The following is a 44,348-nucleotide window of genomic DNA, read 5'->3' on the forward strand; positions in this document are numbered from 1 at the left end:
CAATCCTCCGAACCAGCGGTACATGCTGGCGGATCATGGCATCGCGATCAAGCTGGCCTTTGGCGGTGTACATAGAAAGAGTGTTATGCACTGGTAGAACGTGTTTGCGATCTTTCGGAGCCGCATTGGGGCGCTATCGCCCGATGTCGTCCCAAGCCTTCGGGCACGTGACTTGCCGCGAGGTCTGCTGTGTTTCGGGTCAACGTGGATACGTAAAAATGCATAACACGCTCTAGTCAGTGGCTCCGGACAAAATGCGTGAGGGTGCCTGTCATGTTGCTGGACGGCAGCGCAGTCAGCGATCCACCCATGGTGCCCGCATTTTCCAGCAGTTGCAAGGCCAGGCGTTGTAGGTCCTGGGGGCTCTGTGTCGCGATGGTCGTGGTGCGGATGGGGCCGCCCAAATGGCGTTCGGCGCACGCTTGTAACGTTGTCAACTGAGACTGGGCTTTGCGACGCTCTGACGCTGTGCTGCCCCGCAGCAACGCAGCCACCATGCAGGGCATGCCTGTGTGCAGGGCAATCTGTTTGAGACTCCTATAGCTGGCCATCACGCCTGCAGCGCCACTGCCCATGACCACCAGCGGTACCGTGGCAGTGTGTGTGAGCAGGGGACCCAAAGTCGACGCGGGTGCGTGCAGCACCATGAGGCCATAAGTTCTGAAGTAGGGCAACAGGCTTTCCATCGGTGACTGTAGAGCGTCCCAGGCTTTTCGGCTCAGGTGGTTCAGTCCCTTGGCGGCGGGAATCACCGCGAGCGAAGACGCCGTGGCGCCCATGTTCAGGCTGGCGCCCTCGTTCCAGGAAGCGTGTTGCAGCAGGTGAAGCAACCCAGGGCTCTCATCGGACTCGTGTGCCGTGCCATCGAGTACGACGACTGGATAGCCCAACCGTTGCAGGCTCGCGCAAATCTGCCAGAGTGTTTCCAGCCCGTTGGCGGAATTGCCCTGGCTTGCAACCGCGAGCACTCGCAACTCGGACTGGGGGGTGAAACTGTGCAGACCGGCGGCTTGGTGAAAGCCAAGATCAAGCATCGACCAGCCCCCCTTCGTTGATGGTGTCCGGAGAGTGTGAGAAGAAGAAGTTCAGGTCGGCCGCCTTCGGATCAAACGCCGACTTTGCCGGAGCGCGCATGGAGGTGCTGATGAGTTTGTGCGCATCGGCGCGTTCCCAGTCTTCAGGAACACGCTGTCCATTGGTCACGCCACGCAGCACCATCTGGTGGCGAATCAAGGCATCAATGGCAGGGCCTAGTTTGACGGCCTCATCTACCTTGGAAAGAATGGCTTGTTGTGAGCCATTGGTCTTGAAGGATGTCAGCACATCGTCCAGCGTGTCGCCATGGCAGCCGGCATTCAGAACCAGCAGGCGATTGACGTTGGGCAGATCCAGCACATCCAGCATGTCACGCTTGCGTGGGTCCCGAGGTGCTACGCCCGTGGTGTCGATCAGTACCATCTTCTTGCCACTGAGCAGCCCCAGCAAATCCTGCAAGGCTGCACGGTCATGCGCCAGATGGGCCACGATGCCCAGCATACGGCCGTAGGTGCGCAGTTGCTCATGCGCACCGACACGGTAAGTGTCCAGCGTGATCAGGCCGACACTGCCCGGGCCATGAATCCGGGCGCACATGGCCGCGAGTTTGGCAGTGGTGGTGGTCTTGCCCACGCCAGTGGAGCCCACCATCGCGAAGATGCCACCCTGTTCATAGAGCGGAGGTTCTGCCAGGTCGGTTTTGAGGTTGCGCTCCAGCACCTCCATCAGCCAGCGCACCGATTCGCCGGCCGACAGGTCTTCTGGCATGCGTTCGAGTACGGCGCGAGCCAGTGACGGTGAGTATCCAGCGCGGATCATCTTGAGCATGAGGTTGGACTGGATCGGGTTCTGACGTGCCTGTCCCAGCCAAGCCAGCGTGTTGAAGCGGTCTTCGATCAAGTCCTTCATAGCGTGCAATTCGTTCATCACGCTTTGCTGGTTGTTGGACTGGATCAGTTGGGCGCTTGCTGGTTCCGGCCGGCGGCGCGGGGCTTCCGGCGGAATATCCATCGGGATGGTACGCAGCGGGTTGTGCCGAGCCACCACCGGCGCGGGCATACGCTCACGTTCAGGCTCCTGGTCACGGCTGCGCTCCGACAGAGTGGGTGGATCTGAAGGGCCATTGAGGGCCTCGTGACGACGGCGCAGCATGCGCTCACGCACATAGTCCTGAAACGACAGCGTACTCATGGCCAGCTGTTCGGTGTCCTCTTCGACCGGGTTGCGGTCGAGACCTGATTTTGGGGCTGGCTGGCTGGCGCGTGCAGGTTGGTTGCGCGCAGTGCTGGGGGCCAGCAGGGGCGGGTTGGAAGAAGAACCCATGCTGCCATCCAGGGCCGACAGTGTGTCTTCGGCAGTGGCCATCACTTCGACACCATTGGCCGTCGGGCGGTTGGACAGGATCAGTGTGCCGTCGCCAAAGGCCATGCGCGCCTTGGCCAGAGCCTCCCTGGAGGTGGGGGCGGTAAAGCGTTTGATGTTCATGCTGATGCACCTTTAAGGATCGGCCCAATACGGATGGTGTGGGTCTCAGGGATTTCACTGTGCGCAAGCACCTGCAGGCGGGGCGCCACGCGGCGCACCAGTCGGGAGATGGCGTTGCGAATCTGGTCGGGAACCAGCAGGCAAGCGGGCAGGCCCATTTCTTCCTGCTTGAGGGCTACTTCGGCCGCTTTTTGCGTGAGGATGTCGGCCACGCCGGGGTCCAGTGCAGGGCCTGCTGAGTTACCCAGGGCTTGCACCAGGAGGCGCTCCAGACCGGGCTCGATGGCGATGACGTTGAGTTCGCGGGTGGGTCCGTAGATCTGCTGAACGATGGCGGGCGAAAGTGCAATGCGCACGCGGCGGGCCAGCTCGACGGGGTCGGAAACTGCGCCCGCATGCTCGGCCAGCGTTTCGATGATGGTGCGGATATCGCGGATGTGCACAGACTCCTCCAGCAGCAGCTGGAGAACTTTCTGGAACGTTGCGATGGAGACCATTTTGGGGACCACTTCTTCGATGAGCTTGGGAGCCAGTTTGGCCACGTGCTCCACCAGTTGCTGGGTTTCCGTGCGACTGAGGAGTTTGGCGGCTTGCACTTGCATCAAGTGTGACAAATGGGTGGCCATCACGGTTTCGGAATCAACGACGGTAAAACCTGCCATTTGTGCGGCTTCCTTCTGCCGATCGTCGATCCAGTGTGCTGGTAAACCAAAGGCGGGGTCGGTGGTGGCCGTGCCAATAAGGGGCGTGGTGATGCCGCCGGGGTTGATGGCCAGGAACATGCCCGGGAAGGCTTCGCCTTCGCCCACCACCACGCCGCGCAGCGTGATGCGGTAGCCGCTGGGCTTGAGTTCGAGGTTGTCGCGCACATGCACGGCGGGGGGCAGGAAGCCGACCTCCTGTGCAAACTTGCGGCGCACACCCTTGATGCGGGTGAGCAGATCGCCCTGGCGGCTCTTGTCCACCAGGCTGATCAGGCGGTAGCCCAGTTCCAGGCCCAGCAGGTCCACGGGCTGCAGGTCGTCCCAGGTGGCCTCGCCGTCGCTGACGGGGGCGGGCGGGGCTTCGACTTCGGGTGGCACCTTCTGACGTTCGTGCAGTACCCAGGCGCCATAGGCGAGCAAACCACCCATGGTCAGGAACACCACATGGGGCATGCCGGGAATCAGGCCCAGCAGCAGCAGGATGCCGGCGGTCACGCCCAACACGCGGGGCGACATGAACAGCTGCTGCACGATCTGGCGGCCCATGTCGTGGTCCTTGCCCACGCGCGAGATCACCATGGCGGCCGCCACCGAGATCAGCAGCCCTGGAATCTGTGCCACCAGCGCATCACCAATGGCCAGCAAGATATAGCTGTCGGCCGCCTGTTTGGCCGAGAGGTCGTGCTGCAGAACACCGATGGCGAAGCCGCCAATGATGTTGATGAGCAGAATCAGAATGCCAGCGACGGCATCGCCACGCACAAACTTGGAGGCGCCATCCATCGATCCAAAGAAGTTGGCCTCTTCTGCCACTTCGGCACGACGGCGCTTGGCTTCCTTTTCATCGATCAGGCCGGCGTTCAGGTCGGCGTCCACGGCCATCTGCTTGCCGGGCATGGCGTCCAGTGTGAAGCGGGCCGACACTTCAGCGATGCGTTCTGCGCCCTTGGTGATCACCACGAAGTTGATCACCACCAGGATGGCAAACACGATCAGGCCCACGGCAAAGTTGCCGCCGATCAGGAAGTGGCCGAAGGCCTCGATCACCGCACCGGCGGCACCCGGACCGGTGTGTCCCTCCAGCAGAACCACGCGGGTAGAGGCCACGTTCAGCGACAGGCGCATGAGGGTGGTCAGCAGCAGCACCGAGGGAAAGGCGGCGAAATCCAGGGGGCGGAGCATGTAGGCTGCCACCATCATCACCATCAGTGCCACAGCGATGTTGAGCGTGAAAAACGCGTCCAGCAACCATGGCGGGATGGGCAACACCATGAGCGCCAGGATCGCCACCACCAGCAAGGGGGCCGACAGCCCCTGAAGAGCGCCAGCGTTGCTGCCCGCCCATTGCTGCAAAGACTTCACGGAGGTATTCATACGGCAGCGCCTTGCACCGAAGTGCGGTTCAGCGGATCGAGTTCAGGCGGAACGAAAGGCTCCGCCAGGCTGTCAGGCATCCTGCCTTCGCCGCGCAGGGCGGCCTTCAGGCGGTAGACATAGGCCAGCACTTGGGCCACGGCGGTGTACAGCGTGGCGGGGATGGCCTGATCCAGTTCGGCATGTGCGTACAGCGCTCGGGCCAGCATGGGCGACTGCAACACGGGGATGCTGTGCTCCTTGGCAACGTCGCGAATCTTCATGGCGATGAGATCTGTGCCGCGTGAGATGACTTGGGGCGCGCTCATGGTCTTTTCGTCGTACTTCAGCGCTACGGCGTAGTGGGTCGGGTTCATGACCACGAAGTCGGCCTTGGGCACGGCCGCAACGCTGGCCCGCTCAGCAATCTCACGCTGTTTCTGGCGGATGCGGCCCTTGGTGTGGGGGTTCCCGTCAGACTCCTTGTGTTCTTGCTTGATTTCCTCGTGCGACATCTTCAGACGTGCCTTGAAGAAATAGGCCTGCAAGGGGACATCCACCAGTGCGGCCAGAAACACCACCAGCAGCAACAGGCTCATGCCCGATGTCAGCCAGTCGGCAATCTGGCTGATGGCCAGTGGCGAGGGCTGCAACACGAGCATGGCGATGGTTTCGATGCTGTTGCCCATGAACTTCCAGGCCACCCAGGTCAGGACCCCGCTCATGAACACCATCTTGGCCACATTGGCCATCTGTTGTTTGGAGAACAGGTTGGCAAACCCCGAAATGGGGTTGAGGCGATTGAATTGCGGCGCGATGGGTGTCAGGCTGAGAATCCAGCCGCCGGCCCCAATCGCACTGATCAAGGCGGCGCCGCTGGTGATGAGCGCGAACACTGTGCTTGCAACCAACCCCACCACCGCCATGTCCTGCAGGCGATTGAGCATGGTGCCGGGTGCCATCACGATGGCCGCGTTGAACGCCAGTTGCTGGCTGATAGCCAGCTTCATGTTGTCCATCAACTGGGGTGCCAGCAACAGCATGCAGGCCGCACCCGCGCCCAAAATGGCCAAGTGCGACAGGTCGCGCGAGCGTGCCCCTTGGCCATCTTCGCGTGCTTTTTGCAGCTTGCGCTCTGACGCGGGGAGGCTTTTTTCTTGGCTGGATTCCATGATGGCATGACGGCTGGTGTCATGCCATTGTCGTGAGCGACCTGGAAATCTAAAGGTGGATAAAGGGGCCGCAGCCCCCTCTTTTCCAGACCGGAGACACTGGCCTCAGTGCGGCCAGATGGCCGCTGTGCCTGTTGTCAGAATCCCAGGCTGGCCAGCAGGTCGTCGACCTGTGACTGGTCGGTGACCACGTCTGTGGTGTTTTCGGGGTCCACCACCGGCCCTTGCAGATGACCGCGCGGGGCCTCAATCGCCACAGGCACCTGTACATTGGGGGGTGCTGTCTGGATGAGCAACTGAACGAGCTGTTCCTCAATGGTCGCCGCGAGATTCACCACGCGCGCAATCACCTGACCGGTCAGGTCATGGAAGTCCTGGGCCATCATGATCTCGGTCAGATGGGTATCCGCTTCTTTGGTCACACGCTCTACATCGGTGAGGAAATTCATGATTTCCCCCTTCGCCACGGCTGCCACGGGATCCTTGACCAACGAAGTCACGACGCGGCGGGTTTCTGTGGCGATGAAGTCATGCTGCGCTTTGGCCTGTTCCACGCGGTTGAGCACCTTCTCTGCGGCTTCTCCGGTCAGGCGGGCGATGTAGGACAGCCGGCTCTGTGCATCGGGCAGTTCACCCATGGAGCCACGCAGCTTGTCTGCATAGCCCAGCTCATTCAGCGAGTCATGCAGCTGGCGGGTCAGCTGGCCGATTTTGTGGTGAACATCGGCAGGCTGGCTGTTGTCCGGTGTGTCGTCCATGGTGTCATAACCCCATCTTCTTCAGAATCAAGGTCACTTTCTCTTCGAGCGTTGCCTTGGTGAAGGGTTTGACGATATAGCCTGCAGCGCCACCTTGGGCTGCTGCCACGATGTCTTCCTTGCGTGCTTCGGCTGTCACCATCAGAACGGGCAGGTGTTTGAGTTTGTCGTCCTTTTTGATCTCGGCCAACAACTGGAAGCCGTTCATGTTGGGCATGTTGATGTCGGTCACCACAAAGTCGAACTTGCTGTTGCGCAGCTTGTTGAGTGCGGCCACCCCATCTTCGGCCTCGTCGGCATCGGCAAACCCGCTTTCTTTGAGCAGATTGCGCACAATGCGCCGCATGGTGGAGAAGTCGTCAACGATCAAAAAACGAAGGGCTGTGGTCACTTGGGACCCTTTCGGTCGGAAATAGCTGTAAGTATTGTCATGGGAGGCAGGTTTGGTGACAAGTCGTAACTGTTACCTGCTTGGGGGGGATTTTCCCGCTTTTCATTCAACAGTTCTGTGGAAGTGATTTCGGGGATCCCTTTGCCCATGAGTCGTTCTTCGGCCTCTCGGGTCAGCACCGTGATGGTGATGCGCCGATTGGCGGGTGCGCGCGGGTTGTTGGGCTCCAGCAGATCGCTGGCTGCCAAACCCACCACACGGCCCAGTTTAGCGTCTGGCATCCCTGCTGAGACCAGCTCCCGGCGCGTGGCGTTGGCGCGGTCGGCCGATAGCTCCCAGTTACTGTAGCCCCGCTCGCTGTTGCCATAGGGCACTGCGTCGGTGTGACCTGCCAGGCTGATGCGATTTTCGACGCCACCCAGCGCCGCGCCGATTTCCCGCAGGATGTCGCGCATGTAGGGTTTTACCAACGCACTTCCGCTGTCGAACATGGGTCTGTTCTGGTCATCGATGATCTGAATCTGCAGGCCATCGGGCGTAATGTCGATGCGGATCTGTGACTTGTATTCGTTCAGACGTGGATTTTCTGTGATGAGCGCATCGATCTTGGCCTCCAGAGCCTTGATGCGGTCCTGGTCCTGTTTTGCGCGTTCGGCCCTGGCGGCATCAATGCTCATCCGGCGTTGCTTGGCCTCTTCCACATCGGAGCGCCGCACTTGGCCATGCACCTTGGCCAGATCATTTCCCCCGCCTGGAATCACGCTGGAGCTGTTGCCAGCCCCGTCGCCGCCCGTCATGGCAACCTTTAGCGGAGACGAAAAATACGCGGCAATCCCCTGCAACTCCCCCTTGGCTGTGGAGCCCAGCAGCCACATCAGCAGGAAAAACGCCATCATGGCCGTCACAAAGTCGGCATACGCGATCTTCCACGCGCCACCATGCACCGCATGGCCGCCTTTCTTGATGCGCTTAATGATGATGGGCTGGAGTTTCTTTTCTGCCATGGCGTTATGGGCGGTTGTTTAGGCGGGCCTGCGCCGCTATTTTTTGCCCTTGACGTGTCCTTCCAGCTCTGAAAAGCTGGGGCGGACGTTGGAGAAAAGCACCTTGCGGCCAAACTCGATGGCTGTGGCCGGGTTGTAGCCCTGCATACTGGCCAGCAGAGTGGATTTGATGCACTGCAACTCCTTGGCTGCGTCCTCGGTCTTTTGTTCGACCAGGCCGCCCAGAGGCTCGACCACGCCGTAGGCCAACAGAATCCCCAGGAACGTACCCACCAGCGCTGAGCCGATCATGCCGCCCAGCACGGACGGCGGCTGGCCCACCGAGCCCATGGTGTTCACCACGCCCAGCACGGCTGCCACAATCCCGAAGGCGGGCAGGGCGCCTGCCAAGCGGGCCAGGGCTGCCACAGGGGCGTGCGCTTCTTGGTGGTGGGTGTCGATCTCGCTGTCCATCAGCGCTTCTATTTCGTGCGAGTTCAGATTCCCCGACACCATCATGCGCAGGTAGTCGGTGGTGAATTCGATCACGTGGTGGTCGCTACCGACAGTGGGATATTTCTTGAAGATCTCGGATTCGTGCGGTGCCTCGACATCTTTCTCAATCGCCATCAGCCCTTCCTTGCGGGCCTTCTGCAGGATGTCATAGAGCATGGCCATCAGTTCCATGTAACGCTCTTTGGTGTATTTGGACCCCTTGAGCGCCATGGGCAGGGCTGCCAGGGTGGCCTTGATCACCTTGGGCTGGTTGTTCACCACGAAGGCGCCTAGCGCACCACCCAGGATGGTGACGATCTCGAAGGGCAGTGCCTTCAAGATCACGCTGATATTTCCCCCGTGCATGATGTACACACCGAAGATGCAGCCTAGGCAGACGACGTAACCGATGATGACGAACATGCTTTAGACGTGTTGGGCGGCAGCTGAGGCAAAAACAGAGGGTCCGATCCGACAGGACCGCACGCAGGCAACGGGTTTACCGAAGGTTACTGTAAATGTATCGGATTGCCGAGTGTGAAATGTCTTAAGAGAGCCGACAACACGCGGCTTCTCTGGGAAATGACGTAACAACGACGGGGGGCGCGCCGGTAGCACGGTGGGCCCTCCCTATTGCGGGCTCCCGCACCATGGATTCTGGGTTGCGGGTGGTGGTGTCTTTACATAGGGCTGCCTGCTGGAATCCACGGGATGGTTTTTGCCATCCTTGTGACAAACGGTCGGTGTTGGTTGGAGGGCCGCGCCCGCAGAGGCTTTGGCGATCTCCGCATTTGGGCTGTATTTCTGCGGTGAAAGTACCTTTTGATGCAGTGCGTCTGCACTATGCTGCGGGCATGAAAGCCGTACTGCTCGCGGGGGGGCTGGGAACCCGCATCTCGGAAGAGTCGCACCTGCGTCCCAAGCCCATGATCGAGATCGGTGGGCGGCCCATCCTTTGGCACATCATGAAGATGTATGCCGCCCATGGCGTCAACGACTTCATCATCTGCCTGGGTTACCGGGGCTATGTGATCAAAGAGTATTTCGCCAACTACTTCCTGCACATGTCGGACGTGACCTTCGACATGGCCAACAACCGCATGGAAGTGCACCACCGCCACGCCGAACCCTGGCGCGTGACCCTGGTGGACACGGGCGAAAGCACCATGACCGGCGGGCGCCTGCGCCGGGTGCAGGAATATTTGCCTGCGGGCGAGCCCTTCTGCTTTACCTATGGCGACGGCGTGGCCGACCTCGATATGGCGGCCCAGTTCGCCTTCCACCGCGCCCACGGCCGCCAAGCCACGGTGACGGCCGTGCAGCCGCCCGGCCGCTACGGCGCACTGGTCCGTGACGGCGACACCGTGGCCGGGTTCGAGGAAAAACCCCGTGGCGATGGCGGCTGGATCAACGGCGGTTTTTTTGTGCTGCAGCCCGAGGTGATCGACCTGATCGATGGCGACGCCACCAGCTGGGAGCTGGAGCCCATGGCAAACCTGGCCACCAGCGGCCAGCTGCGCGCCTTTGAACACACCGGCTTCTGGCAGCCCATGGACACGCTGCGCGAGAAGAACCTGCTCGAAGACCTGTGGCAAACCGGCCAGGCGCCATGGAAGTCTTGGTAGAAAAGCATGCGTCCTGACCCCGAATTCTGGCGCAGCAAGCGCGTGTTGCTCACGGGCCACACCGGCTTCAAAGGTGCGTGGCTGGCCCTGTGGCTGCAGCGCCTGGGCGCCCAGGTGACCGGCGTATCACTGCCGCCCGCCACCGAACCCAATCTGTTCACCCTGGCCCAGTTGGCGCAGTCAGGCCTGGATATCGAGAGCCATTTTTGTGACATCCGCAACGCCCAGGCCCTGGCCCTGCGCGTGCGCGCGGCCCGGCCCGAGGTGGTACTGCACCTGGCCGCGCAGGCGCTGGTGCGGCCCGGCTACGCGGCACCGCTCGACACCTTTTCCACCAACGTCATGGGCACGGCCCATGTACTCGATGCCGTGCGCGGGCTGGCCGGCGTGCGCGTGGCCGTGGTGGTGACCACCGACAAGGTCTACCGCAACCACGAATGGGCCTACCCCTACCGCGAAGACGATGCCCTGGGCGGGCATGACCCCTACAGCGCCAGCAAGGCCGCCGCCGAGCTGGTCACGGCCAGCTACCGAGATTCCTTTTTAGACGCACAGGGCATCGCCGTGGCCACCGCGCGTGCGGGCAACGTGATTGGCGGCGGTGACTGGGCGCAAGACCGCCTGCTGCCCGATGCTGTGCGCGCCTGGGAGAAGGGCGCAACCTTGCACATCCGCCGCCCTCAGGCCACGCGCCCCTGGCAGCACGTGCTGGAGCCGCTGGCCGCCTACCTGCGCCTAGCCCAGTGCCTGTGGGAATCGCCCGCGCTGGCTGGTGCCTACAACTTTGGTCCGCTGCCGCACGAGGCGGCTACCGTCAAAAATGTGGTCGAATTGGCCTCTAGCGCTTATCCATCAAGCGCTACAAGCTATGAAAACGAGAGTGATGGCCCCCACGAAGCAGGCTGGCTGGCGCTGGAAACCGCCCACGCCCGTCAGTCGCTGGGCGTGGCCCCGCACTGGGCGCTGACCACGGCCGTGGCGCGCACCATGAACTGGTACCGCCAGCAACACGGTGGCGCCGACGCCCGCGCGCTGTGCCTGGCCGACATCGACGCCTGGGAGGCGCGCCCATGAGCCGCCTGACCCTGGCGCCGCTGCCTGTAGCCGGGCTCTTCCGTGTGGTGCGTCAGCCCCTGGTGGACGAACGCGGCTTTTTTGCCCGCATGTTCTGCGCCGAGGAGCTGGCCGGTGCTGGGTGGGCAGCGCCCATCGCGCAGATCAACCACAGCTACACAGCGCTGAAAGGCACCGTGCGCGGCATGCACTACCAAAAGCCACCGCACGCCGAGATGAAACTCGTGAGCTGCCTGCGTGGCGAGGTCTGGGATGTGGCCGTGGACCTGCGCCAGGGCTCGCCCACCTTTTTGCAGTGGCATGCCGAGCATTTATCCGCAGACAACGGCAACGCGCTGCTCATCCCGCCCGGTTTTGCCCACGGCTTTCAGGCGCTTGCCGACCATGCAGAGCTGCTGTATTGCCACTCAGCCGCCTATGCCCCAACGGCCGAAGCGGGGCTGCACCCGCTCGACCCACGGCTTGCCATTGCCTGGCCCCTGCCCGCAGGGCAGATGTCGCCGCGCGACGCGGGCCAGCCGTGGTTAACCGAAGAATTCGAAGGAGTGCGCCTGTGAAGTGCCGACACTGCGGCAGCCCGCTGCAACTGCCGTTTCTGGACCTGGGCAGCGCGCCCCCGTCCAATGCCTACCTGAGCGAGGCCGCGTTGCGCGCGCCCGAAACCTGGTTCCCGCTGCGCCTCTTGGTCTGCGAAACCTGTTGGCTGGTGCAGACCGAGGACCACGCCGGGCGCGAGGCGCTGTTCACCGACGACTACGCGTATTTCAGCTCGTTCTCCTCGTCTTGGCTGGCCCATGCCAACGCCTATGTTGAAGCGATGCGCGAGCGGCTGGGCCTGACCGCCGATAGCCGCGTGGTCGAGGTCGCGTCGAACGACGGCTACCTGCTGCAGTACGTGCAGGCCGCAGGCATCCCCTGCTACGGCGTGGAGCCCACTGCCAGCACGGCGGCGGCGGCCCGCGCCAAGGGCATTGAGGTGGTGGATCGGTTCTTTGGCGTGGCGCTGGCCGACGAGCTGGTAGCGGCCGACCGCCAGGCCGACCTGATCGCCGCCAACAACGTGCTGGCCCATGTGCCCGACATCAACGACTTTGTGGGCGGCTTCACGCGCCTGCTCAAGCCCCAAGGCGTGGCCACCTTCGAGTTCCCGCACCTGCTGCGCATGGTGGAGGGCTGCCAGTTCGACACGGCTTACCACGAGCACTACTCCTATCTGTCGCTCACGGCAGTGCAGCGCATCTTTGCGGCCAATGGCCTGGTGGTGATCGACGTGCAGGAGCTGCCCACCCACGGCGGCAGCCTGCGCGTGCTTGCCGCCCGTGCCGACGCCGTGGGCCGCCCCCAGGCCAGCGCGGAAGGCGCCGCGCGCGTGCAGCAACTGCTGGCCACCGAGGCAGCGGCGGGCATGCTGGGTGCCGGTTTTTACAGCGATTTCCAGGCCCAGGCCATACGGGTAAAGCGAGAGCTGCTCACATTTTTGCTGCAATGCCAGGCCGACGGCATCACCGTGGGCGCCTACGGCGCTGCGGCCAAGGGCAACACCCTGCTCAACTTCGCCGGTGTGCGGCCCGACCTGTTGCCGTACGCGGTGGACAAGAACCCTGCCAAACAGGACCAGTACCTGCCCGGCAGCCGCATCCCGGTGGTGAGCGAGGCGCACCTGCGCACGCACCGGCCCCAGCGCGTGCTGATCCTGCCCTGGAACCTGCGGGACGAAGTCAGCGCCCAGCTGGGCTACATCCGCGAATGGGGCGGGCGATTCGTCACTGCCGTTCCCCGCCTTGACATCTGGTAGTTGCCTGGCAACCACCACTTCATTTGACACCCACCCACAAAGGAGACAGCCATGATCCCAATGTTCAAACCCCTGATCGAACAAGAAGAAATCGATGCCAGCCGCGAATCGCTGGAGATGGGGTGGCTCGGCATGGGCAGCTACGTGTCCGGCTTTGAAAAGAAGGTCAAGGAGATCCTGCAGGCGCCTGACCGCCACGTGGCGGCCGTCAGCACGGGCACTGCCGGCCTGCACATCGCGCTGCTGCTCGCAGGCGTGGGTCCGGGTGACGAGGTGATCGTGTCGGCATTCAACTGCTCGGCCGACTACCAGGCCATCACCTGGGTGGGCGCGGACATCGTGTTTTGCGACTGCACCGACGACACGCTGGAGCTGGACCTTGCCAAGGCCGAGTCCCTGGTGAGCCCGCGCACCAAGGCCGTCATCGTGATGGACTACGACTGCATCATCAGCAACCACGAGGACATCGCTGCATTTGCCGAGCGCCACAAGCTGCGCGTCATCCACGACGCGGCCCACTCGTTCGGCTCCAGCTACAAGGGGCGCATGGTCGGGAGCTTCTCGGACATTTGCGTCTTCAGCCACGACCCGGTCAAGACCGTGACCTGCCTGGATGGCGGCACCATCGTCGTGCGCACCGAAGAGGAATTGCGCCGTGTGCACGAGCTGCGCCTGCTGGGTATGCAGCAGCCCGCCGAGGTGATGTACCAGAACAAGCGCGCCTGGACGTTCGACGTCGAGCGCGTGGGCTTTCGCTACCACATGCTCAACATGCACGCGGCCATCGGCCTGGCGCAGCTGGGCAAGCTCGACGTGATCAAGTCGAGCCGCCAGGCGGCATCGCGCCGGTATAACGAAAAGCTCAAAGGCATTGCGCAGGTGCGCACGCCGGTGACGGACTTTGCCGACGTCAACCCGTTCCTGTACTACATCCGCGTGCCGGCCGAGCACCGCGATGCGCTGCGCGACTTCCTGAAGGCCAATGGCGCAGACACGGGCATCCACTGGCAGCCGGGACACTGGTTCTCGTTGTGGAAGGACTGCAGGGCGGGGGATCTGTCGGTCACGGACAGCGTGGGTAAGGGGATTCTCTCGTTGCCCCTGCACTCGCGCATGGAGCTTGAGACCGTTGACGCCGTGGCCGAGCAGGTGCGCCGCTACTTCGAGCAAGTCTGAAGAACAAGGGGCGGTCATGCATACACCAACCCCTGGACAGCAGCTTTTCGCTGCAATCAAGCAGACTGCCCGCGCCGGTCAGCCGGGGCTGTTGCTGCCGGTGGGGCACCCGCTGAGAGCGGTGGTCCGGCCGATAGCCACCGTGCCCGGGCACACCGATGCCATCGACGTGCAATTGCTGACCGACTGGCGCAACCGCCACGTCAAGTCCTTCCTCACCGAGTTCGTCTCCACCCCCGAGCGCACCGCAGCTTGGCTGGCCGCAGGGGTGCATCAGAACCCGGGCAAGATGCTGTTCATGGTCGAGACGCTGGCTGGCGAGCGCGTGGGGCATGTGGGTCTGGGCTTCATCGACTGGCAGCGTGGGTATGGAGAGGCAGATGCCATCGTGAGCGGGGGGGCGTCGCCTCCGGGGTTGATGAAGGCCTCGCTGCTGGCGTTGATGCGCTGGGCACGCGACGCCCTGGGATTGCAGACCCTGGCAGTGCGGGTGCGGTCAGACAACCCGGCGGTCGAGTTCTACCGCAAGGTGGGTTTTCAGGAGTACCAGCGCGTACCCATCGTCGCCACGACCGTACCGGGTGGTGTGGACTGGAGTGAAGACCCGGGTGCCCTGGGTGCGCCTGCCAGCCTGGTGTATATGCAGCTGCAGTTGCCCAACGCCTGAGTTGTTCTGCCGCAAGGCATAGAGGGAATCCGACCATGGAAATCTTGCGGATGGATCGCGACCGGTTACTGCGCTATGTGGTGCAGCAATTGCGCAATGCCCTGCCTGATGACTTCGACCCGCGCCCCGACATCGACGCGCACCTAGACGAGGCGCTGGCTCGCCTGCAGATCTGCATCGACGCCGTGCGGCCCTGGCGCCAGGGCTGCTTCGACCCTCTGCACTCCACGCAGTACTGCAGCTTTCTCTACTTTCTGGCGCACACCATCTGGCGCAGCACCGGCAACGCAGACACACCCACGCGGCTCTTCTTGCTGAACAAAGCCTTGAACGGCATCGATCTGTTCTACGAGATCGAGATGCCGCCGGTGTTCTTCATCGGCCATTCCGTCGGCGTCGTCTTTGCCAAGGCCACCTACGGCAACTACCTGGTGATCTACCAAAACTCCACCGTGGGCAAGAACCACGGCGTGGCGCCTGTGCTGGGGCAGGGTGTCGTGATGTACCCCGGCACCGCCATCATCGGCGGCTGCCAGGTGGGCGACGCCACGGTGCTCTCGCAGGGCACGAGCCTGGTCAACACCGACACGCCGGGGCATTGCACGGTGTACCCGGCAGAGGCCGGCAAGGTGACCTTCAAAACCACCCGGCGCGACGCCCTGCAGGACATCTTCCGGCTCTGACGCGCGGGCGCGCGTCAGTCCCGGACTGCGCGCGTCAGCCGCCCGCGACGCCCATCCCCATCGCCTGCGTGGCGTGCTGCAGGTAGGTCACGGCAAACTCGGTATGTCCGTGGGCATGTTCCACCTCGGCCAGGCAGGCCAGGGCCACGGGGTCGTGCGGCACGGCGCTGAGCACCAGCTCTGCCAGCTCGGTCACGGCCACCCAGTGGCTGCCCACGACCGCTTGCGCCGGTGCCCCAGCAGGGGTGGGCGAGGCCGACGGTGCGGGCGGCGCTGCCTTGGCCTTTTCCACCAGGTCCTGCAGGACCTGGTGGGCTTCGTGCAGGCTCACCCGCTGGCCGGGCTTCAGGCCCACGCCGGGCACCGGGGGCTGCGTCCATTCCTGTGGGTATTGTTGCACCCAGGCCTGGATGGCTTGCTCCTGCGCCTCGGGGTCATCGGGGTGTTCGGCCCGGGCCAGCCACTGCAGCCACATCACCCGCAGGCCCTCGCCGAAGAGCTGGTTGTACAGGTCCTCGCGCATCAGGGGCGAGTTCTCCGTCTCGCCGCGCAAGCTCAGCCGCAGGTCGTTGAGCGCTGGCACATCAGCTGCCAGGCCCGCCGCGATGCGCACGTAGTCGTCGGGCGTTTCGGCCAGCCACTCGGTGCGGCCCAGGTAGGTGAGCATGCCCACCCCCATGCGGCTCTTAAAGCTCTCGCCCACCATGGAGACGATGGGCACGCCCATCCACAGCACGTCGAAGGTGGTGGTGCCGCCCGTCAGCGGAAACGGGTCCAGCGCAATGTCGATGCGGTGGTAGGTGAGGTACTGGTTGTCGTGGCTGAGCGCCACCAAGTCTACGCGCGCCGGGGGCAGGCCCAGCCGCTCGCAGCGGTCGCGGTAGGCCTGCGCGAACTCGGGGCGGTCCAGGTTTTTGCCTTCGATCAGCAAGCGAGACTGCGGTACGGCGGCAAGAATCTTGCCCCACAGCGCCAGCACCTCGTCCGTGAGCTTGCCCAGGTTGTTGCAGCTGCCGAAGGTGACGAAGCCGTTGCTCACCGCTGGCGACGTGCGCACCTGGTAGCGCGGCTGGTAGCGCCACAGGGGGTTGCGACTCATGGGCCGGTAGCACGCAAACAGCGTCGGCAGCCGGTACAGGTGCTCGGTGTACTGCGCCTCGGCCCCGGGCGGGTCGGTGATCTCGTCGGAGAATTTGTAGTCCACGGCCTCCAGGCCGGTCGTGGCCGGAAACCCCAGCCACGACACCTGCACCGGCGCGGGCTTGTGGGCCAGGGCCAGCAGCCCGTTGTTGCCGGTGTGGCCGGCCAGGTCGATCAGGATGTCGATGTCGTGAGCGTGGATGGCCTTCGCCTGCTGCTCCGGCGTGAACCCGGCCAGCCGCACGAAATGATCGACATGGCGCTCTACGCGGTCCGAGACATGGTCGGACCGAGGGAACAGGTAGAAGGCGTAGACCTCGAACTGCCGGCGGTCGAGCTGTGCGAGCAGGCCCTCCACCGAGTACATCACCGCATGCACCCGGAAGTCAGGCGACAGGAACCCGATCTTCAGGCGCCGCCACGGCGGGCCGCGGTGCGCGTCGAAACTGGGCCACTCAGGCCGCAGCGGGGGCTCGAACACGCTGCCGAAGTGCCGCGCCGCCACCGACAGCTGGGACGCATCCACCTGGGGGTCCGCCAGCATGAACAGCAGCCTGTTGGTGTAGTTGCCCGGGTCGTTGGGGCGCAGCGCGATGGCTTTTTCGCAGTCTTGCACGGCCTCGCGCACCTGGCCCAGTTCGCGCCGGTGGATGGCGCTTTGCATCAGGGCCGCCACCTGGTCGTGGAGCGTGTCCGCCAGCTTGGCCGCTTCCTGGCTGGCGGCAAAGCCCTTGTCGTGCAGGTTGATCAGGTAGCAGCACTCGGCCAGCTTGATCCAGGCAATGGCCTGCAGGGGGCGCAGGGCGCACACTTTCTCCAGCAGCGGCAGGGCATCGATGTTGTAGGCGTGCTCGATCAGGATGTTGGCGTAGTTGACGAGCAGCTCGGCATCGTCCGGCCAATAGATCCGCGCCTGCTTGTAGGCCTTGAGCGCGGCATCGAAGTTGCGCTCTTTGTTCAGCGAGAAGCCGAGCAGCCGGTGTGCGGTGAGGTGCTGCCCGTTCTTGCGCAGCGTCTGGCGGCACAGGCGGGTGAGGAGGGGCCAGTCAGCGGCGGTGAGCGCCGCACGCAGGCGGGCGTCGTCCTGTTCGGTGTGTTTGGGTTGCACGTTGTGGCCGATCTCCGGGCAAAGGGGCTTCAATGCGGCAGTGTGCCATGCACAAAGGCAAAGGGGCCCGTCGGGGCCCCTTTGTCGTCGTCATCGTTCCACCACCAGCGGGGGGGGCTTACTTGAGCAGCGAGAGCACGCCCTGCGGGATCTGGTTGGCCTGGGCCACCATGGCGGTGCCAGCCTGTTGCAGGATCTGGGCGCGCGACAGGTTGGCGGTTTCGGCCGCGAAGTCGGCATCCTGGATGCGCGAGCGCGAGGCCGAGAGGTTCTCGGACGTGATCTGCAGGCTTGAAATGCTGGTCTCAAAGCGCGACTGCATGGCGCCGAGCTTGGCACGTTCGCCGCTGATGAAGGCCAGTGCGGAGTCCACGGTCTTCAAGGCGTCGGTCGCGTTGGTGAAGGTGGTCACATCGAGGTTGGCCACCGTGTGCAGCGACGAGCCGCCGTTGTCCAGCTGGTTGCTGGTCGACGTCAGGGCGAACGACTTTTCCGAGTCCAGGGTGATGTAGCCACCGGTGGAGACGTTTTCAGCCGTCGAGTCGGCAGCCAGCGTCTGCGCAGTGCCGTTGCTGGCGCCAGCAGCGTCGTAGCCCGTCACCGTCACCGCTGCCGCATTGGCGTTCAGGGTGTCGCCGATCACGATGTCGTTGCCGGTGGCGTTGGTCAGGATGATCTGCGTGCCGTCCGAGCTCAGCGAGGCGTTGATGCCTGTCTTGGCCGATTGCTCGTTGATGGCTGACACTGCGGGCGACAGGCGGTCGGTGCCGGTGGCGGAGGTCAGCGTGAAGGACACGGTGCGGGCGGCGCCCACGTTGTCGCCTTCGAGCGTCAGCGAGTACGAGCCGGCCGATGCCATGCCAGCCAGGCGCACTTCGGTGCGGGCCGTGGCGGTGACGCCGGTCGTGGATTGCAAGGAGTTGACCTGGTCGGCCGTGGCCTTGGCGGTGGCGTTCGATCCCACAGTCATGGTGCCGGTGCCCAGGTAGCCGCTGATGGACACCGCGCCGCTGGTCACGCCGTTGGAGACGGGCGTGGTGCCGCTGACGGCAGCTTGTGCGCCGATGCCGGAGCCGTTGGAGGCGACGTTCTGGTTGTTGCCGTAGACGCTGGTGCGCAGGTTGGCCGTGGCCGCTACGATGGTCTGGTTGGCATTGGCGCCGACCTGGAACTGCTGCGTACCAAAGGTGCCGTCCAGCAATTTCTGGCCGTTGAATTCCGTCGTTTGCGAAATGCGGTCCAGCTCTGCTACCAGCTGACCCACTTCCTGCTGTAGGGCCTGGCGGTCACCAGCGCTGTTAGAGGCATTGGCCGACTGCACTGCCAATTCGCGGACTCGCTGCAGGATATTGCCAGCCGACCCCATCGCACCTTCAGCCACCTGTGCCAGTGAAATCCCGTCGTTCGCATTGCGAACCGCTTGGTTCAGGCCTCGGATCTGGCTGGTAAACCGCTCAGAGATGGCCAAGCCGGCGGCATCGTCTTTGGCGCTGTTGATACGGAGGCCCGATGACAGGCGCTGGATGGCTGTATTGAGCGACATCTGGCTGGTGCCCAGATTACGCTGTGCAGTCAGCGAGCTGATATTGGTGTTGATGGTTGCTGCCATGGCGAAACTCCTTAACGTCGCAAGACGGATCTGTTTGCCGGTTCAAGCGCACCCGTCCGGCTGTCAATGGGGGAACGATGGATGAATTGTGGAGATGCTGCTTTTGGCCGTTGGGGAGATAAGCGGCAAAAAAGTCGTGCAACTTGTGCGTTTGCCCCTCAAGTTTTCCGGCGGCGACCCGAAAACAATTGCAACGGTCCGTAAGCGGTCCGCCGTTCACCAGATGGCCTTCAGCGCTGGGAACCCTGGAGGCCAGCATGGGTGCTGGCGCCCCCGGCCGGCGGCAACGCCATATTCAGTCAGTTCTTTTCTGGAGATTTGCAATGGCTTCCACCATCAATACCAACATCGCCTCGCTCACTGCCCAGCGCAACCTGGGTATGAGTCAGACTTCTCTCAATACCTCGATTCAGCGCCTGTCGTCGGGCCTCCGTATCAACAGCGCCAAAGACGATGCCGCCGGCTTGGCGATTTCCGAGCGTTTCACTAGCCAGATCCGCGGCCTGAACCAAGCGGTTCGCAACGCCAACGACGGTATCTCCCTGGCGCAAACCGCTGAAGGCGCGCTGAAGGCCTCCGGCGACATCCTGCAACGTGTGCGTGAACTGGCCGTGCAATCGGCCAACGCCTCCAACAGCGCTGGCGACCGCCAAGCCCTGCAGTCGGAAGTCGGCCAGCTGGTCTCCGAACTGGACCGTATCTCGCAAACCACAGAATTCAACGGCGCCAAGTTGCTGGACGGCAGCTTCGGCACGCAACAATTCCAGGTGGGTGCCAATGCCAACCAGACCATCGTGGCGGCCACCGGCAACCTGCGCACCAGCGTCTACGGCAACAACCAGAACGTCGCCTCCAACGGCTCCGGCATCGGCGCACAAGCCCCTGCCAGCGGCACCACGGCTGTGAACAACGGTGTGACCAGCGGCGCGGTGTCCATCAGCGGCTACTTGGGCACCGGCAGCCTGACCGTGGCCTCGAGCGCCACTGCCAAGGGCACGGCCGACCAGATCAACGGTATCAAGGCCACCACCGGCGTGACCGCCACGGCCCGTACCGAAGTGCGCCTTGCTGGCATGGCATCGGCTGGCTCCTACTCGCTGACACTCGAAGGCGACAACGTGGGCGCCGCCCGCACCGTGTCCTTCACGCTGACCTCCGCCACCGGCACCGACCGCCTGTCGGCCGCTGTGTCCGCCATCAACGACCAGACCGCCAAGACCGGTATCAACGCTTCGCTGAGCTCGGACGGCACGCAAGTGATCCTGACCAACGCCACCGGCAATGATATTGTGGTCGGCGACACCGCCAACGCCAACGCTGCTGCCGTCACGGTGACGGGCTACGACGCCGCAGGCGCCAGCAACGGCACGGCCCGCACGCTGGCCGCCGATACCACGGCAGAAAACGTCTCCACCGGTGGCTACATCACGCTCGACTCGGAAAAGTCGTTCGCCCTGACCTCCGCCAGCAACCAGCTGGACGCCGGCGGCTCGTCGCTGCAAACGGTGGCCAACCTGGACGTGACCACGTTCGGCAACGCCACCAACGCCCTGAAGACAGTGGACTCCGCCCTGTCCTTCATCAACGGTGAACGCGCCAAGCTCGGTGCTCTGCAATCGCGCTTCGAAACCTCGATCAGCAACCTGCAAGTGACGTCGGAAAACCTGTCTTCTTCGCGCAGCCGCATCCTGGATGCCGACTTCGCTGCAGAAACGGCCAACCTGTCGCGCTCGCAGATCCTGCAACAGGCCGGCACGGCGATGGTGGCTCAGGCCAACCAGTTGCCCCAAGGTGTGCTGGCCCTGCTGCGTTAATTGGCAGTGGGCTAGGCGGTCAGGGCGTTGCAGCGTCCTTACAGGACCTCGGCGGCGGCAGATAATTCTGTCGCCGCCCTTTCGCTTTCTGGAAGGCGGGTGCCAGGACCGCTGGATAAGACAGGTTTCCTGGTGTGAATACGGACGATGCTGGCGGCCATTCGGCGCCATAATTTCCGTTGAACCAGTTCAGGAGGTTGGTATGGCCACGATTTCATCTGTAGGTGTCGGCACGAGCGGACTTGACGTCAAGAGCATTATTACCAAGTTGGTTGAGTTGGAAAAAGAGCCCCTGAACAAGCTCACCTTGCAGGCAGCCACGGTCAAAACCAAGATATCGGCCTATGGCCAAATCAAGTCGCTGGTGTCCACGCTGCAAGATGCAGCGAGCAAGCTCACCAGCGTCACCGGCTGGAATGGCGTCAGCACCACCTCTTCAGACTCCAAGTTCGTTTCCGCCTCCGCGGTGGGAGGGACACTGCCCACCACTTTCAGCGTTGAGGTGCAAAGCTTGGCCAAGGCGCAAGCCACCGCTTCGGCGGCATTGTTGCCTGTGGGGGGGGCGCTAGGCTCCGGAACCTTGCGCCTGGAGTTGGGTAAATGGAGCGTGGCCCCCGCATCTTTTACCCCGGGCAGCGGCCAGCCTGTGGACATCACCATCAGTGCCAGCGACAAACTGGCGGATGTCGCCAGCAAGATCAACGGCGCCAATGCTGGCGTGACGGCCTCTATCCTGACCGACGCCTCTGGTGAGCGCCTGCTGTTGCGCAGCAAGACCACTGGCGAAGACGCCGGGTTTCGTTTGAGCGCGCTGGAAGACGGTGACATCGACCCACTGAGTGCTGGCAACACGGACGCAACGGGGCTGTCGCGTTTGGTGGCGGGCACCACGGTCACGCAGGCAGCCGCTAATGCCAATGCCACTGTCAATGGTATTGCGGTGTCCTCTGGTACCAACACTTTTGCTTCTACCATTTCGGGTGTGACGTTCAAAGCCGAGCAAGTCACTACGGCGCCTATTGAAATCACGGTGGGCAAGGACGACTCGGCGATCCAAAGCAACATCGATGGGTTCGTGAAAGCCTATAACGCTGTCAACCAGTTGCTTCAGGACGCCACGAAGTACGACGCCAAGACCGGCACGGCAGGTCTTCTGCAGGGGGATGCAACGGCGGTAGCTTTGCAAAATTCCTTGCGCAACGTAATCCAGTCGGTCACGACAGGGGGCGCGGCGTTTCAGCGTCTGGCGGATGTGGGAATCACCCAGCAACTCGGAGGCGATTTGGCGGTAGACACTACCAAGCTGAACAAGGCGCTTGCCGCATCGCCTGATGATGTCAAAAATCTGTTCCGTAGTACGGGCGGTGGGGCCGCAGATGGCATTGCGGTGCAGCTGAAGGCGCTCACTACCAATTTGTTGTCCAACGCCGGATTCTTTAAATCCAAGGATGACACCTTGCAGCTGAATCTGAAGCGCAATGGCCAGGACCAAACCCGGGTGAATGAGCGGGTGGATGCTTTTGAGAAGCGGATCACGCAGCGCTACAACGCGCTCGACACGCAGATGAGTAGCCTCAATGGACTCAACGCCTACATCGCGCAGCAGGTGACAGCGTGGAATAAATCAAACGGTTGATGGGGCTTCAGTTTTTCTGGCGCAGGCCGATAACTTAAGTAATACCTCGGAAGGATTGTCAGCATGTTCAGCGCCTACAGCCCCCGTGCAGCCAACGCTTACCAGCGCATCAACGTAGAGACCAGCATGCACACGATCGACCAGCACCAGCTGGTCAGTCTGCTGTATGAAGGTGTTCTCAACACGATTGCCACAGCCCGCGGCGCCATGGCGCGTGGCGATGTGCTGGGCAAGGTCAACGCCATTTCCAAGGCGATCCGGATCCTCGAAGAGGGCCTGAGCACGTCGCTCGACAAGGTCGATGGCGGCGAACTGGCCGAAAATCTGGGTGCCCTCTACGACTACTGCATCCACCGCCTCATATTGGCCAACGCCCGCAATGACGACGCCATGATGCAAGAGGTGATGCGGCTGATTGAGCCCGTGGCGCTGGGTTGGAGTGAAATCAAGAAGTCGGGCACCGGCGCTGCCGAAACGCCTGCCTCGGGCCAGCCAGTGCTGGTGGAGGCCTGACCATGTCACATATGTTGATTGACTACTACAAAGCGATTGAAGACAGCAGTGCCAAGATGCTGGAGGCTGCCAAGCTCAAGGATTGGGATGGGGTGGTTCGCTATGAGGGGGCCTGTGCCGTGCTGATTGAGCAGCTGCGGTTCAAGTCGCAAGAACACGATTTGTCGCCCGAGCACCGCGGCGAAAAGACGCGCATCATGCAGCGCATCCTGCGCAACGATGCTCAGATCCGTTGCTTGGCCGAGCCTTGGCTGGCCCAGTTCGAGCATCTGTTCGAAGGGCAGCCTCAGATGATGCACTGAGGCCCACAGCGGGGCGCTTGCTAGGCCCTGGTGGGTAATTGGGATGAAATGAGCCGGAGGCGCTTGAAATGAAAGCGCTAGTAGCTACAAAAAAGATAGTGAAACTGCTGGCGGTTGCAGCAATGCACGCAAGGCACTAAAAAGCCACTCTGTTGCAGGGTGGCTTTTTCAATTGGAGGCCGGATCTGATGTATGTGCTTGCCAAATAAGCGCTGCTAGCTATCAAATGCAGAGCAAATGGGCGATGCAGGTGGTGACGGCGGGCGTGCCGCCCTGGCGATCTGGGGCTGCGCTCGTGCTGAATGCTGTCAGCCGTCTTCAAACCTGCATGTTCATGATGTCGGTGTAGGCCTGCACCATACGGTTGCGTACATGCAGTGTGGCCTGAAAGCCGATCTGGGCCTTCTGGATGGCCACCATGGTTTCTTCCAGGCTCACGGATGGATTCTCCAGTTGCACTTCTTTCTGCAACTCGGACGAACGATTTTGCGAAGCGCTCACTGATTGAAGGGCGCCTTTGAGAGCGCCTGAAAATCCGACCTCTTCCCCCGTGTTTTGCGGCGCTGCAGCACGACGCGCCACGCCAGCGCCCGAGAGAGGGGCGGTTGAGCTTGTGATGCGAAGGTCCATGGCGGTATCCGTAGGGAATGGCGGTATGCTGTGTATCCTAGCCCCCGCCTCAGGGTTCATCGTTTTGAATTGATGGACAAACGGGTGGCTTATCCAGCGAATATTTTGGAGTCGAGACCGAATAATCGACTCCACGCTTTGGTCTTTGCCAGGCCTGATTTACTGGAAAGCAAGATGTCTGCTGTTGCTGAAGTCCCTCTCAATCCGCTACCGTCGCCGGCCAGTCCCAACTGGCTGCAGCGACTGTCTGCCCTCGACAGAGCGCAGCGCATGCGGCTGGGTGTGGGTGTGGCGCTGCTGGTGGCGGCTGCTGTGGCGGCCATTGTTCTGGGGCGTCAGCCTGACTACCGGGTGCTGTTTGCCAACCTGAATGACAAGGATGGCGGCGCGGTTGTGGCCCAACTGTCACAAATGAATGTGCCGTACAAGCACGCAGAGGGTGGCGGCGCCATTCTGATTCCTGCCGACCGTGTGCACGATGTGCGCCTTCGTCTGGCCACCCAGGGTCTGCCCAAGGGGTCGGTGGCTGGTTTCGAATTGATGGAATCCAGCAAATTTGGGATGACGCAGTTTCAGGAGCGTCTCAACTTTCAGCGGGGGTTGGAGGGTGAACTCACTCGTTCCATCCAGGCGCTCTCTTCGGTGCAGGGTGCACGCGTGCACCTGGCGCTTCCCAATCAGAATGGTTTTTTCCGCGAACAGCAAAAGCCGTCGGCTTCGGTGTTGGTGAGTCTGCATCCCGGCCGTATCTTGGATCGTGCCCAATTGGCAGGCATCGTGCATTTGGTGGCTTCCAGCGTGCCAGAGCTTGCGCCCTCTGCTGTCAGTGTGCTGGACGACACGGGCAAGTTGCTGTCCCAGTCGCCAGACAATGCCGCAGGCTCTGAAGTCAATGCGCAGCAGCTGCTGTATGTGCAGCAGATCGAGCAGCAGTACACCCGCCGTATCATGGACATCCTGGAGCCCGTGGTGGGTCGTGACAACGTCAAGGCGCAGGTGACCGCCGAGGTGGATTTCACGCAGACGGAGTCCACATCGGAGCAGTTCCGCCCCAATCAGACACCCGACTCCAGCGCGATCCGCAGCCAGCAGGTGCTGGAAAGCCGGGGTAGTTCCAACAAGACGGCCACGGGCGTTCCAGGCGCTGTCGCCAATCAACCTCCAGCCCCCTCTGCGGCACCGATCAACGGCGCCAACCCGACCCCCAACGCGGGCGGACAGCAGGGAGCCGAAGAGCAAACCAACAAGCGCGAGTCGACCACCAACTATGAAGTGGATAAAACCGTGCGTGTCACACGGGGCAGTGCGGGTGCAGTCAAGCGACTGAGCGCTGCCGTGGTGGTCAACTACCAGTCGAGCGAAGACAAGGGCAAGACGGTGACCAAGGCGCTCACGCCCGAGCAGGTGGAGCAAATGACAGCACTGGTGCGCGAAACCATTGGTTTTAACCGTGAGCGGGGCGATTCGGTCAATCTCATGAACACCCCGTTCCAGGTGACTGCCGCGCCGACCAATGACATTCCGTTGTGGAAGCAGTCCGAGGTGGTGGATCTGGCCAAGACTTTCGCTTGGCCCGTGGGTGCGGTTCTGTTTGCGGCCCTGGTGCTTTTCGGTCTGGTGCGGCCTGCCCTGAAGGGGAGCGCTCCCGTCAAGTCCGGCGCCAAGCCTGCGGCTGGCGGCCAACTGGATGCGCTGGAGGCAGAAACGCCCGAGCGCCCAGCGCTGCCCGCGCCCTCCAAGAGAGACGAGGTGGTGCCCGCGACGCCAGAGCAGTTGCGTCTGGAGGACGCCCGCGTGCTCGCCAAGGAGAATCCGGTCGCGGTGGCCAACATTCTCAAGACCTGGCTGAACGGCGACCCCGTCTAGCCATCGATTGCACGGACAACCACCATGGACGATCAAGGCCTCCACGATGCTGCCATCATGCTGATGTCCCTCGGCGAAGAGGAGGCGGCCGAAGTTTTTAAGCACTTTTCTCCCAAGGAAGTGCAGAAGTTGGGCGAAACCATCGCGCGCATGCGCTCGGTCTCGCGCGAGAAGGTGGATGAGGTCATCAACAAGTTTTCGAATGCGGCCGCCGCGCAGAGCCTGTTGGTGTCCGATACCGGCAATTACGTGCGCGCCGTCCTCAAGCGCGCATTGGGTGACGACAAGGCGGGGCTGTTGATTGACCGCATCCTGCAGGGCGGGGATGTTTCCGGCATCGAAAGTCTCAAGTGGATGGACCCCCTCTCTGTGGCCGAGCTGCTGCGCAATGAGCATCCGCAGATCGTGGCCGCCATCCTCGTGCATCTGGACAGCGATCAGGCTTCTGGCATTTTGATGCACCTGACAGACCGTCAGCGCAGTGAAATCTTGTTGCGCGTGGCCACTCTGGAGGGTATTCAGCCCACGGCACTCAAGGACCTCAACGAGGTGCTGTTCAAGGTGTTGGCGGGTGGCGACAAGATCCGCAAGAGCTCGTTGGGTGGGGTCAAGGCGGCTGCAGAAATCATCAATATGCTGGGCGGTAATATGGATGCCGTGGTGCTGGAGTCCATTCGTGGCTATGACCCGGAACTGGCCCAGAAGATCATGGACAAGATGTTCGTGTTCGAAGATGTGCTCAAGCTCGACGACAAGGCCATCCAGACCGTGCTCAAGGAAGTGGCGTCCGAGACCCTCATTGTTGCTCTCAAGGGCGCCGTGCCAGAGCTGCGTGAGAAGTTCCTGTCGAACATGTCCTCGCGTGCTGCCGAAGCGCTGCGGGAAGACCTCGAGTCTCGGGGCCCGATGCGGTTGTCCGAGGTCGAATCACAACAAAAAGAAATTCTCAAGACGGTGCGTCGTCTCTCGGACGAAGGCCAGATCATGATCAGTGCGGGTGGTGACGATGCCTTCGTCTAGCCAGCGCTCTTACTCGCGCTTCATCCCCAGCGAAGAGGTGGGCGATTTCACGCAATGGAAGTTTGGCGCGGTAGATGGCTCTGATCTTGTGGAGCCTGAACCCGAGCCAGATCCCATTGCTGAAATCCCGGCCGAGATCGATGAGGCTGCGCAGCAGGCGCTTGTTCAGCAGGCTTGTGATGATGCGTATGCCGAAGGTTTTGCGCAGGGGCAGGCGGAGACTGGGCTGGAGTGGCAGCGGCGCATGGATGAATACATTGCCCAGCAGGGGCAGGAGGCGGCACAACGTCTGCTAGGGGTTTTGCAAACGTTGGATGCGAGCCTGATCGACATGCAACAGCAAATGGCGCAGCAAGTGCTGGAGTTGGCGTGCGACATTGCACGCCAGGTGGTTCGCCAAGAGCTGTCCGTCAATCCCAATGCCTTGCAGCCTGTCGTGCGGGAAGCTGTCGGCATGTTGGTGACCGAGGGGCGGCCCGCCACGGTGCGATTGAATCCGGTCGACATGGAAGCGATGGCGGAGCCTTTGCGCGAGGAGATGGATGCCCCGGGCGTTCAATGGATGGCGGACGCTGCGGTGCCTGCGGGTGGCTGCCTTGTGGAATCCGCTGGAACGGTGGTGGATGGAAGCATTGACAAGCGCTGGCAGCGCGCGATTGCGGCGCTGGGGCTCCAGTCGCCGTGGAGTGAGGGTGATGGCAATGACCGTTGAAGCCCCTTCCGACTGGACGCGCTTCATGGATGACGCGCGCGAGCGCGTGGCCGAGCGCGCACCGCTGGAAACGCGTGGCACGCTGACCCGCCTCACGGGCCTGGTGCTGGAGGCTGTAGGGATTCGTGTGCCAGTAGGGTCTCAGTGCATGGTGCAGATGCCTGGACATTATCCCGTGCTCGCCGAGGTGGTGGGTTTTTCGGCCGACCGCGCGTTTTTGATGCCTGCGGGCGATATCCACGGGCTGTCCAGCGGGGCCAGCGTGGTCCCCGCAGCACCCTATGTTCCGATGCCCCGTTTGGGCGAGCCCCCACGGCCCGTGCAGCGTGCGGGCGTTTTGCGTTTGCCGATGGGCGACGGTTTATTGGGGCGGGTGGTGGACGCCCAGGGCTTGCCGTTGGACCATGGCGGTCCTGTGCAGGATGTGGTTTCAGAGCCTATGGGGCGCCGGCAGATCAATGCCATGGACCGTGACCCGGTCCGGGAGCCGCTGGATACCGGGGTTCGCGCCATCAATGCCCTGTTGACCGTAGGGCGGGGCCAGCGGCTGGGTTTGTTCGCAGGCTCAGGGGTGGGGAAAAGTGTGTTGCTGGGCATGATGGCCCGTTACACCCGGGCGGATGTCATTGTGGTCGGGCTCATTGGCGAGCGAGGCCGCGAAGTCAAGGAGTTCGTGGAGGACATTCTGGGCGAAGAAGGCCGGGCACGCTCTGTGGTGGTGGCTGCGCCTGCCGACGCACCTCCGCTGTTGCGCATGCAGGGCGCTGCCTATGCCACGGCCATTGCCGAGCATTTTCGCGACAAGGGGCAGCATGTGCTGCTGCTCATGGATTCGCTCACCCGCTATGCGATGGCTCAGCGTGAGATTGCACTGGCCATCGGCGAACCTCCCGCAACCAAGGGGTATCCGCCGTCGTGTTTTGCCAAGCTGCCACAGCTGGTGGAGCGCAGTGGCAATGGCCTGCACGGGGTAGGTTCCATCACGGCTTTTTATACCGTACTGTCGGAGGGCGACGATCAGCAGGACCCTATTGCCGATGCGGCGCGCGCCATTTTGGATGGGCATATCGTCTTGTCGCGGGCGCTGGCGGAGACGGGACATTTCCCCGCCATTGATATCGAGCAATCGGCCTCGCGGGTGATGCACAACGTGGTGTCGCGCGGTCATTTTGATTTGGCCAGGCGCTTCCGCGCGGTGTACTCGCGCTATCAGAAGAGCCGTGATCTGGTGCAGGTAGGCGCGTACATGAGTGGTTCAGATCCCGCGCTGGATGAGGCGATCCGCTTGCAGCCGCAGATGGCGAGCTTTCTGCAGCAGGACATGTTCGAGGCTGCTTCCATGGACCAGAGCGTAACGGCCATGGCGTCGGTTCTGGATCGTTGAACTGCACAGGTAGTTGGTCATGTCCAGCCTGAACTCCCTCTCTGTCGCGGTGGAAGTGGCGTCCCGCAAGCGGGATGACGCTCGCAAGGTGCTGCAAGACGCGCTGGCTGCGCAACAGGCGGCGCGCGCGCAACTCGATCAGTTGGAGGACTATGCTCGTGAAACAGAGTCCCGCTGGGGGGTAAAAGCGGATACGGCGATGCAGCCCGAAGTGATGTATCACCACTACCAGTTCATGAATCGGCTGGGCCATGCCGCCAGCATTCAGACGGGTGTGGTGGGCGATCAATCGGGCCGGGTTGAGAGCGCCCAGCGCGCTTTGCTGGAAGCGGAGTTGCGTCTTACAAGTCTGCGCAAGGTGGTAGACAAGCGGCGCCATGACCTGGAGTTGCAGCAGATGCGCCGGGATCAGAAACAAACCGATGAACGGGCGGCGCTGCAATATCGCAACGCTAGTCAGGGCTCTCAGGGCCAGGAGTATTGACCATGGAACAGGCAAAAATATCCTCTTCGCAAGGCACGCAGCCGGCCCACGCGGCACGTGCCAAGGCTCCGGCGCAGCAAGGAGTAGATGCCAGCGACGCTGCGGGCAACGGTGGCTTTTTGGCGCTATTGGCGGCTTTGGACTCAACGTCTTTGGGTGATGGACCGCTTGACCTGGGGGCCCCAGATATGGGGCCTGCAGACATTGCTTCGGATGCCACCAGCGGCAGCGTCGACACAGCCGCGATGGCCGCATGGCAAGGCCTTCTTACCCCGATGCAAGGTGAGAGCACCCTTCGTACTGGTTTGGCAGGAGTTGATGATCGTGCGGGGTCGATTGCACTGGGTGCGAAGTCTGGAATCGCTGACGGAATCGAGTTGTCCATGGGGGGGCTTCCCAGGGGATTGGTGGCTGAGACCACAAAGCTCGATACCTCTGCCGACTTTCAAGACGGGCAACCTCAGGGCACTGTGGCCGGATTTGGTCGCATCTTCTCGCGCATGCAGAGTACGCAGACGCAGCGAGCAGGCGGTATCAATGGTGGTGAACTGTCTGCTGGGAAAAATGCAGCAGGCGATTCAACGCAGCGCTTGTCTGCGATGCACGGCGCGAGCGCGGCCGCCCTTGTCCAGGCGTCAAACGAGCGTTCTGTCGCTGGCCAGCAGCATGCAGGGGGCGCTGGTGCAGAGCGCGGTATCGGAGCGTCCGGCGTGCCTATCGGGCCAGATGTGATTCCAGCACTGGTCGATGGCGTACAGACATTGGGGGCGTCCTCACGGGGGGCGGAGTCTTCAGGGGGCGGTCGCCAGAGTGAGGGGCATGCCGGAGGCGGTTCCTGGTCTGAAGGAGTGGGGGCATCGTCGCCTGTGGAGACTGGCAATGTTGACACTTCCGCCATGTTCGCCGATTCGAACCCCATGGGCGCTGAAGAGCAGGTGGCTGATCAGGTAGCGTACTGGGTGAATCAGAAAACCCAAAACGCAGAGATGACGCTTGATCGCGATGGGCAGCCTGTTGAGGTGTCTGTCTCGTTGTCTGGCAACGAGGCGCATGTCTCCTTTCGAAGTGACCAGCCACAGACGCGTGAATTGCTCGATCAGAGCATGGCCCAGTTGCGCGATTTGCTGCGTGGTGAAGGTCTGGTGCTGTCGGGCATGTCGGTTGGCACGTCGGCGCGGGATGGTAGCGGGGGGGCGGTGGCGAGTCAGACCCATCCCGTCGACGTGAGGGCGGGCGTCAGGCGCGGGTGATTGCCAGCGCACCTGTGGGCACGGCATCCCTTGCTCGCGGCAGTGGGGGTTCTGATCGGGCCGTGGACATCTTCGTGTAAACCGGATGTGGGAGATGCTGGCTTTTTGCCAACCCCATCTTCCCCGATATCGATTCCGAGCACGGTGAATGCCATGGTTTTGGGCTTTTATTCTGGCTATTATTGGTTGCACCCCCGCCCAATAATGGGCCATCCGGCTTTGCTTGCACTTTGAGAGCGCATGCACGGCTTGCTCTCTACCGCAAGGAACATCCATCGTGTCAGCCAATACCTCCGCGGCAGCTCCGGCCAAAAGCAAGAAGATGCTTGTGATCATCATTGCCGTCGTGGTGGTGGTGCTGGTCATCGGGGGGGCGCTGCAGCATGGTTTCTCTCAAACCGTTCGCATGCGGACGAAGAGGAAGGCGGTGCTCCCGCCGCTGCCCGCAAAGAGGCGCCCAAGGTGGCGCCTACTTTCCTTCCGATGGAAAACATGGTGGTGAACCTGGCGGATCCCGGTGGCGACCGCTTTGCACAGATTGGAGTCACCCTGGAGTTGGAAGACGTCAAGACATCCGATCAGGTCAAGCTGTACCTTCCTACCATACGCAGCGGCATTTTGCTGCTGGTTTCCCAGCGTACGTCCTCTGAGCTGCTGTCCCGTGATGGCAAGGAGAAGTTGGCCGCCGACATCCGCCGTGAGGTTTCTCGCCCTTTGGGATATGCGGTGCCCAAGGAGCGTGCGCGTGCGGCAGAGGCGGAGCAGGAAGGGGACGGGGAGGCAGAAGATCGTCCTGCGCGCAAGCGCTCGGAGCGCAACCCGGTGCTCCGCGTGCTTTTCTCTAATTTCATCATTCAGTGAACCGGGCGAGGACCAGCCATGAGTGATTCATTTCTTTCGCAGGAAGAGGTTGATGCCCTTCTGGAGGGGGTCACTGGCGAGAGCCAGAAGTCGGTCGAGGAAGTGGCAGAGGCCGGCTCGGTCCGCAACTACGACATTTCTAGCCAGGAGCGCATTGTTCGTGGCCGCATGCCGACGATGGAAATCGTCAACGAGCGGTTTGCGCGCAATTTTCGTATCGGGCTTTTCAACTTCATTCGACGCAGCCCCGAAATTTCTGTTGGAACGGTGTCTGTCCAGCGTTACAGCGCTTTCCTTCGGGAGTTGGCTGTGCCCACAAATTTCAATATTGTGGCCATTCGCCCGTTGCGCGGCAGTGGGCTCATCGTGTGTGAGCCATCGCTGGTGTTCGGCATCATCGACACCCTGTATGGCGGGGTCGGTAAGTTCCAGACTCGGATTGAAGGACGGGATTTTTCTCCGACGGAGCAGCGGGTGATCAATCGCTTGGTGGAGGTGATTTGCACGGAGTACAAGAAGGCATGGCAGGGCATTTACCCTCTGGAGCTGGAGTATCAGCGGTCCGAAATGCAGCCGCAGTTCGCCAATATTGCGACTCCCAGTGAAATTGTCGTGTCCACGGCGTTTCAGCTGGAAATTGGTGATCTCTCGGGGGCTATCCATATTTGCATGCCTTATGCGACGCTGGAGCCGATCCGCGACGTTTTGTATTCCTCCACGCAGGGCGACTCTATCGAGGTCGATCGCCGGTGGGTTCGGGTGCTGACCCGGGAGATTCAGGCGGCCGAGGTCACATTGGTGGCAGAGCTCGCGCGTGCCGATGCAACGGTCGAGCAGTTGCTGGCCATGAAGCCGGGTGACTTTATTGAGCTTGATCGTGAGCCGCGTATTCGTGCGTCCATCGGCGGGGTCCCTATTTTTGAATGCCAGTACGGGACCCACAATTCAAAGTACGCCATTCGTATTGAAGAATGCTTGCGTAATGCAGACATGAGCTGGCTTGGAGAGAAAGATGTCAACTGAAGAAGACAACAAGGATGGCGGCGCTGACGATCCCTTTGCGGGATGGGCCGAGGCGCTGGAGGAGCAAAAACGCACTGACGACAAGCCCGGAGATGCGGAGCAGGGGGGGCCGCTGTCGGGTGACCCTGTGCGTCCTTTCTCGGGTGGTGGCGATGGGACCGTCAACGATATCAACATGGTGCTGGATATTCCGGTCCAGTTGTCGGTGGAGCTGGGGCGCACCAAGGTGCCCATCAAGTACATCCTTCAGTTGGCCCAAGGATCGGTGGTAGAGCTGGATGCGCTAGCGGGCGAACCCATGGATGTGCTGGTCAATGGTTACCTCATCGCTCAGGGTGAGGTAGTGGTGGTGAATGACAAATTCGGTATTCGTCTCACCGATGTGGTGACACCCTCTGAACGTCTGCGTCGGGTTAGTCGTGGATAGTGGCAGCATGACCCAAACTTTGGTCGTGGTGGTGCTTTTCGTTGGCGCCATGGCTGCGTTGCCTTGGTTGGTGCGGCGATTGCAGCAGCGCCATGCTGCCAGTGGAGTGACCGCAGGTACAGCTTTACGTGTCGTATCTGCTGTTGCGGTGGGGCCCCAGCAGCGCGTGGTGACGGTCGAGGTGGGCCCTGAGCATGCACGCGCTTGGCTGGTGCTTGGGGTGACAGCGCAACAAGTGAGTTGCCTGCACGTGTTGCCGGTGTCGCCGCAGGGCTCGGTTGGTCCGGTTGTATCTGGGGTGCCCTCATTTGCCAGAGAGATGGCCGTGGCGGGTAAGTCCGGAGAGTCTTCCCATGACTGATGCAACTCGGGTGGTTTTCTCGGGGGGGCGTTTGCGGTCCGCCGGGCGATCGTGGCTGTCGATCATCGTCGTGGGGCTGATAGGGCTTTGTATGCACAGCGCTGCCCTTGCGCAGTCCGCTGGATCTTTGCCATTGGTTGTGGGCAGTGGGCCATCTGGCGCAAGCTACTCGGTGCCTATCCAGACCCTGCTCTTCTTCACCGCATTGTCATTCTTGCCGGCAGTGCTGCTGATGATGACGGGTTTTACGCGTATTGTGATTGTGTTGTCTCTGTTGCGCCAAGCTATAGGCACACAGTCTGCTCCGCCCAATCAGGTCATCATTGGTCTCTCGCTGTTCCTGACGTTCTTTGTGATGGGGCCTACCCTGGACCGCGTGTATCAGGACGCGTATGTGCCCTACACCAATAACACCATCACCTTTGAGCAGGCTCTGGATAAAGCCGAAGCGCCGATGCGCAGTTTCATGCTCAAGCAGACTCGTCAATCTGACTTTGCGTTGTTTTCAAGGCTGGCTCGCCTTGATCCGAAGGTGACGGCAGAGACGGCACCGATTCGTGTGCTTGTACCGGCCTTTGTGACCAGTGAACTGAAGTCTGCGTTTCAGATTGGCTTCATGATCTTCATCCCTTTCCTGGTTATCGACATGGTGGTGTCAAGCATCCTGATGTCGTTGGGCATGATGATGTTGTCACCTGTTCTCGTGGCACTGCCCTTCAAACTTATGCTGTTTGTGTTGGCTGACGGCTGGAATCTGCTGATCGGCTCACTGGCCGCCAGCTTTGTAACCTGAAGGAGTTCCACGATGACCCCGCAAATGGTGCTGACCATTGGACGCGACGCCTTGACACTGTTGCTGATGATTTCGATGCCGGTGTTGGGTGTCGTCATGGCGGTCGGTTTGATCGTGAGCATTTTTCAGGCAGTGACGCAAATCCACGAAGCGACCTTGGCATTCGTCCCCAAGTTGATTGCTGCGATGGTCGTTTTTGCGATTGCCGGGCCTTGGATGCTCAGCACCCTGGTTGACTTCATACGCAGAACCATTGAGTCCATTCCGTCGATGATTGGATGATCGAATGACGGGGCCGGTGTTGCAGCAGCTGGGTGAACGTGGCGGCGGAGCATCTGGCCCTTGTGCGTGCGTGCCTTCAGTTTTTCACATCGCTTCGCGAAGGACTGTGTGATTACATTCTCTGAGGCCCAGATCATGGCCTGGTTGTCTCCCATCCTCTGGCCATTTTTACGGGTTTTGGCCTTGTTTTCTGTAGCTCCGGTGTTTTCGATGCGGGTGGTGCCGATGCGGGTGAAAATCGGGCTTGCCTTTCTGGTGGCTTTGTGTGCTCAGGGGGTGTTGGGTGATCAACCCATCATCAGCGTGAACGGCCGTGAAGCCTTTGGTACCGCTGCGCAGCAGGTGGCTGTGGGCCTGGCAATTGGTTTTTCAGTGCGTCTTGTATTCACGGCCGTGGAGTTGGCGGGTGAAATCATTGGATTGCAGATGGGGCTCAATTTCGCGTCATTTTTTGATCCATCATCCAATGCGCAGATCAGTGCCGTGGCACGGTTTTTTGGGCACATGTCCATGCTGCTATTCATTGTTATCAATGGCCACTTATTAATTCTGATGGCCGTGGTCAAGAGCTTCGACCGGTTTCCGGTGGACGGAAACTTTTTGCAGGCCCTCGGGCAGATGCGGCTCTATGAGCTGGGGGCTTCCCTTTTTTCCAGCGCGCTCTGGATTGCCATGCCGATGATCGCGCTTTTGCTCTTCGTCAACTTGACCATGGGCATCATCTCTCGGGTGGCTCCCCAAATGAACATCTACGCCGTGGGTTTCCCTGTTACGCTGACGGTGGGTATGTTGGGTATTGCTGCGACCTTGCCCATGCTGGAGCAGCCTGTGATGGCGTTGATGCAGCAGGCGGTGGATCTGTTTGCGACGCAGCGTTAGATGTTGGGTGTCCTACAGCATCAGTGGGCCTAGACCAGCTGATTGCGAATGGCGTAGACGGTGAGTTCTGCGTTGTTGGAGAGCTTCAGCTTCTCCAGTACGCGTGAGCGGTACACGCTCACGGTTTTCGGGCTCAGCATCAGCTCTTCGGCGATGTCCGACAGCCTGCGCCCCGATGCAATCTTGACCAGCGTCTGCAATTCTCGTTCGGAGAGTGTGGTGTGGGGGGCTTCAGGCGTGGGCTGCGCCAGGCTTTCGGCTAGCATTTGTGCAACCTCCGCCGTGAGGTATTTGCGGCCCTGCATCACGATGCGCACGGCGGCGATCAATTCGACCGGATCTCCTGCCTTGTTGGCATAGCCTTGAGCGCCCGCTTTGAGGCAGCGCAATGCGTACTGATCCTCCGGATACATGGATACCACCAGTACTTTGATGGTCGAGTGCGTTTCCCGCAGGCTTGTCAGTACTTCCAGTCCACTACGGCCGGGCATGTTCAGGTCCAGCAGAAGGACGTCGCATGCAGCGCTCCGCAGTACGTCACGAAGCTCGGAGTAGCCCCCCGCTTCTCCCGTCACTTGGATGTCGGCTGCTTCGGCCAGCGTGTCGCGTATTCCTCGACGCAATACGGCATGGTCATCGCACAAGACCACATGAATCACGGCACATCTCCTCGGACTGGTTGTGAGGGGGATGGTAATGGGACGGACAGGATGATGGATGTGCCTTGGCCCGGCCGACTGCTGATGTCCAGCCAGCCGCCTACAGTGCGCGCTCGCTCTTGTAGCCCCTTGATTCCGAATGCTTTGGGTTTGTCCCGCATTTCGGGCGCGATGCCACGGCCGTTGTCTGCCACCTCTAGCGTCAAAACCCCTTCTTTGTCGGAAAGCTCGATGTCCACCTTGCCAGGCTGGGCGTGCTTCGCGATGTTGGTCAGGGCTTCCTGGGCGGTTCGGTATGCGACCAGTTGGATGTCTGGTGAGATGTGGATCACATTGCTGCTGGTCTGTAGCCGTGTGGGTACACCCGTGCGGCGTTCGAATCCGGCCGCGAGCCACTGAACGGCAGCCACAAGCCCCTGTTCAAGAATAGGGGGGCGCAGGTTCATCATGATGCGCTGACTGGCCCCGATGGCGTGTTGCAGCATGTCGGCTGCAGCCGCAGCATGTTCCTGCATTGCCTGCTCGGTGCAGTGGCGTCCGATCCACGCTACGTCAAAACGCACAGCCGTCAGCGCGCCGCCGATGTCATCGTGAATCTCCCGTGCGATGGATGCGCGCTCTTGCTCAATCGAGGTTTGTAGGTGCTCCGTGAGTTCTGCTAATCGGCGTTGGGACGTCGCCAACTCGGAGACAGCCTGTTCGCGTGCTTGTCGTGCTTCGTGCACCTCCAAGGCGCGCGCTATCACATGGGGCAGGCGTTGAATATTGTCCTTGAGAAGGTAATCCGCCACGCCAAGGCGCATGGCATCCACCGCTGCCGCCTCCCCAATAGCGCCCGATAACAGGATAAATGGAGGGTGTTGAGGCTTTTGCGCCACATGTGACCATGCATCAAGCGCCGTGAATCCTGGCAGCCGGTAATCTGCCAGGATGATGTCGAAGGACTCGGAACTGGTCAGTTGCTGGAATTCGGGGAGTGTGTCTACTTGCCGCAGCCTGCAGTTCAGGCCTGCCCGCTTTAGCGTACGTGCAGCGAGTTCATGATCAGCCAGTGAATCTTCAAGATGCAGGATGTCAAGGGTCTGGTCTGATGTTGCGGTGACCATAGGAGCGCTATCATAGGATACAAATTGGAACAAACAAGGGTGTTTGTCCGGTTGGGATGGTTTCGGTGTCAGCGTCCAATGGGCGCGGAAGCCACGGTGTGCACGAAGCTTACGGGCTACCGGTGCGCGTATCGTAGTTCTGTGTTTTTGCGTGCTTTGCTGCTACGTGCTGCGATGGAGAAACGATGCAATCTACGCTAACAACGTCTGGAGGACCTGCCGTCCAGGTTCCCGTCATGGTTGCCGCGGAACTGCAGGACTCGTTGCTGGTTGTGATGCATGACCTGCATCGGTTGGAGGGGCTGCTGAACCACGCAACTGACAATCTGCTGGAGCGTTTTGGTGAGGCGAACGCGATGTTGACGGACTCCGTCGTGGCGGATTCACCCGAATTGGTCGCTGCACGGTCGGCTTTGCGCAGCGCTGTTACCGAGCTGCAATTCCAGGATATGGCTTCCCAGCTGATCTGGCACACCACGAAGGTTCTTCAAGGCTGTGCCTTTCGTTTGGCGTCGGAAGCCATGGGCCACGAGGAAGGCGAGGACGCGGCACCGTTTGCCGAAATGGCTCCAGACCGACCGAACCCTGTCACTCAAAGTGAGATGGATGCAGGTTCCGTGGACCTGTTTTGACGTTCAGATTATTGGTTACCCTATACATTCAAGTCAGTTGGAGCCGTACATGCAATCGATCCTTGCCGTAGATGATTCACCTTCCATGCGGAAAATGGTGTCTTTCACCCTCACGGGGGCCGGCTACCACGTTGTGGAGGCAGTGGATGGGCAAGACGCCCTTGAAAAAGCTGAAACGCACAACATTGATCTGGTTCTGGCCGATCAAAACATGCCACGGCTTGACGGCATTGGTCTGACCCGCAAGCTGCGGGAACACCCAAAATTCAAGACGATCCCTATCCTGATCCTGACCACGGAGTCGAGTGATCAGATGAAACAGGCAGGCCGAACTGCCGGTGCTACCGGCTGGTTGGTGAAGCCTTTTGACCCCAATCGTTTGATCGAAGTTATTCAGAAGGTGATCCGCTGAGCCGGGTTGACTGATAACACCAAGTACACAGGAGCCCACCATGGCGGAAACCTACCAAGAAGGATCGGGTGCAGGCGCTGACTTCGACCTGAGCCAGTTTTATCAGATTTTTTTCGAGGAGGCAGGTGAGAACCTTGATCAGATGGAGCAAATGCTCTTGGATCTGGATCTGAGTAGTGCCAATGATGAAGAGCTCAATGGAATCTTCCGCTGCGCGCACTCGATCAAAGGAGGTTCCGCCACTTTTGGATTTTCCGATGTGGCTGAATTGACGCATCAGATGGAGTCGCTGCTGGATCGTCTGCGTCGCCATGAATTGCAACCCATCCCCCAGATGGTGGATGTGTTGCTGGAGTCTGCCGATGCGTCACGCAGTCTGCTTGCGCGACACCAGGCTGGAGGTCAAGGAGAGGCAGTTTCCACGGCCTCTTTGGTTCGTCGTATCAGCGATTTGGCGGCGGGTTTGGTGCCCGGCGATGCTCCAGTGGCGGCGGTAGTTGCACCCCCACCATCGCCTACCGTCGCTGCCGCTCCGACACCCAAGGTCGTGGCACCTGTGGCCGCCGGTCAGGCTCGTCAGCTTGAAATCCAGATCGGTCCGCTGGATCGCCTGAGCCAGGCGGACGCCATCAAAGAACTGTTCCGTGACATTCCTGGTTTGGGAGTTATCCGTGACTTGACGGGCACTCAGCCCAATACAAGGCTTTTTGCCGTTGAGACCACTTCCACCAACGACGATCTGCTTGACCTGTTTGCCTTCCATGTCTCTAAAGAGCAAGTGCTCATTCGTGATGCGGGGGCTGCTGCAAGCGATGTGGGAGACATTGCCTTGGATGATGAGGCTGTGTTGGCGGTTGATGTGACTGGTGGCGAGGCACCGTATGGATTCTTCAGCGGAGCGCCCGGCGCCCCGAATGCTGAAGCGTCGCAGACCCTTGCGCATGCGCCAGTGCTGGCGCCCAAGGCTGCGGCACCCAAAGCAGCTGAGCCCAAAGCAGCTATTCAGGCGCAGATGGAATCCACCACCATTCGCGTGGATGTGAAAAAAGTGGATCAGCTGATCAATCTTGTTGGAGAGTTGGTGATCACTCAGGCCATGCTGGCGCAAAACAGCCGTGGGCTAGATGCTGGTGCCTATCAGCAATTGCTTGCTGGACTCGCCGATCTCGATCGAAACACGCGGGACTTGCAAGAGTCGGTCATGTCTATTCGCATGATTCCAATGTCCATTGTCTTCAGTCGCTTTCCTCGTATGCTGCGCGATTTGGCCAACAAGCTGGGCAAGAAGGTGGAGTTGGTCACCTTGGGTGAAGCCACTGAATTGGACAAGGGTCTGGTAGAAAAAATCACTGATCCGCTGACCCACTTGGTGCGTAACAGTTGTGACCATGGCATCGAGATGCCTGCTGACCGTTTGGCCAAGGGCAAGTCAGAACACGGAACCATCACGCTATCGGCCTCCCACCAGGGGGGCTCGATCGTGATTGAGGTGCGCGACGATGGCCGTGGTCTTTCACGCGAGAAGATCCTCAGCAAGGCTCAGGAGCGTGGTATTGAGGTTTCTGAGCAGATGAGCGACGCCGAGGTGTGGCAGCTGATCTTTGCGCCGGGCTTCTCCACGGCGGACGAGGTTACCGATGTGTCCGGGCGTGGCGTGGGCATGGATGTGGTCAAGCGCAACATTGCAGCCCTGAATGGGTCGGTAGAGATCGATTCTGCCGAAGGCTATGGGATGAAAGTGTCTGTGCGCCTACCTCTGACACTGGCGATCATGGACGGTATGTCTGTGGGGGTGGGCGAAGAGGTGTACATACTGCCTTTGTCCTCTGTGGTCGAGTCGTTTCAGGTCAATGGCGATGAAGTGAGCACGGTGGCGCAAGGTTCGCAACTGGTCAAGGTGCGTGACGAGTACATGCCCGTGATTGCACTGGAGAAAATTTTCCAGGTGCCTCGTTTTGATCTCAACAAATCCAGCAACATCATGGTCGTTGTGGAGGCTGATGGCAGCCGCGTGGCACTGTTGGTCGATGAGCTTTTAGGGCAGCACCAGGTGGTGGTTAAGAACTTGGAGTCGAACTACCGCAAGGTTCCGAACGTGTCAGGTGCCACTATCCTGGGCGACGGTACGGTGGCCTTGATCCTGGACACAGGTGGCCTTGTGCGCCGGGCGCGTCACTAGATTCAAGCGCCTGAGGTCGCACGGCCTGGCGCGGCAATGAAAGGAGAATGCACCATGAGTGTGATTGGTAAGACGGCAGACGCAGCTCCGACGGGGGCGCGTGAATATCTGACATTTCGCCTGGATCAGGAAGAGTACGGCATCGACATATTGAAGGTGCAGGAAATCCGGGGGTACGAACCTCCGACCCGAATTGCCAACGCCCCTGATTTCATCAAGGGCGTGGTCAATCTGCGCGGCACGATTGTTCCTATTGTGGACATGCGTATCAAGTTCAACTGCGCGCAGGCTGATTACAACAGTTTCACCGTTGTAATCATCCTGAATTTGCGCAACCGGGTGGTTGGGATCGTGGTGGATTCCGTCAGTGATGTGATGGAACTGACGCCTGAGAGCATTCGCTCAGCGCCGGATATTGAAAGTGCTATCGACAACAGCTGCATCCTGGGCCTGGGTTCGGTGGGTGAACGGATGCTGATCCTGCTCGATATTGAGAAGCTCATGTCGAGTGTGGATATGGGATTGGTCACTGCCAACGAGTAGGGTGCAACGGTCAACAACCATTGGTGGCCTAGGCGCGTGTCAGGTCGCAAGCAGGGCTTGCTGACCTCTTGGAGCGAACAGGATTTCTCTTCGGACGATCAATATGGCCCAAACCACCAGTGCCTCTGCCCCAGTGAGATCCAGCCCGTCGCGGGTAGATTCTGCATCTGCTGCAGCGGCTGCTCCTTCGGGGCCCTTGGCCCAAGGGCGTGAATTTGTCTGGACCAACGCGGATTTCGCGCGAGTCCAGGCGCTTATCTATCAGCGCGCTGGCATTAGCCTCCATGATGGAAAGCATGCAATGGTGTACAGCCGACTTTCACGGCGGCTGCGCGATACCGGGCACACCAGCTTTCACGACTATCTCGGCTGGCTTGAGACCCATGACGGGCCTGAGTGGCAGGAGTTTGTGAATGCGCTCACCACCAATCTCACGGCATTCTTTCGCGAGCAGCACCATTTTGAGATTTTCGCTTCCCATTTGCGAGCTAAACCCTCAGCAAATTGGCGTGTCTGGTGCAATGCGGCATCGACTGGAGAGGAGCCTTACTCGATAGTCATGACGGCTTTCGAAGCTCTTGGTGCCAATGCATCGTTCAAGCTCACAGCCAGTGATATTGATTCCCGTGTTTTAGCCACGGCCGGACAAGGCGTATATCGGCTTGATGGTTTGAAAGGGGTGAGCCCCGAGCGTTTGCAGAAGTTCTTTCTTCGCGGCAAAGGAAGCAATGCGGGAATGGTACGCGCCAAACCTGAGTTGAGACGCGTTATTGACTTCATGAGCGTGAATCTGATCCGCGATGACTGGCCTTTTAAGGAGCCTTTCGATGTGGTTTTTTGCCGCAATGTCATGATTTACTTTGATGCTCCGACTCAGCGGAAGGTGCTTGAGAGGATTCATAGGGTTCTCAAACCTGGTGGAATGCTGTTTGTCGGTCATGCCGAGAACTTCAGCGAGTCCCGTGATCTGTTCACTCTGCGTGGTAAGACGGTGTATGAGCGCCGTTGACCTGCTCGTGTTGTCTTGCATGACGCACCCATGACCAACATTCACACAGGCGCTCCACACTCCATGGCCATCACTACCCCAGGCTCATCTGAGCGACGCCGGGCTCCACGCATTGCGCCTCTCAGTGCGGACATCTATTCATCCGGCGCAGCCCCTGCGCGCGAGTCGTCTTTGCAGGAACTCAAAGCCCATAACCGCAAGCCTGGAGAGGCGTCATTTTTCTACCTTGACCATCATTTTCAGCACAATGCTGTAAAGGTATTGCCTGGGGAGTATTTCGTGGCGGATGAGAACATGGTCATCATGACAGTGTTGGGATCCTGCATTGCAGCCTGCCTTTGGGACAGTCGAGCACGTTTGGGCGGCATGAACCATTTCATGTTGCCTGACGGAGATTTGGCTGATGCATCTGGCCGCTATGGTTCATATGCCATGGAATTGCTGATCAACGAGATGTTGAAACTTGGTGCTCGCCGCGAAACCATGCAAGCCAAGATTTTTGGCGGTGCACAAGTAATGCACAACTTCACAACGATGAATGTTGGCGAGAGGAACACCAACTTCGTTCTGAACTACCTTCAGACTGAGCGTATTCCAATTGTCTCAGAGGATGTGCTAGATATCTATCCACGCAAGGTGGTTTTCTTTCCTGTAACAGGAAAGGCCATGGTCAAGCGTTTGGCGCATGCACATCCAGAAGCATTGGTAGCTCAAGAAGTACGTGGCAATGCCGCTACAGTGGCGAAAACTACTTCCGGTGGTTCTGTGGATCTATTTTGAGGAAGGCCTGAGTTAATGAGTAGCAAGATCCGGGTGATCGTGGTGGACGATTCGGCGCTGGTTCGTAGTCTGCTGTCCGAAATCATCAACCGGCAGCGTGATATGGAGTGCATTGGTTCGGCCAATGATCCTCTGGTGGCGCGCGAGATGATCCGTGAATTGAATCCTGATGTCATCACGCTCGATGTCGAAATGCCCCGTATGGATGGCATTGACTTTCTAGGGCGTCTCATGCGACTGCGTCCGATGCCAGTCGTCATGATCTCCACACTGACCGAGCGAGGTGCTGAAGTCACGATGAAAGCACTGGAGTTGGGGGCTGTGGATTTTGTGGCCAAGCCGCGGGTCGGTTTGGCGAGTGGACTCAATGATCTGGCTGCACAGATCGTTGACAAAATTCGCGTAGCCGCCGTAGCGCAAGTCCGCCGGGCACCCGTGCGGGACCTTGTACAAACCAGCGGCGGAGTAGGGGGAGCCGCGCATGCGGTGGCGCCCGCTGCGGCCCTGCTTGGCCGTCTGTCAACAGAAAAGTTGATCTGCATTGGAGCATCGACTGGCGGAACTGAAGCGATCAAGGAAGTGCTGGTTCAGATGCCGGCGGATTCCCCGGCGATCGTTATCACTCAGCACATGCCGCCTGGATTCACCACCAGTTTCGCAGCGCGCTTGAATGGGCTGTGCCAGATCACAGTGAAAGAGGCGGTCAATGGGGAGCGCATCTTGCCTGGTCATGCCTATATCGCTCCAGGGGGCACCCAGTTTCACGTAGCGCGCAGTGGTGCTAACTATGTGGCGGTGGTGGATGACGGTCCACCAGTCAATCGTCATAAACCTTCTGTCGAGGTGCTTTTTAAGTCAGCTGCGGGCGTGGTGGGGCGTAATGCGTTTGGCATCATGCTCACAGGTATGGGTAATGATGGCGCTGCTGCCATGCGGGAGATGAAGGACGCCGGCAGCTACAACTATGTGCAGGACGAGGCGACCTGCATCGTTTTCGGCATGCCGCGCGAGGCCATTGCCCATGGCGCGGCTGACGAAGTGCTGCCGCTCGGCCAGATTGCGCCCGCTTTGGTCACGCGTTTGCGCGGGGCTACAGATCGTCTGCATCATAGGATCTGATCTGCGCCGGATGCGCGGGTAGCACCTCTTTTTCCTGATTCCATGGGTTCTTCCTTGCATCCCGTGCAGCCCTGGGGCCAGGGCTGCACGCGAAGAGTATTAAAAAAATCTCAGGCCGATAGGGCTGTCCACCGCTCCAGTGCGGCCATCAGTTCCTCGTCGATTTCACTGGCGCGCGCAGTGAGCTTAGCGGCACGGGCGCCGTCAGTGGCATAGACGCTGCCATCGACCAATACGGCCTGTACCTCGGCCTGCTCCTTCTCTAGGGCTTCGATGCGTGTAGGCAGGGTGTCCAGTTCCCGCTGCTCCTTGTACGACAGCTTCTTGCGCGAGGTCTGCTCCGTTTTGGTTGGCACCACGGCCAGTGCGGCTTCCTTGGCGGTGGTGGTCTTGGCGCCTGCTGAGGGTGCGGCCGCCGC

45 protein-coding genes and 1 pseudogene (2 of these 46 only partly in view) are annotated in these 44,348 nt (G+C 60.7%); 31 read left to right on the forward strand and 15 right to left on the reverse strand.

Annotated elements, in window-relative coordinates; translation table 11 throughout:
- From CLU85_RS03520 to motA, 9 genes are all read right to left on the reverse strand, one after another.
- Positions 1–73, reverse strand: the 5' portion of a protein-coding gene (locus CLU85_RS03520) for an RNA polymerase sigma factor FliA (protein ID WP_100409072.1). The gene continues 644 nt to the left of window position 1, outside the view; only the first 73 of its 717 coding nucleotides appear in the window; its start codon is at positions 71–73; its stop codon lies beyond the left edge, outside the window.
- A 163-nt stretch (positions 74–236) separates the two neighbouring features.
- On the reverse strand, positions 237–1,034 hold the full coding sequence (locus tag CLU85_RS03525; protein ID WP_100409073.1) for a hypothetical protein: 798 nt from the start codon (positions 1,032–1,034) through the stop codon (positions 237–239).
- A complete protein-coding gene (gene flhF / locus CLU85_RS03530) occupies positions 1,027–2,520 on the reverse strand; it encodes a flagellar biosynthesis protein FlhF (RefSeq protein ID WP_100409074.1) in 1,494 nt (497 codons plus the stop codon). Before flhF ends, CLU85_RS03525 begins: the two co-directional genes overlap by 8 nt.
- Positions 2,517–4,598, reverse strand: coding sequence for a flagellar biosynthesis protein FlhA (flhA, locus tag CLU85_RS03535; RefSeq protein WP_100409075.1), 2,082 nt, complete (start codon positions 4,596–4,598; stop codon positions 2,517–2,519). The genes flhF and flhA overlap by 4 nt, the downstream gene beginning before the upstream one ends.
- On the reverse strand, positions 4,595–5,749 hold the full coding sequence (locus CLU85_RS03540; RefSeq protein ID WP_100409076.1) for a flagellar biosynthesis protein FlhB: 1,155 nt from the start codon (positions 5,747–5,749) through the stop codon (positions 4,595–4,597). The genes flhA and CLU85_RS03540 overlap by 4 nt, the downstream gene beginning before the upstream one ends.
- A 137-nt stretch (positions 5,750–5,886) precedes the next feature.
- On the reverse strand, positions 5,887–6,507 hold the full coding sequence (locus CLU85_RS03545; protein ID WP_100409077.1) for a protein phosphatase CheZ: 621 nt from the start codon (positions 6,505–6,507) through the stop codon (positions 5,887–5,889).
- Between the two features lie 4 nt (positions 6,508–6,511).
- Positions 6,512–6,898 carry a chemotaxis response regulator CheY gene (gene cheY / locus CLU85_RS03550; protein ID WP_010466076.1) on the reverse strand — a complete coding sequence of 129 codons (387 nt, stop codon included), beginning with the start codon at positions 6,896–6,898 and terminating at the stop codon, positions 6,512–6,514.
- Complete coding sequence (gene motB / locus CLU85_RS03555) at positions 6,895–7,902, reverse strand: flagellar motor protein MotB (protein ID WP_232727718.1); 1,008 nt, start codon at positions 7,900–7,902, stop codon at positions 6,895–6,897. Before motB ends, cheY begins: the two co-directional genes overlap by 4 nt.
- 36 nt (positions 7,903–7,938) lie before the next feature.
- Positions 7,939–8,799 carry a flagellar motor stator protein MotA gene (motA, locus tag CLU85_RS03560; RefSeq protein WP_100409078.1) on the reverse strand — a complete coding sequence of 287 codons (861 nt, stop codon included), beginning with the start codon at positions 8,797–8,799 and terminating at the stop codon, positions 7,939–7,941.
- A 431-nt stretch (positions 8,800–9,230) separates the two neighbouring features.
- Between motA and rfbF the strand changes: the two genes are divergently transcribed.
- From rfbF to CLU85_RS03595, 7 genes are read left to right on the forward strand one after another with little or no spacing between them, the layout of a single operon-like run.
- A complete protein-coding gene (rfbF, locus tag CLU85_RS03565) occupies positions 9,231–10,001 on the forward strand; it encodes a glucose-1-phosphate cytidylyltransferase (RefSeq protein WP_100412356.1) in 771 nt (256 codons plus the stop codon).
- Between the two features lie 6 nt (positions 10,002–10,007).
- Complete coding sequence (gene rfbG, locus CLU85_RS03570; protein ID WP_100409079.1) at positions 10,008–11,075, forward strand: CDP-glucose 4,6-dehydratase; 1,068 nt, start codon at positions 10,008–10,010, stop codon at positions 11,073–11,075.
- The gene (locus CLU85_RS03575) at positions 11,072–11,632 is read left to right on the forward strand and encodes a dTDP-4-dehydrorhamnose 3,5-epimerase family protein (RefSeq protein ID WP_100409080.1); all 561 of its coding nucleotides are present in this window, start codon (positions 11,072–11,074) and stop codon (positions 11,630–11,632) included. The genes rfbG and CLU85_RS03575 overlap by 4 nt, the downstream gene beginning before the upstream one ends.
- Positions 11,629–12,870 (forward strand): class I SAM-dependent methyltransferase, encoded by a 1,242-nt coding sequence (locus tag CLU85_RS03580; protein WP_100409081.1) that lies wholly within the window; start codon positions 11,629–11,631, stop codon positions 12,868–12,870. Before CLU85_RS03575 ends, CLU85_RS03580 begins: the two co-directional genes overlap by 4 nt.
- 51 nt (positions 12,871–12,921) lie before the next feature.
- Positions 12,922–14,046 (forward strand): DegT/DnrJ/EryC1/StrS aminotransferase family protein, encoded by a 1,125-nt coding sequence (locus CLU85_RS03585; protein WP_100409082.1) that lies wholly within the window; start codon positions 12,922–12,924, stop codon positions 14,044–14,046.
- A 16-nt stretch (positions 14,047–14,062) separates the two neighbouring features.
- Positions 14,063–14,713 carry a GNAT family N-acetyltransferase gene (locus CLU85_RS03590; RefSeq protein ID WP_100409083.1) on the forward strand — a complete coding sequence of 217 codons (651 nt, stop codon included), beginning with the start codon at positions 14,063–14,065 and terminating at the stop codon, positions 14,711–14,713.
- A gap of 35 nt (positions 14,714–14,748) precedes the next feature.
- A complete protein-coding gene (locus CLU85_RS03595; protein ID WP_232727719.1) occupies positions 14,749–15,396 on the forward strand; it encodes a hypothetical protein in 648 nt (215 codons plus the stop codon).
- A gap of 34 nt (positions 15,397–15,430) precedes the next feature.
- Here the strand turns inward: CLU85_RS03595 and CLU85_RS03600 are convergent, their stop codons facing one another.
- Together CLU85_RS03600 and CLU85_RS03605 are read right to left on the reverse strand one after the other, a co-directional pair.
- Complete coding sequence (locus CLU85_RS03600; RefSeq protein WP_100412358.1) at positions 15,431–17,644, reverse strand: acetylglucosamine transferase; 2,214 nt, start codon at positions 17,642–17,644, stop codon at positions 15,431–15,433.
- 118 nt (positions 17,645–17,762) lie between these two features.
- The gene (locus CLU85_RS03605) at positions 17,763–19,253 is read right to left on the reverse strand and encodes a flagellin (protein WP_100409084.1); all 1,491 of its coding nucleotides are present in this window, start codon (positions 19,251–19,253) and stop codon (positions 17,763–17,765) included.
- 323 nt (positions 19,254–19,576) lie between these two features.
- On the opposite strand from CLU85_RS03605, the gene CLU85_RS03610 reads away from it, so the two are divergent.
- The 4 genes from CLU85_RS03610 (at position 19,577) to CLU85_RS03625 (ending at position 23,518) form a co-directional block, all read left to right on the forward strand.
- Positions 19,577–21,067 carry a flagellin gene (locus CLU85_RS03610; protein ID WP_100409085.1) on the forward strand — a complete coding sequence of 497 codons (1,491 nt, stop codon included), beginning with the start codon at positions 19,577–19,579 and terminating at the stop codon, positions 21,065–21,067.
- Between the two features lie 202 nt (positions 21,068–21,269).
- Complete coding sequence (gene fliD / locus CLU85_RS03615; protein ID WP_100409086.1) at positions 21,270–22,703, forward strand: flagellar filament capping protein FliD; 1,434 nt, start codon at positions 21,270–21,272, stop codon at positions 22,701–22,703.
- Between the two features lie 63 nt (positions 22,704–22,766).
- A complete protein-coding gene (fliS, locus tag CLU85_RS03620; RefSeq protein WP_100409087.1) occupies positions 22,767–23,216 on the forward strand; it encodes a flagellar export chaperone FliS in 450 nt (149 codons plus the stop codon).
- Between the two features lie 2 nt (positions 23,217–23,218).
- Positions 23,219–23,518, forward strand: a complete 300-nt coding sequence (locus tag CLU85_RS03625; protein ID WP_100409088.1) for a flagellar protein FliT — start codon at positions 23,219–23,221, stop codon at positions 23,516–23,518.
- A 318-nt stretch (positions 23,519–23,836) separates the two neighbouring features.
- Here CLU85_RS03625 and fliE read toward each other — a convergent pair whose 3' ends face one another.
- Positions 23,837–24,148, reverse strand: a complete 312-nt coding sequence (gene fliE, locus CLU85_RS03630; protein WP_100409089.1) for a flagellar hook-basal body complex protein FliE — start codon at positions 24,146–24,148, stop codon at positions 23,837–23,839.
- Between the two features lie 174 nt (positions 24,149–24,322).
- Between fliE and fliF the strand changes: the two genes are divergently transcribed.
- The 13 genes and pseudogenes from fliF to fliR all read left to right on the forward strand — a co-directional run bounded on the left by fliF (position 24,323) and on the right by fliR (position 35,490).
- A complete protein-coding gene (fliF, locus tag CLU85_RS03635) occupies positions 24,323–26,014 on the forward strand; it encodes a flagellar basal-body MS-ring/collar protein FliF (RefSeq protein WP_100409090.1) in 1,692 nt (563 codons plus the stop codon).
- 24 nt (positions 26,015–26,038) lie between these two features.
- Complete coding sequence (gene fliG / locus CLU85_RS03640; protein WP_100409091.1) at positions 26,039–27,034, forward strand: flagellar motor switch protein FliG; 996 nt, start codon at positions 26,039–26,041, stop codon at positions 27,032–27,034.
- Positions 27,021–27,746: a flagellar assembly protein FliH gene (locus CLU85_RS03645; protein WP_100409092.1), complete on the forward strand. Its 726-nt coding sequence runs from the start codon at positions 27,021–27,023 to the stop codon at positions 27,744–27,746. The genes fliG and CLU85_RS03645 overlap by 14 nt, the downstream gene beginning before the upstream one ends.
- A complete protein-coding gene (gene fliI / locus CLU85_RS03650) occupies positions 27,736–29,130 on the forward strand; it encodes a flagellar protein export ATPase FliI (protein WP_100409093.1) in 1,395 nt (464 codons plus the stop codon). Before CLU85_RS03645 ends, fliI begins: the two co-directional genes overlap by 11 nt.
- Positions 29,131–29,149: 19 nt before the next feature.
- A complete protein-coding gene (gene fliJ, locus CLU85_RS03655) occupies positions 29,150–29,614 on the forward strand; it encodes a flagellar export protein FliJ (RefSeq protein WP_100409094.1) in 465 nt (154 codons plus the stop codon).
- 2 nt (positions 29,615–29,616) lie between these two features.
- Positions 29,617–30,864, forward strand: a complete 1,248-nt coding sequence (locus CLU85_RS23255) for a flagellar hook-length control protein FliK (protein WP_232727720.1) — start codon at positions 29,617–29,619, stop codon at positions 30,862–30,864.
- A 277-nt stretch (positions 30,865–31,141) separates the two neighbouring features.
- Positions 31,142–31,725 (forward strand): annotated as a pseudogene (locus CLU85_RS03665) (flagellar basal body-associated FliL family protein).
- A gap of 18 nt (positions 31,726–31,743) precedes the next feature.
- A complete protein-coding gene (gene fliM / locus CLU85_RS03670; RefSeq protein ID WP_100409095.1) occupies positions 31,744–32,748 on the forward strand; it encodes a flagellar motor switch protein FliM in 1,005 nt (334 codons plus the stop codon).
- Entirely contained in the window at positions 32,738–33,175 is a 438-nt protein-coding gene (gene fliN, locus CLU85_RS03675) for a flagellar motor switch protein FliN (RefSeq protein WP_100409096.1), read from the forward strand. The genes fliM and fliN overlap by 11 nt, the downstream gene beginning before the upstream one ends.
- Positions 33,176–33,182: 7 nt before the next feature.
- Positions 33,183–33,536, forward strand: coding sequence for a flagellar biosynthetic protein FliO (locus CLU85_RS03680; RefSeq protein ID WP_100409097.1), 354 nt, complete (start codon positions 33,183–33,185; stop codon positions 33,534–33,536).
- Positions 33,537–33,627: 91 nt separating this feature from the next.
- A complete protein-coding gene (gene fliP, locus CLU85_RS03685) occupies positions 33,628–34,329 on the forward strand; it encodes a flagellar type III secretion system pore protein FliP (protein ID WP_157803997.1) in 702 nt (233 codons plus the stop codon).
- 12 nt (positions 34,330–34,341) lie between these two features.
- The gene (gene fliQ, locus CLU85_RS03690) at positions 34,342–34,611 is read left to right on the forward strand and encodes a flagellar biosynthesis protein FliQ (protein WP_100409099.1); all 270 of its coding nucleotides are present in this window, start codon (positions 34,342–34,344) and stop codon (positions 34,609–34,611) included.
- Positions 34,612–34,719: 108 nt separating this feature from the next.
- A complete protein-coding gene (fliR, locus tag CLU85_RS03695) occupies positions 34,720–35,490 on the forward strand; it encodes a flagellar biosynthetic protein FliR (protein ID WP_100412359.1) in 771 nt (256 codons plus the stop codon).
- Between the two features lie 29 nt (positions 35,491–35,519).
- Here the strand turns inward: fliR and CLU85_RS03700 are convergent, their stop codons facing one another.
- Both CLU85_RS03700 and CLU85_RS03705 read right to left on the reverse strand, forming a co-directional pair.
- Entirely contained in the window at positions 35,520–36,149 is a 630-nt protein-coding gene (locus CLU85_RS03700) for a response regulator transcription factor (RefSeq protein WP_100409100.1), read from the reverse strand.
- Positions 36,146–37,255: an ATP-binding protein gene (locus tag CLU85_RS03705; RefSeq protein WP_100409101.1), complete on the reverse strand. Its 1,110-nt coding sequence runs from the start codon at positions 37,253–37,255 to the stop codon at positions 36,146–36,148. Before CLU85_RS03705 ends, CLU85_RS03700 begins: the two co-directional genes overlap by 4 nt.
- A 185-nt stretch (positions 37,256–37,440) precedes the next feature.
- On the opposite strand from CLU85_RS03705, the gene CLU85_RS03710 reads away from it, so the two are divergent.
- The 7 genes from CLU85_RS03710 to CLU85_RS03740 all read left to right on the forward strand — a co-directional run bounded on the left by CLU85_RS03710 (position 37,441) and on the right by CLU85_RS03740 (position 43,929).
- Positions 37,441–37,887: a hypothetical protein gene (locus CLU85_RS03710; protein WP_100409102.1), complete on the forward strand. Its 447-nt coding sequence runs from the start codon at positions 37,441–37,443 to the stop codon at positions 37,885–37,887.
- A 49-nt stretch (positions 37,888–37,936) separates the two neighbouring features.
- The gene (locus tag CLU85_RS03715; protein WP_015015796.1) at positions 37,937–38,299 is read left to right on the forward strand and encodes a response regulator; all 363 of its coding nucleotides are present in this window, start codon (positions 37,937–37,939) and stop codon (positions 38,297–38,299) included.
- 40 nt (positions 38,300–38,339) lie between these two features.
- Complete coding sequence (locus CLU85_RS03720) at positions 38,340–40,478, forward strand: chemotaxis protein CheW (protein ID WP_100409103.1); 2,139 nt, start codon at positions 38,340–38,342, stop codon at positions 40,476–40,478.
- 54 nt (positions 40,479–40,532) lie between these two features.
- Entirely contained in the window at positions 40,533–41,021 is a 489-nt protein-coding gene (locus CLU85_RS03725) for a chemotaxis protein CheW (RefSeq protein ID WP_015015794.1), read from the forward strand.
- Positions 41,022–41,124: 103 nt separating this feature from the next.
- A complete protein-coding gene (locus CLU85_RS03730; RefSeq protein ID WP_100409104.1) occupies positions 41,125–42,030 on the forward strand; it encodes a CheR family methyltransferase in 906 nt (301 codons plus the stop codon).
- A gap of 30 nt (positions 42,031–42,060) precedes the next feature.
- Positions 42,061–42,810, forward strand: coding sequence for a chemoreceptor glutamine deamidase CheD (cheD, locus tag CLU85_RS03735; protein ID WP_232727721.1), 750 nt, complete (start codon positions 42,061–42,063; stop codon positions 42,808–42,810).
- 15 nt (positions 42,811–42,825) lie between these two features.
- On the forward strand, positions 42,826–43,929 hold the full coding sequence (locus tag CLU85_RS03740) for a chemotaxis response regulator protein-glutamate methylesterase (protein ID WP_100409105.1): 1,104 nt from the start codon (positions 42,826–42,828) through the stop codon (positions 43,927–43,929).
- Between the two features lie 110 nt (positions 43,930–44,039).
- Here the strand turns inward: CLU85_RS03740 and CLU85_RS03745 are convergent, their stop codons facing one another.
- A protein-coding gene (locus CLU85_RS03745) for an ATP-binding cassette domain-containing protein (protein ID WP_100409106.1) crosses the window boundary here: on the reverse strand, positions 44,040–44,348 show its end. The gene runs 1,590 nt beyond the window's last position; only the last 309 of its 1,899 coding nucleotides appear in the window; the start codon falls outside the window, past its right edge; it ends in the stop codon at positions 44,040–44,042.

It is taken from the genome of Acidovorax sp. 69 (genome assembly GCF_002797445.1).
Lineage (GTDB): Bacteria > Pseudomonadota > Gammaproteobacteria > Burkholderiales > Burkholderiaceae_C > Acidovorax.

Coding starts and splice junctions, on each gene's coding strand:
- CLU85_RS03730 (WP_100409104.1), top strand. CDS start 41,125: ATGGCCCAAACCACCAGTGCCTCTGCCCCAGTGAGATCCAGCCCGTCG.
- rfbG (WP_100409079.1), top strand. CDS start 10,008: ATGCGTCCTGACCCCGAATTCTGGCGCAGCAAGCGCGTGTTGCTCACG.
- CLU85_RS03725 (WP_015015794.1), top strand. CDS start 40,533: ATGAGTGTGATTGGTAAGACGGCAGACGCAGCTCCGACGGGGGCGCGT.
- CLU85_RS23255 (WP_232727720.1), top strand. CDS start 29,617: ATGGAACAGGCAAAAATATCCTCTTCGCAAGGCACGCAGCCGGCCCAC.
- CLU85_RS03680 (WP_100409097.1), top strand. CDS start 33,183: ATGACCCAAACTTTGGTCGTGGTGGTGCTTTTCGTTGGCGCCATGGCT.
- CLU85_RS03525 (WP_100409073.1), bottom strand. CDS start 1,034: ATGCTTGATCTTGGCTTTCACCAAGCCGCCGGTCTGCACAGTTTCACC.
- CLU85_RS03540 (WP_100409076.1), bottom strand. CDS start 5,749: ATGGAATCCAGCCAAGAAAAAAGCCTCCCCGCGTCAGAGCGCAAGCTG.
- flhA (WP_100409075.1), bottom strand. CDS start 4,598: ATGAATACCTCCGTGAAGTCTTTGCAGCAATGGGCGGGCAGCAACGCT.
- fliN (WP_100409096.1), top strand. CDS start 32,738: ATGTCAACTGAAGAAGACAACAAGGATGGCGGCGCTGACGATCCCTTT.
- fliE (WP_100409089.1), bottom strand. CDS start 24,148: ATGGACCTTCGCATCACAAGCTCAACCGCCCCTCTCTCGGGCGCTGGC.
- CLU85_RS03610 (WP_100409085.1), top strand. CDS start 19,577: ATGGCTTCCACCATCAATACCAACATCGCCTCGCTCACTGCCCAGCGC.
- CLU85_RS03715 (WP_015015796.1), top strand. CDS start 37,937: ATGCAATCGATCCTTGCCGTAGATGATTCACCTTCCATGCGGAAAATG.
- CLU85_RS03595 (WP_232727719.1), top strand. CDS start 14,749: ATGGAAATCTTGCGGATGGATCGCGACCGGTTACTGCGCTATGTGGTG.
- fliI (WP_100409093.1), top strand. CDS start 27,736: ATGACCGTTGAAGCCCCTTCCGACTGGACGCGCTTCATGGATGACGCG.
- CLU85_RS03605 (WP_100409084.1), bottom strand. CDS start 19,253: ATGGCAGCAACCATCAACACCAATATCAGCTCGCTGACTGCACAGCGT.
- CLU85_RS03710 (WP_100409102.1), top strand. CDS start 37,441: ATGCAATCTACGCTAACAACGTCTGGAGGACCTGCCGTCCAGGTTCCC.
- CLU85_RS03720 (WP_100409103.1), top strand. CDS start 38,340: ATGGCGGAAACCTACCAAGAAGGATCGGGTGCAGGCGCTGACTTCGAC.
- fliQ (WP_100409099.1), top strand. CDS start 34,342: ATGACCCCGCAAATGGTGCTGACCATTGGACGCGACGCCTTGACACTG.
- CLU85_RS03545 (WP_100409077.1), bottom strand. CDS start 6,507: ATGGACGACACACCGGACAACAGCCAGCCTGCCGATGTTCACCACAAA.
- fliJ (WP_100409094.1), top strand. CDS start 29,150: ATGTCCAGCCTGAACTCCCTCTCTGTCGCGGTGGAAGTGGCGTCCCGC.
- CLU85_RS03740 (WP_100409105.1), top strand. CDS start 42,826: ATGAGTAGCAAGATCCGGGTGATCGTGGTGGACGATTCGGCGCTGGTT.
- CLU85_RS03590 (WP_100409083.1), top strand. CDS start 14,063: ATGCATACACCAACCCCTGGACAGCAGCTTTTCGCTGCAATCAAGCAG.
- fliF (WP_100409090.1), top strand. CDS start 24,323: ATGTCTGCTGTTGCTGAAGTCCCTCTCAATCCGCTACCGTCGCCGGCC.
- CLU85_RS03625 (WP_100409088.1), top strand. CDS start 23,219: ATGTCACATATGTTGATTGACTACTACAAAGCGATTGAAGACAGCAGT.
- motA (WP_100409078.1), bottom strand. CDS start 8,799: ATGTTCGTCATCATCGGTTACGTCGTCTGCCTAGGCTGCATCTTCGGT.
- fliG (WP_100409091.1), top strand. CDS start 26,039: ATGGACGATCAAGGCCTCCACGATGCTGCCATCATGCTGATGTCCCTC.
- fliD (WP_100409086.1), top strand. CDS start 21,270: ATGGCCACGATTTCATCTGTAGGTGTCGGCACGAGCGGACTTGACGTC.
- CLU85_RS03575 (WP_100409080.1), top strand. CDS start 11,072: ATGAGCCGCCTGACCCTGGCGCCGCTGCCTGTAGCCGGGCTCTTCCGT.
- fliP (WP_157803997.1), top strand. CDS start 33,628: ATGCACAGCGCTGCCCTTGCGCAGTCCGCTGGATCTTTGCCATTGGTT.
- fliS (WP_100409087.1), top strand. CDS start 22,767: ATGTTCAGCGCCTACAGCCCCCGTGCAGCCAACGCTTACCAGCGCATC.
- flhF (WP_100409074.1), bottom strand. CDS start 2,520: ATGAACATCAAACGCTTTACCGCCCCCACCTCCAGGGAGGCTCTGGCC.
- CLU85_RS03585 (WP_100409082.1), top strand. CDS start 12,922: ATGATCCCAATGTTCAAACCCCTGATCGAACAAGAAGAAATCGATGCC.
- motB (WP_232727718.1), bottom strand. CDS start 7,902: ATGGCAGAAAAGAAACTCCAGCCCATCATCATTAAGCGCATCAAGAAA.
- CLU85_RS03645 (WP_100409092.1), top strand. CDS start 27,021: ATGCCTTCGTCTAGCCAGCGCTCTTACTCGCGCTTCATCCCCAGCGAA.
- CLU85_RS03705 (WP_100409101.1), bottom strand. CDS start 37,255: ATGGTCACCGCAACATCAGACCAGACCCTTGACATCCTGCATCTTGAA.
- fliM (WP_100409095.1), top strand. CDS start 31,744: ATGAGTGATTCATTTCTTTCGCAGGAAGAGGTTGATGCCCTTCTGGAG.
- rfbF (WP_100412356.1), top strand. CDS start 9,231: ATGAAAGCCGTACTGCTCGCGGGGGGGCTGGGAACCCGCATCTCGGAA.
- cheD (WP_232727721.1), top strand. CDS start 42,061: ATGACCAACATTCACACAGGCGCTCCACACTCCATGGCCATCACTACC.